Below are 57,634 nucleotides of genomic sequence, written 5' to 3' on the forward strand. Positions count from 1 at the left end.
TGCAGAGCACCGCGCTGGGCTACTTCGCCTATGCACCGGGCGACCATGCCAGCGCGCTGGGCGCGCAGTCCTGGGCCAGCGGCGCCAACAGCACCGCGCTCGGCTACTACAGCACCGCGTTTGCGGCCGACAGCGTGGCGCTGGGCGCCAACGCGGTGGCGCGCCGGGCCAACACGGTCTCGGTCGGCGATGCCGGCAGCGAGCGGCAGGTCGTCAACGTCGCCGCGGGCACGCAGTCCACCGATGCGGTCAACCTCGCGCAGCTGGATGCGGTGCGCGCCACCGCCGAAAGCACCTCCAAGTTCTTCGCCCACAGCGGCGGCGGCACGGTCGGTGCCTATGCCGACGGCGCCGGCGCGGTGGCCGCCGGCGATGCGGCCAATGCTTACGGCAGCGGCGCGGCGGCGTTCGGCAGCGGCGCGGCGGCGATGGGCGATGACGCGGTGGCGCTGGGCAACGGCAGCACGGCCGGCGGCACCGGCGGCACCGCCATCGGCGGCCGCGGCCAGGCCTACGACCAGTACAACCAGCCGATCGTCGATGCCGACGGCAAGCCGGTGCTGGTCGGTGCCAATGCCGGCGAGAACGCCACCGCGCTCGGCGCGGGCGCGCAGGCGACGGGCAGCGTCGCCACCGCCACCGGCTACGGTGCGCAGGCCACCGGCGACCACAGCACCGCCGGCGGCTACAAGGCGCGTGCGACCGGCAACTACAGCCTGGCGCAGGGCGACAACGCCTGGGCCAGCGGCGAGGACGCCAGTGCGGTCGGCGCCTACGCCTGGGCGACGGCCGATGGCGCGTCGGCGTTCGGCACCTCGGCCTGGGCCACCGGCACCAATGCCTCGGCGTTCGGTACCGGGGCGTGGGCCAGCGGCAGCGGCGCCACCTCGATCGGCTTCAACAGCTGGGCGCCGGGGCTGAGCGCCACCGCGGTCGGTCGCGGCGCGTTCGGCTACGGCAACTACAGCGTGGCGCTGGGCTTCCAGGCGCTGGGCAACCAAGTCAACACCATCGCCATCGGCACCAACACCGTGGCCGACGCGGAAAGCGCGATCAGCATCGGTGCCGGCAGCGAGGCCACCGCCGCCAATGCGGTGGCGCTGGGTGCCGGGGCGGTCGCCGACCGTGCCTACAGCGTGTCAGTGGGCAGCGCCGGGCAGGAGCGGCAGATCACCAACGTCGCTGCCGGCACCGAGGCCACCGATGCGGTCAACGTCGCGCAGCTGGATGCGGTGAAGCAGGCCGCGGCAGCGACCAGCAAGTACTTCCAGGCCAGTGGCAGCGCCGACAGCGATGCCGGCGCCCTGGTCGACGGCGACAATGCGCTAGCGGCCGGCGAGGCCGCCAACGCCACCGCCGACGGCGCCACTGCGCTCGGCGGCGGCGCCAATGCCGTGGCCGCCGGGGCGACCGCGATCGGCTTCAATGCCGTCTCCAGCGGTGTCGATGCGGTTGCGCTGGGCAACAGCAGCCAGGCGTCGGGCGAGAACAGCATCGCCATCGGCAGCAACGCCCAGGCCAGCGAGATCGGCGCCACCGCCAGCGGCGCCGGCGCGCAGGCCAGCGGCACCTATGCCACCGCCACCGGCAACGAAGCGGTGGCCTCGGACAACCAGGCCACGGCCACCGGCTTCCGCAGCGCTGCCTCGGGCATCGGCGCCACCGCGCTGGGCGGCTACAGCGAGGCCACGGGCTATCTGTCCTCGGCGCTGGGCTATGGTGCGCTCGCTTCGGGCAGCTACGGCACCGCGGTCGGCGTGTCCTCCACCGCGTCCGGCAGCAGCAGCGTGGCGGTGGGCGAGTACAGCGTGGCTTCCGGCGAGGAGAGCGTGGCGGTCGGCGGTACTTCGTTCTTCGGCCTGATCCCGGCCGAGGCCTCGGGCGCCAACAGCGCGGCGTTCGGTGCCGGTGCCGGTGCCACCGCCGACTTCAGCAGCGCGCTCGGCAGCCTCAGCTACGCCAGCGCCGACAGCGCCAGTGCGTTCGGCTACGGCGCCTACGCGTCCGGCGTCAACAGCGTGGCCCTGGGCGCGAACTCCGAAGCGGCGCGCGACAACACCGTCTCGGTGGGCAGCGCCGGCAAGGAGCGGCAGATCACCAGCGTCGCCGCCGGAACCGAAGCCACCGACGCAGTCAATGTCGCGCAACTGAACGAGGTGAAGCAGTCCGCCGACGCCACCGGCAAGCAGTTCAAGGCCAACGGCGGCAGCGACCCGGCCGACGATGTCGGCAGCTACGTGGAGGGCAATTACGCCACCGCCGCCGGCGAAGCCAGCAACGCCTACGGCACCGGTGCCTCGGCCTTCGGCAGCGGCGCGCTCGCGGGTGCCCGCTACGCCACCGCGTCCGGCTACAACGCCACCGCCACCGGCGAATCCAGCACCGCGATCGGCGGCTCGCTGTACTACACCGACGCGTCCGGCAACGTGCTGCTCGACGGCACCACCACCGCCAGCGCCGCCGGCGCCACCGCGCTGGGCGCGGGTGCGCAGGCCAGCGGCACGTTCAGCAGCGCCAGTGGCGCCGGTGCCGTCGCCAGCGGCCTGCAGGCCACGGCCGACGGCTACAAGGCCAACGCCGGTAGCGACTACAGCACCGCGGTCGGCGCCTTCAGCGCCGCCAGCGGCACTCGCACCAGCGCGTTCGGTTACGGCGCGGCGGCGGCGGGCAACTACGCCTCGGCGCTGGGCTGGGGCAGCACCGCCTCCGGCGCCTATGCCGCGGCGCTGGGCTACAGCGCCCGCGCCACCGGCGAGGATGCGACCGCGCTCGGCGCCTCGGCCTGGGCCACCGCGGCGCAGACCACCTCGGTCGGCCAGTTCGCCTGGGCTACAGCGCAAGGCGGCACCGCGATCGGCCAGAACGCCTTCGCCTACGGTGGCACCAATGCCACGGCGCTGGGCATCAACGCCTCGGCCAGCGGCGCCGGCAGCGTCGCTCTGGGTTCGGGCGCGCGCACCAGCGAAGCCAACGTGGTGTCGGTGGGTGGGGGCAACGGCGTCACCGCGCCGGCCACGCGCCGCATCACCAACGTCGGCGCGGCGGTCAACGCCACTGATGCGGTGAACAAGGCGCAGCTGGACGCGGTGGCTACCGCGGCCGGCGACACCAGCGCGCGCTTCCAGAGTTCCGGCACCGCGGTGGCCAGCGCCAGCGGCGTGGACAGCACCGCGGCCGGTGCCGGCGCCACCGCCAGCGGCCTGCGCAGTTCCGCGCTGGGCGTGGGCAGCGTCGCGGCCGGCGCCGGTGCCACCGCCAACGGTGCCGGCAGCTCGGCGACCGGTGCGCGCAGCACCGCGATCGGCCTGCAGACCAATGCGATCGGCGAGAACGGCGTGGCGATGGGCTACAACAGCTTCGTCCGCAACAGCGGTAGCAACGGCGTCGCGCTCGGCGCCAATGCCGGCGTCTCGGCGGACAACGCGGTGGCGCTCGGTGCCGGTTCGCGGGTGTACGAGGCCGACACCGTGTCGCTGGGCAGCGGCAACGGCCGTGGCGGCCCGGCGACCCGACGCATCGTCAACCTGACCGCCGGCAGCGTCGCCGCCGGCAGCACCGACGCGATCAACGGCGGCCAGCTGTACCAGTCGCTGAGCAACATGGCCACGTTCCTGGGCGGCGGCGCCGGACTCGGCGCGCAGGGCCTGTTCGTGGCGCCGACCTACGTGATCCAGGGCGCCAGCTACAACAACGTCGGCGCGGCACTGGCGGCGCTGGACGGCAAGGTCAGCGAACTGGATGCGCGCACCGGCGGCAGCGGCACTGCGGCACGCAGCGCGCGCATGGTCGGCACCAGTGCGGTGGCCGCGCAGGCCACCGAAGCGGCGCCTGCGGCGTCGGCCGCGACCGCTGCAACTACGGCGGCGGCGACGCCGGTGTCCGGCAGCATCGGCACCGCGCAGGTCGGCGAAAGCACGGCGGTCGCCTCCAGCGCCACGGCGGTGGGGACCGCCGCGCGCGCCAACGACGTCACCGGCACCGCCATCGGTGGCAGCGCCTACGCGCATGGCCCCAACGACACCGCGATCGGCAGCAACGCCAAGGTCAATGCCGACGGCAGCACCGCGGTGGGCGCCAACAGCCACATCGCGGCGGTGGCGACCAACGCGGTGGCGATGGGCGAGGGCGCCAGCGTCAGCGCGGCCTCGGGTACCGCCCTCGGCCAGGGCGCCAGCGCCACCGCGCAGGGGGCGGTCGCCCTGGGGCAGGGGTCGGTGGCCGATCGTGCGCAGACGGTCTCGATCGGCAGCGCCGGCAACGAGCGCCAGCTCGCCAACGTCGCCGCAGGCACCCAGGCCACCGATGCGGTCAACAAGAGCCAGCTCGACAACGGCGTGGCTACGGCCAAGTCGTACACCGATGCGCGCTTCGGCACCATGGCCGACAGCTTCGAGGTACTGCGCGGCGACGTCGATGCGCGGTTGCGCGACCAGGACCGCCGCATCGACCGCCAGGGCGCGATGAGCGCGGCCATGCTCAACATGGCCACCAGCGCCGCCGGCATCCGCACCCAGAACCGGGTCGGTGCCGGCATCGGCTTCCAGAACGGCGAGTCGGCGCTGTCGGTGGGCTACCAGCGCGCATTCAGCGACCGCGCCACGGTGACCATCGGCGGTGCCTTCAGCAGCGACGACAGCTCCATCGGCATCGGTGCCGGTTTCGGCTGGTGATCCATCGCGGACGGCGGCGCGTGCCGCCGTCCGCCACGCAATGGCCTGAGGGGGCAGACCACAGGACCTTGGCTGGGCCGGCCAACGGATTCGGAAAAAGGGAGTTTTACGGCCGCAACTGTCGCCTGATCCACGAAACTTTGAAGAGGACGTCAACGTGATCGACAAGCAAAACCTTCGTATCAATGCCATCGCCGCCGCCATGCTGGCGATGTCGCTGGGAGCCTCGAGCGCGATCGCGGCCAGCGCCTCGGCGCCGCTGCCGGTCAAGGAACCGGGCAGGTCCGCGCCGGCCGATGCGGTGACCTCCAACCGCATCCTGGTGCGCTACAACGCCGGCACCGCCGCGGCCAGCGACCGCAGCGCCAAGCTGTCGACGGTGCAGTCGGCGGTGGGCCGTGCCAGCCTCGGCGGCAGCAACGGCATTTCGCGCGCGGCCGCGGCCAGCGTGCGCGCCGAGTATGTGCGGACCCTGGGCATCGGCGCGGACCTGATCCGCCTGACCGGCAAGCTGAGCAAGGCCGACCTGGACAAGGTGGTGGCGGAGATCGCCGCCGACCCGACGGTGAAGTACGCGCAGGTCGACGCCAAGCTGCGGCCGGTCGACGTGCTGCGGGCCAAGACGCAGGTGCAGCCGCAGTTGGTGCCCAACGATCCGCTGTACGCGCAGTATCAGTGGCACTACAGCAACGCCACCGGCGGCATCAACCTGCCGGCCGCGTGGGACGTGTCCAAGGGCGACGGTGTCGTCGTCGCGGTGCTCGATACCGGCATCCTGCCGAATCACCCGGACGTGGCGGTGAACCTGCTGCAGGGCTACGACTTCATCTCCGACAAGGAGGTCTCGCGGCGTCCGACCGACGCCCGCGTGCCGGGCGCGCTGGACTACGGCGACTGGGTGGAGAACGACAACGAGTGCTACGCCGGCTCGGTGGCCGAGGACAGCTCCTGGCACGGCAGCCATGTCGCCGGTACCGTCGCCGAAGCGACCAACAACGGCATCGGCATGGCCGGCGTGGCGCCCAACGCCACCGTGCTGCCGGTGCGCGTGCTCGGCAAGTGCGGCGGCTACACCTCCGACATCGCCGACGCCATCGTCTGGGCCTCGGGCGGCACCGTGTCCGGCGTGCCAGCCAACCAGAACCCGGCCGAGATCATCAACATGAGCCTGGGCGGCGGCGGCGCCTGCGACAGCGCCACCCAGGACGCGATCAACGGTGCGGTGTCGCGCGGCACCACGGTGGTGGTGGCCGCCGGCAACAACACCGCCAATGCCGCCAACTTCAGTCCGGCCAGCTGCGACAACGTGATCGCGGTCGGCGCCACCCGCATCACCGGCGGCATCACCTACTACTCCAACTTCGGCGCCAAGGTGGACCTGTCCGGTCCGGGCGGCGGCGGCAGCGTCGACGGCAACCCGGGCGGCTACATCTGGCAGAACGGCTACAGCGGCGCGACCACGCCGACCTCCGGTAGCTACACCTACATGGGCCTGGGCGGCACCTCGATGGCCTCGCCGCACGTGGCCGCGGTGGCCGCGCTGGTGCAGAGCGCGCTGATCGCCGCGGGCAAGGCGCCGCTGACCCCGGCGGCGCTGGAGACGCTGCTCAAGCAGACCGCGCGTCCGTTCCCGGTGTCGATCCCGTCCAGCACCCCGATCGGCACCGGCATCGTCGACGCCAAGGCCGCCCTGGCCAAGGCGCTGGAAGAGCCGTGCGATCCGGCCACCGAGCAGTGCGCGCCGCCGGCGACCGCGCTGACCAACAAGGTGGCGGTGGCGGGCCTGGCCGGTGCCGCGGGCAATGAGGCGCTGTACAGCTTCGAGGCCAAGGCCGGTGCGGTGCTGAGCTTCCTCACCTACGGCGGCAGCGGCAATGTGTCGCTGTATGTGAGCTTCGGCAAGGAGCCGGGCACCGGCAACGCCGACGCCAAGTCGACCCGTCCGGGCAACAACGAGACGGTGCGCTTCACCGCGCCGCAGGCGGGCACCTACTACATCAAGCTGGTCGGCGAGAGTACCTACAACGGCGTCAGCCTGGTCGCGCGCCAGTAAGCGTACGCGGCGCAGGGAAGCGCCATGCGGTTCCAGGAAACCCGGCTCCGGCCGGGTTTCCTGCATCTGCGGGCAGCGCCGTGTCGGCCCACTCCGCGACCGCGGCAGCGCGCAACGCAACTGCCCAGCGTGTCCTGCCAGGATGTCAGGCCGATGACCGTGGCGGGCCTGTCGGTGCCGGTCCGTTGGCCGCCCGGTAGACAGCGGCGGGGGAGTGCGCCGGATTCGGCGTCGGGTCATGCCGAACTGCTAAAGTCGCACGGTCATCTGGGAGGGATCGCGTGAATGCGCTCGTGAAGGACACTGCCGTCGCCGTGGAGACGCCCGAAACCCGCATCATCGCGGCGTTGCTGGCCAAGGGCCGGCTCAAGGACGGCGACCTGGCGCGCGCGCGGCAATTGCAGCGCGAGTCCGGCGGCAGCCTGCTGGCGCTGCTGGCGCGCCTGGGCCTGGTCTCCGAGCGCGACCATGCCGAGCTCAGCGCCGAAGTCCTGGGCCTGCCCCTGCTCGACGCCAAGCAGCTGCCGGCCACCGCGCCGGAGAGCCTGCCCGAGGCGCAGCCGCTGTCGCTGCGCTTCCTCAAGCAGTTCCATGTGTGTCCGCTCGGCGAGCGCGACGGCGTGCTGGAACTGTGGACGGCCGATCCGCACGACGCCTATGCCGCCGACGCGGTGCGCCTGGCCACCGGCCTGCAGGTGCTGCCGCGGGTCGGCCTGCGCTCGGAGATCGACGACCTGATCGAGCGCTGGTTCGGCCAGGGTCGCAGCGCGATGGGCGCGATCGTGGAAACCGCCGACGGCGACAGCGTCGCCGCCGACGACATCGAGCACCTGCGCGACCTGGCGTCCGAGGCGCCGGTGATCCGCCTGGTCAACCTGGTGATCCAGCGCGCGGTGGAACTGCGCGCCTCGGACATCCACATCGAACCGTTCGAGAGCCGGCTGAAGGTGCGCTACCGCGTCGACGGCGTGCTGATCGACGGCGAGAGCCCGCCGGCCAACCTGACCGCGGCGGTGATCAGCCGCATCAAGATCATGGCCAAGCTCAACATCGCCGAGCGCCGCCTGCCGCAGGACGGCCGCATCATGCTGCGGGTGCAGGGCAAGGAACTGGACCTGCGCGTGAGCACCGTGCCCACCGCGCATGGCGAGAGCGTGGTGATGCGCCTGCTCGACCGCGAGACCGTGGTGTTCGACTTCCACCGGCTCGGCTTCACCGACGCGTTCCTGCCGCAGTTCCGCAAGGTGCTGGAGCAGCCGCACGGCATCCTGCTGGTCACCGGCCCCACCGGCTCGGGCAAGACCACCACGCTGTACACCGCGCTGAGCCAGCTCAACACCGCCGACGTCAAGATCATTACCGTCGAGGATCCGGTCGAGTACCAGATCGAGGGCATCAACCAGATCCAGGCCAAGCCGCAGATCGGTCTGGACTTCTCGCATGCGCTGCGCAGCATCGTGCGCCAGGATCCGGACATCATCATGATCGGCGAAATGCGCGACCTGGAGACGGCGCGCATCGCCATCCAGTCCGCGCTGACCGGCCACCTGGTGCTGTCGACCCTGCACACCAACAACGCCGCCGGCGGCATCACCCGCCTGCTCGACATGGGTGTGGAGGACTACCTGCTGACCTCCACCATCAACGGCATCCTCGCCCAGCGCCTGGTGCGGCGGCTGGAGCCGACCCATGCCGAGCGCTATGCGGCCTCGCCGGAGGAGATCGAGAAGTTCGAACTGCGCCGGCTGCAGCCGGAAGGCGAGATCTTCCTGTACCGCCCGCGGCCCTCGGCGATCGCGCCGACCGGCTATGTCGGCCGCACCACCATCATGGAATTCCTGGTGATGAACGACGTGCTGCGGCGCGCGGTGATGCGCCACGCCGGCATGGGCGAGATCGAGCAACTGGCGCGCGAGGCCGGCATGCGCACCATGTACGAGGACGGCCTGGCCAAGGCACTCAGCGGCCAGACCACGATCGAGGAAGTGCTGCGCGTGACGGAGGAAACCTGATGCGCGCGGCGTGCGCTCCGGCGATGACGACGTGTCGCTGCGCCATGCGCCGGCGGTCCGCGCTCGGGAACGCATGGACCGCGCACGACGCGCGTTCCCATTCCCGATTCCCCATTCTCCAGTCCCAGCTTCAGTCCTGATGCCCCTCTATCGCTACAAGGCCCTGGACTCGCACGGCGAGGTCCTGGAAGGGCAGATGGAAGCCGCCAGCGAGGCGGAGGTGGCGCTGCGCCTGCAGGAGCAGGGGCATATGCCGATGCAGGCCCGGCTCGCCGCCGAAGGCGGCGGCACCTCGCTGCGCGGGTTGTTCCGGCCCAAGCCGTTCGACGGCGCGGCGCTGGTGCAGTTCACCCAGCAGCTGGCGACGCTGCTCGGCGCCGGCCAGCCGCTGGATCGCGCGCTGTCGATCCTGCTCGAACTGCCCGAGGACGAGCGTTCCAAGCGCACCGTCGGCGACATCCGCGACGCGGTACGCGGCGGCGCGCCGCTGTCCACCGCGCTGGAGCGCCAGCACGGGCTGTTCTCGCGCCTGTACATCAACATGGTGCGCGCCGGCGAGGCCGGCGGCAGCCTGCACGACACCCTGCAGCGCCTGGCCGAGTACCTGGAGCGCAGCCGCGAACTGCGCGGACGGGTGATCAACGCGCTGATCTATCCGGCGATCCTGGTCAGCGTGGTCGGCTGCGCGCTGCTGTTCCTGCTCGGCTACGTGGTGCCGCAGTTCGCACAGATGTACGAGAGCCTGGACGTGGCCCTGCCGTGGTTCACCCAGGCGGTGCTGAGCGTGGGCCTGTTCGTGCGCGACTGGTGGATCGTGCTGCTGGTGGTGCCCGGGGTAACCGTGCTGGCGGTGGATCGCAAGCGCCGCGACCCCGCGTTCCGTGCCAGCTTCGACGCCTGGCTGCTGCGCCAGCGCTTCGTCGGCGTGCTGATTTCGCGGCTGGAGACCGCGCGCCTGACCCGTACCCTCGGCACCCTGCTGCGCAACGGCGTGCCGCTGCTGGCGGCGCTGGGCATCTCCCGCAACGTGCTGTCGAACCTGGCGCTGACCGCCGACGTCGGCGCCGCCGCCGACGACGTCAAGAACGGCCATGGGCTGTCGGCGTCGCTGTCCAAGGGCAAGCGCTTCCCGCGCCTGGCGCTGCAGATGATCCAGGTCGGCGAGGAATCGGGCGCGCTCGACATCATGCTGCTGAAGACCGCCGACACCTTCGAGCAGGAGACCGCGCAGGCCATCGACCGCCTGCTGGCGGCGATGGTGCCGGCGATCACCCTGGTCCTGGCCTCGGTGGTCGGCCTGGTGATCATCTCCGTCCTCGTCCCCCTCTACGACCTCACCAATGCGATTGGGTGAGGCCATGCGCTTGCGAACCGCAGGTTCGCGCATGGCCGAACGCCCGGCCATGGATGGCCGGGCCGGTCTCTCCGGAGCCGGTAATGCGACGCCATGGACGGCAGCGGCCTTGCCTGCTGCGTCCGCGCGGCGCGCCATGGCGCATGTGGCGCCGAACGCCCGGCCAGGGATGGTCGGGCCGGTGGTTCCGGCGCTCGTAGTGCTGCGCCACGGATGGCAGCGCGTGCGTCTGGCGCAGCGGATCAATGAATCGAAGGAGGCCATGCGCTTGCGAACCGCAGGTTCGCGCATGGCCGAACGCCCGGCCATGGATGGCCGGGCCGGTCTCTCCGGAGCCGGCAATGCGACGCCATGGACGGCAGCGGCCTTGCCTGCTGCGTCCGCGCGGGGCGCCATGGCGCATGTGGCGCCGAACGCCCGGCCCCGTCCGGGCCTCGGGCGACTGCCGCGGAATGTGACGCCGCGCGGTCCCGGTCGGGAACCTTCCGCCGCCGCCCCTGTCCCATTGCCAGCGGCGCCGCGCGCGCCGGCCGCGGCCGTGCGTGCGAGCGGCGCGGATCCTCCACCGCCCGGCGTGACGGCGTGCGTGACGCGCCGCTGTACCGCCGGCCGCCGCCGGCTGCCATCGTCACTGTGTTCGGCTACATAGGTCTTCCACCGCAAGGATCCGATGCAATGCGCACTCTTCGCCGCTCCCTGACCCGTTCCCCGTCCGCCGCACGCCAGGCGGGCATGAGCCTGCTGGAAATCATCATCGTCATCGTGCTGATCGGCGCGGTGCTGACCCTGGTCGGCAGCCGCGTGCTCGGCGGCGCCGACCGCGGCAAGGCCAACCTGGCCAAGTCGCAGATCCAGACCCTGGCCGGCAAGGTCGACAACTACCAGCTCGACACCGGCAAGCTGCCGTCCAAGCTCGACGACCTGGTCACCGCGCCGGGCGGCGTCAGCGGCTGGCTCGGTCCGTACGCCAAGCCGGCCGAACTGAACGACCCCTGGGGCCACCCGATCGAATACAAGGTGCCCGGCGAAGGCCGGCCGTTCGACCTGATCAGCCTGGGCAAGGACGGCCAGCCCGGCGGCAGCAGTTACGACGCCGACATCAAGTACGAGTGATCCGACGCCGTGATCCGGGCCCCTGCCGGCGCGCTGCGCTTCGGCGTGCCGGCGTGCGCGCCGGCTGCGCGTGCGCGCATGCGCGGCGTGTCGCTGCTGGAGATGCTGCTGGTGGTGGGCCTGATCGCGATCGCCGCGCTGCTGGCGGCCTCGGTGCTGACCGGCGGCATCGACGGCATGCGCCTGCGCTCGGCGGCCAAGGAGATCGCCTCGCAACTGCGCTACACCCGCGCCCAGGCGATCGCCAGCGGCCAGCCGCAGCGCTTCCTGATCGATCCGCAGGCGCATCGCTGGCAGGCGCCCAACGGCCGCCACGGCGAGATCCCGCCGTCGCTGACGATCCGCTTCACTGGTGCGCGTCAGGCGCAGCGCCGCGACGGCGAGGGCGCGATCCAGTTCTTCGAGGACGGCGCCTCCACCGGCGGGCGCATCGACCTGCAGGCGCGCCAGGCGCGCTGGCGCGTCGACGTGACCTGGCTGACCGGCGAAGTCACGGTCGGGCGCGCACCGGACCAGGCGGGCCCATGAACCGCCAGCGCGGCTACACCCTGATCGAGGTGATCGTGGCGTTCGCGCTGCTGGCGCTGGCGCTGACCCTGCTGCTGGGCTCGCTGTCCGGCGCCGCACGCCAGGTGCAGCGTGCCGACCAGTTGAGCCGCGCCACCCTGTACGCGCAGTCGCTGCTGGCGGCGCAGGGCGTGGAGCAGCCGCTGCAGCCGGGACGCAGCCAGGGCACGCTGGATCAGGGTCGCTACCGCTGGACCCTGGACGTGGCGCCCTACGCCGACCCGCGGCGGCCGCCCGATGCCGCGGTGACGCCGGGCGCGCCGACCTTGCTGCAATTGACCCTGCAGGTGCGCTGGGGCGATGCGCCGGCGCAGGCGCTGCAGTGGAAGACCCTGCGCCTGGTCGCCCCGCAAGGCAACGGGGTGCCGCAATGATCACGCGCGCGCCGCCGCGCGCCACCGCGCGCGGCTTCACCCTGATCGAAGTGCTGCTGGCTACGGTGCTGCTGGTCGGTGGCCTGACCCTGGCCTTCGCCACGCTGCGCTCGGCGATGGCGATCAGCGGCCGCGGCGAGGCGATCGCCGGACGCAGTGAACGCATGCGCGCGGTCGAAGGCTTCCTGCGCCGGCGCCTGAGCGGCGCGCAGTCGCTGCCGCTGGATATCGACACGCACACGCTGCAGCCGGTGCGTTTCGTCGGCGAACCGCAGCGCATGCAGTTCGTGGCCGATCTGCCCGAGTACCTCGGCCGCGGCGGCCCCTACCTGCACGACCTGCGGGTCAGCGGCGAGGGCGACCATCGGCAACTGGCGATCGCGCTGGTGCAGGTGCAGGCCGGCAAGCAACTGCCTGAGACCCCGCCACGCCCGCCCGAGCCGCTGGCGCGCGACCTGCGCGAGGTGCGCTTCCGCTACCGCGGCCTGGACCCGGAGCGCGGCACCATCGGCCCCTGGCAGGAGCGCTGGGAGCGCACCGACACGCTGCCGCTGCTGGTCTCGATCGAGTTGCGCAGCGGCGACGGCACGGCGTGGCCGCCGCTGGTGGTGGCGCTGCGCCAGGCCGGTGGCGCGGAGATGCGGCAATGAGCGCGACGCATCGCCACCGCGGCGCCGCGCTGGTGCTGGTGCTGTGGCTGATCGCGCTGCTGACCGCGCTGATCGGCGCGTTCGCGCTGACCGCGCGCACCGAGAACCTGCAGGGCAAGGTGCTCGGCGACGGCGCCGAGGCGCAGGAGCGCGCCCGCGCCGGCCTGGAATACGCGCTGACCCGGCTCGCCGGCACCCCTACGCAGCCGGGCTGGCGTGCCGACGGCCGGCGCTACCGCTGGCAGTACGAGGGCGCCACCGTCGACCTGCGGGTCACCGACGAGAGCGGCAAGGTCGATCTGAACATGGCCGATGCGCAACTGCTGGCGGCGCTGGTGCGCGCGGTCGGCGAGGATCCGCAGCGCGCCGAGCGCATCGCCGCGGCGATCGTGGACTGGCGCGATCCCGACAACCTGACCCAGCCCAACGGCGCCGAGGATCCGGACTATGCCGCCGCCGGTTTGCCCTACGGCGCCAAGGATGCGCCGTTCGAAAGCCTGGCCGAGCTGCAGCTGGTGCTGGGCATGGACCCGGAGCTGTACGCCAAGCTGCTGCCCAACCTGACCCTGTACGGTGGGGTGTCGCGGCCGACGCCGGACTTCGCGCCGGGGCCGGTGCTGACCGCGCTCGGCCTGGACGCGCAGCAGGTGCTGGCGCAGCGCGAACGCACCGACCAGACCCAGCTCGGCATGGTCGGCATGGGCGGTGGCGGCACCTACAGCATCGAAAGCCGGGCGCGGCTGGGCAATGGCCGCGAGGGCGTGTTGCGCGCGGTGGTGCGCCCAGGCTCGTCGGCGCTGCCGGGCTCCGCCTACACTGTGTTGCGTTGGGAAGAAGGAACGACGGTGCGATGACGGCGTGGCGCGACACGATGGACAAACTTGGCGTACGCATCGCCCCCGGTGCGGGCGGGCTGCTGGCCTGGTGGCAGCGCTCGCTGATGGCGTGGCTGCCGCCGCGCTGGCAACTGCAGCTGGGCTGGTCGCAGGCGCGGCTGCTGCTGTGGCGCGAGGGCGAGCAACTGATGCTGGCGCGGCAGGTCGAGTCCGAACTGGGCGCGCCGCTGGCGCTGCCGTGGCCGCTGCTGCCCGACGAACTGGAGGCGCTGCTGGGGCCGCGCCTGGCGGCGCTGCCGCGGGTGTGGCTGTTGCCGGCCGAGGCGGCGTTGCAACGCCATCTGCGCCTGCCGGCGGCGGCCGCCGAGCACCTGCGCGAGGTGGTGAAGTTCGAGATCGACCGGCAGACCCCGTTCCAGGCCGACCAGGTGATCTACGACGTGCGCGCCGACGGTCGCCGCGACGACGCCCAGCTCGACGCCGAACTGGTGGTGGCCCCGCGCCGCGTGCTGGACGACCTGCAGGCCAGCGCCGGCGCGCTGCGCCCGACCCTGGCCGGCATCGACGTCGCCGGCAGCGATGGCGCGCCGCTGGGAGTGAATCTGCTGCCGCAGGAACAGCGCCACCGCCGCGCCGACCCGATGCGGCGCTGGAACGCGATCCTTGCCGCCACCGCGCTGCTGGCGCTGTGCGCGGCCGGCTGGCAACTGTTGGACAACCGCCGCGATGCGCTGGAGCACCTGCGCACCCAGGTGGACAGCGGTGCGCAGCGCGCGCGCGCAGTCGCCGCGCAGCGCCAGCAGCTGGTCGATCTGGTCGAAGGCGCCGCGTTCTTCGACCAGTTGCGTGCCGAGCGCCCGGCCTCGGTGGAGGTCTGGAACGAATTGAGCAAGCGCCTGCCGGAGGGCACCTATCTGGAGAAGTTCTCGATCGAGGGCAACCAGTTGCAGTTGATCGGCCTCAGCAGCGAAGCCTCGTCGCTGGTCGGGCGGCTGGAAGGTTCGCCGCTGTGGCGCACGCCCTCGCTGACCGGCGTGTTGCAGGCCGACCCGGGCAGCCACCGCGACCGCTTCACCCTCACCGCCGAGCTGGCCGGGACCAAGCGCAAGGAGGCCGCCGATGCCGGTGCAGGTCGATAAGCGCGACCGCTGGCTGGCGCTGGGCCTGCTGCTGGCGGCGCTGGCGCTGGGCTACCTGGTGCTGGTGCATCCGTGGTGGACCGTGCCGATGCGCGAGGTCGATGCGCAGATCCAGGAACTGCAGCAGCGCGAACTGCGCGTGCGCATGCAGTTGCAGCAGGCGCCGCAGGTGGCGCAACGGCTGCAGCAGGCGCAGCGCGAACTGACCACGCGCCCGGGCTTCCTGCGCGAGACGTCGGCCGAACTGGCCTCGGCCGGCCTGGTGCAGCGCCTGGAAAGCGCGGTGGCCACGGCCAGTCCCGGCAACCGCAGTTGCGCGATCAGCAACCGCTCGCCGCTGGCCGCCGACAACCGCAGCGATCGCTTCACCCGCGTTGCGGTGCAGGTGCGTCTGCGCTGCGGCACGCCGGAGCTGGCGGCGGTACTGCATGCGCTGGAAAGCGGCACGCCGGCGCTGTTCATCGACAACCTCAACGTGATGGCGCAGCGCTACCAGCTCTCGCCGGGCGAGAGCGGCAACGGCCTGGACGTGGCCTTCGAACTGGCCGGCTACCTGCGCCCGAACGCGATGCCGGCGCCGCCAGCGGCGTCCGCCACACCGGACCCGTCGGCAGCAGCGGCCCCCGCCGCGGCCACGCCGGTGATGAACGCCGGCGGTTCCGCCGGCGCTGGTCCGACCGAGCCGGCCGCCGTGCCGTCGCCGCCGCCGGCCACCCCCAGCGCGACCAACCCTCCGGGTGCGCCCGGCGCCGCGAATGCCGCGCCGGCGGACCTGCCGCAACAGGTGGAGGGCCGCCATGCGAATTGAAGCGATGGGCCTGCGTACCGTGTGGCTGGGCACGCTGGCGCTGTGGGGGCTGCTGATCTGGGCGTTGGGCCTGGGCGGGCTCGGCGAACGCGTGGCGCCGCTACCCGACGATCCGTCGATGCTGCAGCGGCTGCCGGGCTTGCCCGCGGCCACCACACAGCGCCTGGGCGATTTCTCGCAGTACGGCGAGATCGCCGCGCGCCCGGTGTTCGCCGAGGATCGCCGTCCGCATCCGTTCTTCCTCAGCGCCGACAACGGCCAGGCCGCCGCGCCCAACGTGCGCCTGACCGGCGTGCTGCTCACCGACCGCTTCAAGATGGCGACGCTGACCACCGAGCAGGGCGAATCGCTGCGCCTGAAGGAAGGCGGCGACGCCGTGCAGGGCTGGCGGCTGCTGTCGCTGGCGCCGCGCCAGGCCACGGTCAGCGGCAGCGGCGGCACCCAGACCCTGGAATTGAAGGTGTTCGACGGCAAGGGCGGGCAGCCGCCGACCGTGCTCGGCCAGGCCGGGCGTGCCGCGCAGGGGCAGATGCCGCCGCCGGCGTCCGCGCCCAATGGCCAGTCCAACGCCAACGCGCCGCGCCCGCCGAACCAGTCCACCCCCAACCCGGTGCCGAACCAGGCACCGACCCCGAGCGCCCCTCAGCCGTCGTCGCCGGCTCCGTCGTCGGAGCAGTTGCAGGCCATCCGCGAGCGGATCGAAGCGCGCCGCCGGCAATTGCAGCAACAGCGCCAGAACAACCCCTCAGGTCAGAACCCTTGAAGAGTGATCGCATGACGCCGCGTCTGTTTTCCCTGTTCCTCGCCATCGGCCTGGTGGCCGGCTGCGCCACCACGCCCTCGCCGGACATCCGTCGCGGCGCCGCGATCAACCCCCAGGTCGGCGCGGCCGGCAGCACCCAGAGCGACGGCCAGGGCGGCCCGGCCGATCCCAACGCCTTGCCCGAGCGCGCCACCCCGGTGATCCGCCGCGGCAGCGGCACCATGATCAATTCCGCGGCCGCCGCGGCGCCGGCGCCGTCGCTGGGCAACGCCAGCAGCGGCAGCGCCACCTTCAACTTCGAGGGCGAATCGCTGCAGGCGGTGGTCAAGGCCATCCTCGGCGACATGCTCGGGCAGAACTACGTGATCGCGCCGGGCGTGCAGGGCACGGTGACCCTGGCCACGCCCAAGCCGGTGTCGCCGGCGCAGGCGCTGAACCTGCTGGAGATGGTGCTGGGCTGGAACAACGCACGCATGGTCTACAGCGGCGGCCGCTACAACATCGTCCCCGCCGACCAGGCCCTGGCCGGCACGGTGGCGCCGAGCACCGCCTCGCCGGCCAACGCGCGCGGCTTCGAGGTGCGCGTGGTGCCGCTGAAGTACATCTCCGCCAGCGAGATGAAGAAGGTCCTGGAGCCGTACGCGCGGCCGAACGCCATCGTCGGCATCGACGGCTCGCGCAACGTCATCACCCTGGGCGGCACCCGCGCCGAGCTGGAGAACTACCTGCGCACCGTGCAGATCTTCGACGTCGACTGGCTGTCGGGCATGTCGGTGGGCGTATTCCCGATCCAGTCGGGCAAGGCCGAGCAGGTCGCGGCCGATCTGGAGAAGGTGTTCGGCGAGAACAGCAAGACCCCCAGCGCCGGCATGTTCCGCTTCATGCCGCTGGAGAACGCCAACGCGGTGCTGGTGATCACCCCGCAGGCGCGCTACCTGGACCAGATCCAGGAGTGGCTGGACCGCATCGACAGCGCCGGCGGCGGCGCGCGGCTGTTCTCCTACGAACTCAAGTACATCAAGGCCAAGGATCTGGCCGACCGCCTGGCCGAAGTGTTCGGCGCCGGCGGCGGCAACCGCGGCGACTCCAACGCCTCACTGATGCCGGGCTCACAGATGAGCCAGTTGAACGGCGGCGGCCTGGGCGGCTTCAACGGCAGCGACAGCAGCAGCCTGGGCGGCGGCAGCTTGGGCGGGAGCCTGGGCAGCAGCAGCGACAGCCTGGGCAGCAGCAGTTCCTCCGGCAGCAGCGGTGGCGGCCTGGGCAATGGCAGCCTGCAGTTGTCGCCGCGCACGTCCGGCAACGGCAGCGTGACCCTGGAAGTGCAGGGCGACAAGGTCGGCGTGTCGGCGGTGGAGGAAACCAACACCCTGCTGGTGCGCTCGACCCCGCAGGCCTGGCGCTCGATCCGCGACGTGGTCGAGAAGCTCGACGTGATGCCGATGCAGGTTCATATCGAGGCGCAGGTGGCGGAGGTCAATCTGACGGGCAAACTGCAATACGGCGTCAACTGGTACTTCGAGCAGGCGGTGAACGCGGCGTCCGACGCGACCAATATCGGGATCGGCGGCGGCGCCAATCTGCCCAGCGCGGCGGGTCGCAAGATCTGGGGCGATATCGCCGGCAAGATCACCGGCAGCAGTGGCCTGGGTTGGACCTTCCTTGGCAAGAATGCCGCGGCGGTGATCACAGCGCTGGATCAGGTGACCGACGTCAAGCTGCTGCAGACGCCATCGGTGTTCGTGCGCAACAACGCCGAGGCCACGCTCAATGTGGGCACGCGCATCCCGATCAATTCGGTCAGCGTCGACACCGGCCTGGGCACCGGCACCACCTATTCATCGGTGAACTACCTCGATACCGGCGTGATCCTGAAGGTGCGTCCGCGCGTGACCAAGGACGGCATGGTGTTCCTGGATATCGTGCAGGAAGTCAGCTCGCCCGGCGCGGCGCCGACCAATTGCGGCACCAGCGCCGGCACCAGCGTCGCCTGCAACGTGCCGATCAACACCCGTCGGGTCAAGACCGAGGCGGCCGTGCAGAGCGGCGACACCATCATGCTGGCCGGCCTGATCAGCGACAGCACCACCGACGGCAGCAACGGTGTTCCCTACCTGAGCAAGCTGCCGGTGGTCGGCGCGCTGTTCGGGCAGAAGACCCAGGACAAGACTCGACAGGAAGTGATCGTGCTGATCACACCGTCGATCGTGCGGAATCCGCAGGAAGCGCGCAATCTCACCGACGAGTACGGGCAGAAGTTCAAGGCCATGGAGCCGCTGCCGGCACGCGGCAAGAAGTAAGCGGGTGAGCCTGCCCATCGTGCTGCTGGCGGTCGGCGTCGACGACGTCGCGCTGGACGCCTGTCTGGGTGCGTTGGAGGCGAACACGTCGGCTGGCACCCGCGTGTGGCTGGCCGACGATGCGCAGGCCGGCCCGCGCGGCATCCGGGTGATCGAGGCCTGGCTGGCGCGCACGCGCCTGCAGGCCGACTACACGCGGCGGCCGCGCATGCTCGGCGAGGTCGCGCATGTGGACGAGATGCTGCGTGCCTGCGGCGACGCCGACGTGGCGGTGCTGGCGGCCGACGCGCAGCCTGGGCCGGGCTGGCTGCTGCAGTTGAGCGCCTGCCTGGCGCGCGACGCGGCCATCGCCAGCGCCACGCCGTGGAGCAATGCCGGCGAAGCCTGCGCGTGGCCGCGGCTGGGCGAGATCAATCCGCCGCCCGAGGATCCCGAGCGCCTGGCACGGGCCTGCGCGGCCCTGCCGCCGCTGCATCCGGAACTGCCGTCGGCGGTGTGCCATGCGGTGGTGCTGCGTGGCGTGGCCCGGCAGCGTGCCGGCGGCCTGGACGCCAGCAGCTATGGCTCCTGGTATGCGGCGCTGACCGACCTGTCGCTGCGCATGGCCGGACTCGGCTGGCGCAACGTGCTGTGCGAGACCGCGCATGTCGCTTGCAGCGGCGAAGGCCGCGCCGCCGACGGCGACATGGATGCGCTGGCCACGCGCTGGCCGGCCTGGCACGCGCGCCTGGCCGGCTTCCTGATGCACGATCCGCTGCGCGCCTGCCGCGAAGAGCTGCAGCGCCTGTACGACACGCTGCCGCCGCCGGATCCGCAACGGGCGTTGTTCGATGCCTAGCCTGTCGCCGCCCGACCTGCGGCTTGCCCATCGCTGGACGCAAACCGGCCGCATCTCGCTGTGGCGCTATCTCGAGAACGAGCGCAATTATCCCGGCTGGCATCTCAACGCAGATCCAGTTGGATGCCAGTCGCTGTTGGCGTTGCTGGACGCCTTGGCTGCCGACGGCGCCGGTTCCCGCACGCTTCTCATTACTGCACCGAGCACGACCGAACTTGGCGTGCCGAACAACCGGCGCGGGCTCGCCGCTTGGGTGGCGCCGGAGAAGCTGCGCTTCACGCTGTCCACGACCGACGATCGCTGGTCTTTTCCCGTAGACGCAGCGCCGGCTGCACTTGAGGTCGGCTCGGCGTGGCTTGCGGCGTTGCGGGAAGGCATCGCGGGCATTGCGAACAGGCAGGGGGACTACGCCATCGGCAAGGGCAGCCATCGTCTATGGTTCTGGTGGTGAGGCGGAAATTGCCGACGCGCGCCTGTTATAGGGTTGTTGGAGCGTTGCTCCCTGACCCCTCGGCTGGCGCGGCAGTCGGTCACGACTGATATTGCAATCAGACGCCAGCGGCGTCGCTGTTGGTTCCTGGGTGGGAGCGGGTGTGGTCCGCTGCGTCTCCGCCTCGTGTCGCGATAGCGAACAAGCCGGACTCATTCCCCCGGCGCGTAGACATCCACCGACACTTCCAGCACATCGTGGCGCCAGGACTCGATGTCGAATTCCACGGCACGTCCGTCGGGATCGTAGCTGACGCGTTGCAGACGGAAGCACGGCGTGCCGGCGGTGGATTGCAGCAGCACCGCCTGCTCGGCATCGAGCGTGGCCGGATACATGGACAGCCGGCTGCGCGCCTGCCGCAAGTCCAGGCGCTGGGTCAGCACGGCGCTCAGCGAGCCGGCCAGGTCGTGGTCGAGCAGGCGCGGCGCCCACGCGGCGAGGATCGCATTGGTCTCCAGCAGCACGGCGCGCCGTCCGATCCAGCGGCGGCGTCGCAGCACGAACACCTCGGCATCGGGATCGTCCAGGTGGAGGTGCCGGGCGAGCGCCGGGCCGGCCGGCTGGCGCTGCGCGGCGAGCAGTTCGGTGCGCGGGACGCCGCCCTGCGCGGCCACGTACTGCATGAAGCCGGCGATGCTGTTGGGGTCGTGGCGTACCCGCGGCGCGCTGACGAACCAGCCGCGGCGATTCTCGCGGTAGATGTACCCGTCCGATTCCAGTTGCTGCAGCGCCTCGCGCAAGGTGATGCGGGTGCAGCCGAACAGCGCGGCCAGTTCGCGCTCCACCGGCAGGCGCTGGTCCGCCCGCCATTCGCCGGCGGCGATGCGCGCCAGCAGCGCATCGGCGATGCGTTGGGCGAAGCCGGCGGTGGTGGCGAAGTGCATGCGAAATCCAGAGCGTGGAGAAGCGTTGCTGACAAGACTACGCTGCCGGCAGGGCCGCGGACGATGCGGGCGACTGATGTTCGCGTGATGCTCGTGCGGCTGCGGCGCGCCATTCGCATCGAGTTGACGACGGCACGCGCTGTGCCGCCAGGCAGCAAAGAGCGCGTGGCGTGTCAGGTGACGGCTTGCGCGCGGCGCAGATCGGCCTGCCACAGGCGCAGTCCGTACACCGCCAACCCCACGAAACCTGCGTACAGCGCGGCGGTGGGGTACAGCCCCTTGTACACGAACACGCCGACGTAGACGCAGTCCAGCACGATCCACAGGCCCCAGTTGGCGATGCGCTTGCGCGCGGCCCACACGCTGGCGACCACGCTGAAGGCCGACAACGCCGCGTCCAGCCACGGCAGCGCCGCATCGGTGTGACGGTGCATCCACCAGCCCAACAGCGCCGCGCCGACGGCGCCGGCCAGCAGCGAACGCAGGCCTTCGCCCCATGGCAGCGGCCCGACCTGGACCTTGCCGTCGTCGCCCAGCCCGTTGCTCCAGCGCCACCAGCCGTAACCCTGCAGCACCACGTACAGGCCCTGCAGCAGCATGTCCGAATACAGCTTCCACTGATAGAACAGCCACGCGTACAACAGCACCGCCACCACGTTGACCGGCCAGCACCAACGCACCCGCCGCGCGGTCAGCCACACACCCAGGACGTTGATCAGTACGGCGAGCAATTCGAGCGGGGACATGGTGGGGAGGCCGGGAGTGGGGATTGGGGATTAGAGATTGGGGATTGTTCGCGAGCGCAGTGCATTGCGCGCGTGCTGTAGGAGCGGCTTCAGCCGCGACCCGTCAGCAATAGCGCGTCGCGGCTGAAGCCGCTCGCACAGGGGCTGGCGGCAAGCCGGCCGAGTGCACTGTGGGAGGGACTTCAGTCCCGACGCATTGCGCCATCGGAAAGCACTTCACTTCGCGCGTCTCGACTGCATGACAGTGGATTGCCACCTTGGTCATCGGCGCGGCTGGTGTTCGAGAGAAGTCATGGTGGATCCGGAGAACAGGGCCAGGCGTTTGCGAACGAAGAAGACAGTGTTTGCTGAAGGAGCAGCGTTTGTCTCACTGTAGCGATCAGCCGCAACCCGTCAGCCGCGGCGCGTCGCGGCTAAAGCCGCTCCCACAAGGTGAAGCTCCATGTCTCGCTTCCGGCTTTCACGAATCCCCAATCCCGATTCCCCATTCCCAGCTCCTCAAAAATCGAACTGCACCGCCAGCCGCGCCGTCCGCGGCGCGCCGAGGAACAGATAGTCGTCGCCTTCGTAGGCACCGACGTCGCGCCAGTAGCGCTTGTCGGTGAGGTTGTCCACGCTCAGTCGCAGCGTGGTCGGCACCGCGCCCAGCCGGGTGGCGTAGCGGGCGCCGAGGGTGTAGACGCTGTAGCCGCCGACGGCGACCTGGCCGCTGCGGTCGGCGTACTTGGCGCCGCTGTACTGCGCGCCGCCCAGCAGCGCCAGGCCGCTGACGCCGGGCACGTCCCAGGTGGCCTGGGCGCTGGCGCGCAGCCGCGGCACGTTCAGTGCCTGGTGGCCTTCGTCGCCCGGCGTGCCGGTGTCCTCGGCGCGCGCGCGGATGCCGGCGACGCTGGCCTGCAGGTGCAGGCCGGCGCCCAGCGTGCCGGCGGCGGACAGTTCGATGCCGCGGTTGTGCAGGCGGCCCTGCTGCACGAACAGGAAACTGCCGTCGGCCTGCGGTTGCGCGTACTGGTTGGCCTGGCGCATGTCGAACAGCGCCGCGCCCAAAGTCACGCCATCGCGCTCGAACTTCATGCCGGCCTCGCGCTGGTAGGCGCTGGTGGGGGCGAGGATGCTGTCGGCGTTGCTGGCGAACCACGGCGCGGTGCCGCCCGGGGCCAGGCCCTTGGCGAAACTGGCGTACAGCGACAGCGACGGCTGCAGCTTGAACAGCAGCGCCGCCTGCGGCAGCAGCACCGAGCGGCGCGTGCGTCGGGTCAGGCTGCCGTCGCGGTCCCAGGCGCGTTCGTCGTAGCGCACCTGGCGTGCGCCCAGCAGCAACTGCCAGGCATCGCCGATGCCGATGCGGTCGCTGGCCAGCAGCGCGGTCTGCGCGCTGTCCAGGCGCCGACGCTTGGGGCCGAGCACGGCGTCGGCAGGCGACAGCAGCGGCGGATCGGCGTCGATGTTGCCGCTGCCGATCATCTCGTTGATCGAGCCGTGGCGGTCGATGGTGCGATGCAGGTAGTCGACGCCGACCTGGAACTGGTGCTGCAGCACGCCGGTGCTGGCGCTGCCGCTGGCGATCGCCTGCAGTTCGTCGTTGCGGCGGCTGTCGGCAGGGCTGCGGTAGTCGTAGATGTCGTAGTCGCCTTCGCGGCTGAAATGGTTGGGCACCGCGTCGCCGGCGCAACTGGCCGCGCCGTAGCAGCCCCAGGCGAAGCTGGAGTAGTCGTCGATCAGCGCGCGGCTGTGCGATGCGGCCACATGTACAGCCCAGGCGTCGCTGAAGCGGTATTCGTAGCGCGCCTGCGCATTCAGCGCCTCGATGCCGACCGGCCTGGACCACGGCTGGTAGGCGAGCAGGCGATGCACGGACACTCCGCTCGGCACCTGCGTGCCGCCGAGCAACTGGTAACCCGGCACCGAGCGCTGCTGGCGGTCCTGGTATTCCACGTCCAGTTGCAGGGTCGATTGCGGATCGATGTTCCAGTCCGCCGCCAGCGACAGGAAGTTGCGGTGGCCGTCGGCGTGATCGACATAGCTGCGCAGGGTCTCGTGCGCGGCGTTGACGCGCAGGCCGAACTGACGCTCGCTGCCGAACCAGTCGCCCAGGTCCACCGCCGCACCGCGGCTGCCGTCGTCGTCGCCGCTCAGCACCAGGCTGCGCACGTGCTGCGGGCGCTTGGTCTGATAGTCGATCACGCCGGCCGGCGTGGTGATGCCGGACAGCACCCCGGACAGGCCCTTGAGCACCTGCACCTGCTCCTTGTTCTCCAGCGCCACGTTCTGTTCGCCGGCGATGGTCAGGCCGTTGATGCGGTAGCTGTTGGCCGCATCCAGCGAATAGCCGCGCACCAGGAAGTTCTCGTAGTAGCCGATCGGCGCGTAGCTGTCGCCGACCGCGGCGTCGGCGCGCAGCACCTCGCTGAGCACGCGCACCTGGCGGTCGGACAGCTGCGTGCGGTCGATGGTGTCGATCGCCATGGGCGTGTCCAGCAGCGGCGCGTCGCCGTAGCCGCTCAGGCTGCTGCGGTCGTGCGGCTGGCGACCCTGCACGTTGACCGCGTCCAGTTCGACCGGGGTCTGCGCGCTGGCGGGCGCCGGCGCAGCGTCGGCGGCCAGGGCCGGCAGCGGCAGGGCGATGACCAGGGCCAGCGCGAGGGCGTGCGGAGCGGGGAAGCGGCGGGTGGGAAGCATGCGGAACGACCTCGGAGAAACGAAACGAAGGAGAGAAGCGGCAGCGCCACGCGGTGCGCGCACGGCGGGCGTGACGGGGGACGTGTCGGTGTGGATGCGACGGTTCATGGCGCGGCCGCCGCGCGCCGCTGCAGGTGCCGCAGCAGGCGCCGGCCCTCGCCCTGGCCAAACCAGGCGGCGTGGCCGAGCAGATAGCGGCGGTAGGCGATCTCCGCGTGCACGTCCGAGCCGGTGATGCCGGCGAAGTACTCGATCTCGCTGAGCGCGAAATCGGCATGCACCAGCGGCAGCAGCGCGGCCAGCAGGCGCAGGTGCGCCGCGTCCAGCGGCAGCAATGTGGCGTAGCCGTGCAGCAGCGCATCGAGCTGGTCGAGATCGGCGACGGCGGTGCCGCCGTCGTCCAGTTGCAGCCACGGGATCAGGTTGCGCTCGATCGCGGTGGCCAGGTCGAACAGGGCGAAGCTGCGGTCGGCCAGGCCGAAATCGAACACCGCGCTGACCGTGCTGGCGGTGCCGTGTCCGCGCCACAGCAGGTTGGAGGCGTGCCAGTCGCCATGCGTCCACAGTGCCGGCGGCGGTGTCTGCAGCAGCGGCCAGGCCTGCGCGTGCCAGGGCAGCAACTGCACGCGCAGGTCGTCCTGCCAGTCGCGTTGCTGCAGCCATGCGGCCAGCGCCGGACGCCGTGCCAGATCGTGTTCCAGCGCCTGCAACGGCTGCGGCTGGCCGAACAGGCGCAGGTTGGCGACCAGTACGGTGGTGCTGCGCGGCGGCGCGGCGTAGCCGGCGGCGGCGCGGTGCAGCGCGGCCAGCGCGCGGCCGGCGGCAGCGGCCTGCGCGGTGTCGGCGAAGGGCGTCCACGACATCGCCTCGCGGTAGCGGTCCTCGCCCTCGCCGGCGCGCATCACCTCGTAGGTCCAGTGGCCACGCCGCACCGCGCTGGCGCCATCGCGGTTGCGCAGCACCTCCGGCACCGGCACGTCCTGCGCGCGCAGCTGCGCGATGAAGGCATGCTCCTCGCCCAGCGCGTGCAGGTCGCGCACGCGACGGTGGTGGCGCTTGACGAACAGCGTGCCGACGCCGGTCTCGACCTCCGCCGCCGCCGAAAACGGGCGCGGGCTGTGCCAACGCAAGGCGTGCAGGCGGCCGGGCAGGGCGTACTGCTGCAGCAGGGCTTCCACCTCGCCGTCGGACAGCGGCGGCCAGTCGGCGGCCACGGTCTGCGTGCCCATGCCGTGCATCTGGTGGCGGGCGCTCATGCGCGTGCCTCGCGGTGCCGGCACGACCCGGCGCGCCGTGCCAGCGGCCGCAGCCTGGGCATGCCATGCGCCACAGCGCGGCCCTTGCGGGTGGTTGGTCTAGACCAGAAGCGAGGAGGCCTGGGACAGGGCCCGGTCGCGCGATCGGGAGCGGAGAAGCGGGCGCCGCCGGCATCTCGGCATGGGCGCGGGCTCAGGCGGCGCGCGCGGTCTGCGGGGTGGGGCGGCAGCCTGGGACAGGAAACAACGCTGACCGGCATCTGCACTGGGCGAAGGAGAGGACACGGATCGCTCCGTCTCCCATGCGCGCGGGGCCGCAAGCGGCCGCGCAGCGCACGGGGCGCAGAGTATGCGCGGCAATCGCCGCCGCCGCCATGCCCGCGGTGCGCGTGGCGGGCGGCACATGCGGGATAATTGGCGGATGAGCGAACAGCAGATAGCCGTGGTGGTGGTGACCTATGAGAGCGGCAGCACCATCGATGCCTGTCTGCAGCGGTTGCGCGCGGCGGCCGAGGTGGCGCAGATCCGGGTGGTCGACAACGCCTCGCGCGACGACACCCTCGCCGTGGTGCAGCGGCACGCGCTGGACGATGCGCGGGTGCGCTTCATCGCCAATCCCGACAACCCCGGCTTCGCCACCGCCTGCAACCAGGGCGCCGCGGCCAGCGACGCGCCGTGGCTGGCCTTCGTCAATCCCGACCTGATGGTCGAGCCCGACACCCTGGCGCAGTTGCGCGCGCAGGCCGCCGCGCTCGGCGAGGCGCTGCTGGGCGTGGAGCAGGTCGACGAGCACGGCCGCGCCGACGCCGCTGTACGCCGCCGCGATCCGGACTTCGCGGCGATGTTGCGGCATCCCCTGGCCGGCTCGCGGCTGGCGCTGGCGGCCGATCCGGCGCAGCCGCTGCAGCCGGTGCCGGCGCTGTCCGGCGCGCTGATGCTGTTGCCGCGTGCGCTGTTCACCCGCATCGGTGGCTGGGACGCCGGCTATCGGCTGCATGCCGAGGATCTGGACCTGTGCCGCCGGGTGCGCCAGGCCGGTGCCACGGTGGCGGTGCTGAACCGCCTGCGCGTGCTGCACGTGCGCGGCGTGTCCAGCCGCAAACGCCCGTGGTTCGTCGAGTGGCACAAGCACCGCGGGCTGTGGCGCTACTTCCGCAAGTTCGAGGCGCCGACCCGGGCCTGGCCGGTGCGGGTGGCGGTGTGGGCGGTGATCTGGCTGCATGCCTGGGTCACCTTCGCCCGGCTGTGCTGGCGCCGCCCAGGCTGAACGAAATCGGCCGCGTTGCGCGCGCGTGCGGCATGGCAACATAAATTCGCTATATTGGGAAGTACGTCACTTAACAAATGACGTGTTCCGCCGATCTCTCCTGGACCGCGCCTGCTTTCCGGTTCGGGGGAACCCCACCAGGAACTCAACCATGCATGATTTCGACGGCGTGCGTCCGCGCACCCACGCGCGCGCCTGCGCGTCCGCTGTGCCCATGCCCGCTGCCCACCGCGCCACGCCCGCGCGCCGCGCGCGGCTGGCGCTGGCGCTGCTCGCCCTGGCGGCCGGCCCCTGCTGGGCCAGCGCCTGGGTCGACGAGGCCGGCCACGGGCTGGTGATCCTCAAGGCCAGCCATACCGATGGCGGCGCGGTGTTCAACAGCCACGGCCAGTCGGGCAACTTCCCCGATGCCGGGCGCAGCCGCCAGGACCAGCTCAATCTCTACGGCGAATACGGGCTGAGCGCGGACCTGACCCTGGTCGGCAACTTCTATTTCAGCAAGGTCGGCTACCGCAACGACAGCGGCTACGGCGACCGCCACAGCAGCGGCTGGTCGGACCAGGAAATCGGCCTGCGCTACCGGCTCGACCCGGACGGCCGCGACGGCCCCTGGCAGGGCGCGCTGCAGGTGCTGGCGCTGGTGCCCGCGTATGCGCGCCAGCGCGATGGCGCGCGGCCGGCACTGGGCCAGGGCGACTACGGCGCCGAGCTGCGCTACAGCGTCGGCCGCGGCTATCGCCTGGGCGAACACGACGGCTATGTCGACCTGGGCACGGCGGTGCGGCTGCGCGGCGGCGACGCCTCCGACGAGGCACGCCTGGACGTGTCCAGCGGCGTGGCGCTGGCGCCGCGCTGGATGCTGATCGGCGAGTTCAACGTGATCCAGAGCCTGGGCAACGGCAAGGGGCCGAACCGGATCTACGCGCCCGGCGACAACACGCCGATCCGCGGCAACAACTTCGATTTCAGCAAGCTGCAGGCCTCGGTGCTGTACACGCTGCCCGGCGGCACGCAGCTGCAGCTCGGCTACCAGCAGCCGGTGGCCGGGCGCAACACCGGCGGCGCGGGCGGTCCGTTCGTGGCCGCCTGGTGGCGGTTCTAGCCGTGACCGGCGAACACGAGAGCGTCGCCGCCGAGGCGAGCGTGCCCGGCCGGCTCGGACGGCTGCCCACCGAGGGCGGCCTGCAGGCGCCGATCGGCGAGGCGCTGGTCGCCGCGGGCGTCATCGACCCGCCGCAGCTGCAGAACGCGCTGTCGCTGCAGGCGCGCTGGCGCTCGCGGCTGGGCGACGTGGTGCTGGCCCAGCGCGGGGTCGCGCCGCTGCGCTTCTACACGGTGCTGGCGCAGCACTTCGGGCTGCACTTCGCCAACCTGCTCAAGCAGCCGATCGACCCGGCGCTGTTCCAGCCGGAGCGGCTGGCCGACTACGCGCAGCGCCTGGTGCTGCCGTGGCGCGAGGAGGACGGCCACCTGGTGCTGGCGGTGGCCGATCCCGGCCCGGAGATCTTCGCCTGGGCGCGCGCCACCTACGGCGAGCAGGTGCGCTTCGTCGGCACCTCCAAGTTCGACATCGTCTGGAGCCTGCAGCAGCACGCCGACGCGCAGCTCACCCACGATGCGTTGAACCTGCTGGCCGAACATGCGCCCGAGCATTCGGCGCGGCAGGTGATCACCCGCGCGCAGTCGGTGTTCCTGGTGGCGCTCACGGTGGTGCTGGCCGCGGCCCTGGCGCTGTGGCCGCTGGTCACCCTGATCGCGCTCAACACGCTGATCGCGGTGGCGTTCCTGGCCACCTTCGGGCTGAAGCTGGTGCTGGCCTGGCGCGGTGCGCGGCGCCGCATCGACATCAAGGTCAGCGACGAGGAAGTGGCCGCGCTCGGCGACGAGGACCTGCCGGTCTACACGGTGCTGGTGCCGATGTACAAGGAACCGGACGTGCTGCCGATCCTGGCCAACGCGCTGCGCCGGCTCGACTACCCGACCTCCAAGCTGGACGTGAAGCTGGTGCTGGAGGCCGACGACACCGAGACCATCGAGGCGGCCAAGGCGCTGGGCCTGGAGGCGTTCTTCGAGATCATCCGGGTGCCGCCGTCGCAGCCCAAGACCAAGCCCAAGGCCTGCAACTACGCGCTGCGTTTCGCCCGCGGGCAGATGCTCACCATCTACGACGCCGAGGACAAGCCGGAGCCGGACCAGCTCAAGCGCGTAGTCGCCGCGTTCCGCAAGTCGCCGGCCGACGTGGCCTGCATCCAGGCGCGGCTGAACTACTACAACGCCGACGAGAACTGGCTCACGCGCATGTTCACGCTGGAATACACGTTGTGGTTCGACTTCTACCTGCCGGCGCTGGAGACCCTGCGCATCCCGATTCCGCTCGGCGGCACCTCCAATCACTTCCGCCTGGACATCCTGCGCAAGGTCCACGCCTGGGACCCGTACAACGTCACCGAGGACGCCGACCTGGGCGTGCGCCTGACCCAGCAGGGCTACCGGGTCAGCGTGGTCAACTCGACCACGTTCGAGGAAGCCAACGTCAGCATCCCCAACTGGATCCGGCAGCGCTCGCGCTGGCTCAAGGGCTACATGCAGACCTGGCTGGTGCACATGCGCGACCCGGTGCAGCTGTACCGCTCCACCGGCGTGCGCGGGTTCTGGGGCTTCCAGCTGTTCGTCGGCGGCACCTTCTTCACCGCGCTGGCCGCGCCGTTGATGTGGTTGAGCTACGGGCTGTGGCTGGCGGTGGGCTCGAAGTTCTTCGATCCGTTCTTCCCGCCGGCGCTGCTGTACCTGAGCCTGCTCAACCTGCTGCTCGGTAATGGCTTCCTGATCTATATGACCCTGGTGGCGGCGTTCAAGCGCGACTACTTCCGCCTGGCGCCCTACGCGCTGACCGTGCCGCTGTATTGGCTGCTGCAGTCCATCGCCGCCTATAAGGGCCTGTGGCAGCTCATCCGCAACCCGTTCTACTGGGAAAAGACCACCCATGGCATCAGCAAGCACATGGCCGAAGAGCGCCGCGCCGCGCTCGACGACTGACGCGCCGCCGCGCGCGCGCGGCACCGCGGTGTTCGTGTTCACCGCGGCGCTGCTGGCGCTGCTGTGCCACCGACTGCTCGCGCACGGCTACATGAGCGACGACGCGATGGCGCAGTACGCCAAGCTGCTGCTGTTGCGCGACGCGGCCGGCTTCCGCATCGAGTACCTGGGCTTCCTGTACGCGCAGGCCTCGCTGTACCTGGGCGTGCTGCTCGGCGGCCTGCCGGGCCTGTCCACGCCGCTGCTGCCGTACCTGGTCGACGTGCTGGCCGGGGCGACGCTGGTGACCCTGCTGTGGCGCGACATCGCCGCCGGCCTGGGCCGCGGCTGGGCCTGGGCGCTCAGTGCCGGTGTGGTGATCCAGCCGTTCTTCCTGTGGCCGACCCTGTCCGGCAACAACCAGGGCCTGGGCCTGCTGGTGTTCTACGTGGCCGCGCGCGCGCTGCGCCATTTCCGCGACGATCCGGAAGCCTTCGCCTACCTGCGCCTGGCCGCGAGCCTGTGCCTGCTGTTCTTCGTCGACGAGCGTGCCTGCTTCCTGGCGCTGGCGCTGGCGCCGTGGTTGTTCCTGATCGCGCCGCCGCGGCTGATGCGGCAGGCGCCGCTGGCGTTCTACCTGGTGTGCTACCTGCCGTTCCTGTTCGCGGTGGGGGCATGGATGTACCTCAACTACATGTTCTTCGGCGACCCGCTGCTGTTCGTGCGCGACGCCACGTCCGCCTTCCGCGGCATCTCGGCGCAGGCGGCGCTGCAGCCGTGGCTGCAGCAGGCCGCGGCGCAGCCGTGGTGGCCGCCGCTGTGGTTGCTGCTGGCCGGGGTGGTCAGCGCGCCGCTGTTGCTGTTGCTGCGTCACACCCGCGACAGCGACACCTGGCGCAGCGTGCTGGCCGCCGCCGCCACCGTGATCGGCGCCGGCACGCTCGCCACCTGGGCGCGTTTCACGGCGCAGCCGCTGGACTTCCTCGCCCTGCTGCTGGTGCCGGCGGCACTGGTGCTGGGCGACCTGCGCCGCAACCTGCGCTGGCTGGGCCTGGCGCTGCTGCTGGCCGGCGCGGTGTCCAGCGGCTGGGTGATCGCCCGCACCGCCACCTCCACCACCCGCGACTGGATCGCCGCGCTGCAGGCGCCCACGACGCCGCGCCATGCCGACGCTGCGCACCTGGGCGCGTGGCTAGCCGAGGCGCGGCTGCCGACCCTGCTCGACGACCGCGCCAGCTATCCGGTGATCGTCGCGCGCGGCGACGCCAAACAACTGATCCTGCCGTTCGACCCGCGCTTCAAGCAGGCGCTGGTCGATCCGCGGCAGATGCCGGCGCAAGTGGTGGTCAGCGACCCGGCCAGCCAGACCGGCGCCCTGGACAGCCTCAACCGACGCTTCCCGCAGCTGTGGCAGCAGGGCTTGCCGGGCTACAGTCTGGTCTACCACCAGGGCATCTACCGGGTATGGCGCCGATCGCCGTGAGACTGCTGACCGCACTGCTGCTGGCGCTGAGCGCCGGCGGCTGCAGTGCGGCGCCGCCGCCTTGGATGGGCGCCAACGTCAAGGTGTCGCCGCAGGCGCCGTGGGGTAGCGCCGCCGCGCAGCAGTCGCTGCGGCAACTGGCCGAGGCCGGCGCTTCGCGTGCGCTGTTGGTCGCCTTCGTCTGGCAGGCGTCGCCGCAGTCTTCGACCCCGGTGCTGGGCAGCGACAGCAGCCCGGCGCTGGTCCGCGCCGGCTTGCGGCAGATGCGCGCCGCAGGCCTGCAGCCGGTGCTGAAGGTGCATCTGTGGATTCCCGGACACTGGGCCGGCGAGGCCACGCCGGCCGATCGCGATGCCTGGTTCGCGGCCTATCGGCGCGCGCTGCTGCAACTGGCCCAGGTCGCCGCCGACGAGCGCGCCAGCGCGCTGATCGTCGGCACCGAACTGCGCCAGCTGCAGGATGCGCCGCAGTGGCCGGCGCTGCTGGCGGCGGTGCGCCAGGTCTACCGCGGCCCGATCGGCTACGTCGCCGACGGCCTGGAGCAGGCCGAGCGCTTCGGCTACTGGGACCGTTTCGATTTCGTCGGCACCAGCCTGTATCCGGCGCTGGCCGCCGCGCCGGAGCAACGGCGCGCGCAGATGCGCGCGGCGGCCGCACGGGTACAGGCGCTGGGCGAGCGCAGCGGCCGCCCGGTGTGGGTGACCGAGCTGGGCCTGCGCTCGGCGCACGGCAGCCTGGCGGCGCCGTGGGAAAGCCCGGAGCAACGCACGGCCGAGGTCGACACCGCGTTGCAGGCGCAGGTGCTGCGCGAGTGGCGCGACGTACTCGACGCGCAGCCGCGCATCGCCGGCATCGCGCTGTGGTGCTGGTACACCGATCCGGACGCCGGCGGCGCGCGCGACAGCGATTTCACCGTGCAGCACAAGCCGGCGCAGGCGGTGCTGAAGCGGTGAGTTGCGCGCGTGTATCGCGACGCCTGCGATTGGCCACCACGGGGCCGCAACGCACTGAGCGCATAATCGGCGGATGATCATCGACTCGCTGCTGGACACCGACCTCTACAAGTTCACCATGATGCAGGCGGTGCTGCATCAGCATCCCGGCGCGCAGGTGGAATACCGCTTCAAGTGCCGCACCCCGGGCATCGACCTGGCGCAGTACCTGCCGCAGATCTCCGAAGAGATCGACGCGCTGTGTGCGCTGCGCTTCCGCGAGGACGAGCTGGACTACCTGCGTGCGATGCGCTTCATCAAGCCGGACTTCGTCGATTTCCTGGCGCTGTTCCACCTGGACCGCAAGTACCTGCAACTGCAGGCCTCGGCCAGCGTGCCCGGCGAGATCGAGCTGCATATCCGTGGACCATGGCTGCACACCATCCTGTTCGAGGTGCCGCTGCTGGCGATCGTCAACGAGGTGTGGTTCCGCAACGCCGGCGGCGCCGACCATGCCGAAGGCCTGCGCCGCCTGCAGGCCAAGATCGCGCTGCTGCGCGACACCCCGGGCTACGACAACTGCGCCATCGCCGACTACGGCACCCGCCGCCGCTATTCGCGCGCCTGGCACGGCGAACTGCTGCCGGTGCTGCAGCAGACCCTCGGCAAGCAGTTCGTCGGCACCAGCAACGTGTACTTCGCCCGCCGTTACGGGCTGACCCCGCTGGGCACGATGGCGCACGAATACCTGCAGGCGTTCCAGGCGCTGGGGCCGCGGCTGCGCGATTCGCAGGCGGCGGCGCTGGAATCGTGGGCGCGCGAGTACCGCGGCGATCTCGGCATCGCGCTGTCGGACGTGGTCGGCCTGGATGCGTTCCTGCGCGATTTCGACCTGTACTTCTGCAAGCTGTTCGACGGCATGCGCCACGATTCCGGCGATCCGTTCGAATGGGGCGAGCGGGTGCTGGCGCATCTGCAGCGGCATCGGGTGGATCCGCGCAGCAAGATCCTGGTGTTCAGCGATGGCCTGGACATCGACAAGGTGATGCGGCTGTACGCGCATTTCCGCGACCGCTGCATGCTGGCGTTCGGCGTCGGCACGCACCTGACCAACGATCTGGGCCTGGTGCCGCTGCAGATCGTGATCAAGATGGTCCGCTGCAACGGTCAGCCGGTGGCCAAGCTCAGCGACTCGCCCGGCAAGACCCTGTGCGACGATCCGGCCTATCTGGCCTACCTGCGGCAGGTGTTCCAGGTGCCGGCCGAGGAACGGCACTGAGCCTGGGCGGCCCTGCCGGTGCCGACCCAGCGCCGGTCCCGGAGCGGGCGGGCAGGGGTCGCAGTTCGGCGCATCAGGGCTTTGCGGTGAAGAAAGAGTGAGATACACTGCGTCACAAAGTGAGAACTGTGTCGCATTAGTGACGGCCGGCAACGGTCGGCCCGGGGCGCCACACCCGCTACGCCGTTGTCGTTCCGTCCCTGCCCAGAGACTTCCTCGATGAGCGCTCACGCGTTGCAGACCCATTACCGCACCCATGCCTGTTCGCGGCAGTGGCGCGGCTTTCTGCGCGCGCTCGCCGAGGAGTTCGCCGCGGAGCTGGGCGCCGAGGACCTGGCCCTGCTGATGGCGCGCATCGGCCGCCGCTTCGCCGCCGAACACCCGGTCGGCGCCTGCACCACCCTGCAGGAGCTGGAGGACGCGGTGAACCGCGTTTGGGACCAGCTTGAGTGGGGCTATGCGCGCTTCGAGGAGCACGCCGACCGCGTCGAGCTGCTGCACGCCGGCTCGCCGCTGCACATCGGCCTGGCCGGGCAGGCCGGCGGTGCCGACGGCTTCCTGGAAGGGGTGTATCAGGCATGGTTCATGCAGGTGGGGATGTCGGCCGGCCTGGGCGTGCGTGCGTTGTCGTCCGGACACGAAGACCTGCGCCGCTTCGTGCTGGCCAGGGCCGGCTGAGCGCGGCTGTAGCGACCGACTATTTTCAGATCGTCATGAGGGGCGTCATGTCCAAGAAGTCCAAGCAAACGGGTGCCGAAACCGGCGACGACGTCTCCAGCCTGTTCGCCAAGCTCGGCAGCAGTGGCGCGACCGCCTACCAGGATTTTTCCGCCGACCGGCTCAGCGCCGCGGAGCCGGCCGCCGCCGCGCCGCCGCCGGCGGCGCCCGCACCGGCGCCGGTGCTGTCGGTGGTACGCGCCGCGGTCGAGCCCAGGCCGGCTGCACCATTGCCGGTGGCGCCCGCCGCACCGGCGGCGCCTGTGTCGGCCGCCGTCATCGGCACCGCGACCGGCACGCCGTTGCAGCAGCTGTTCCAGCGCCTGCTCGAGGTCGGCCGCGAGGCCGCGGTGCCGGCGCCGGGCGGTCCGCTCAAGCGCTTCTTGAATCGTTGATGCCATGCGGCGCCTGCGGGCGCCGCACCTGTTTGCCGTCGCCGCGCGGTGGGGAAGACCGCGCGCCGACCTCCTCCCCTTGTTAGGAATCGCCGATGAGCGCTGCCTCCGCGTCGCGTGCCGCGCGCCCGCTGCATGTCCTGGCCAACTGGTCGCTGTGGCTGCTGGGTGCCGTGTTGCTGGTTTTCGTCGTCGCCATCCCGATGGATGTGCCGCAGCAACTGCTGTTCTCGCTGGTGGTGTTCGCCGCGGCCATGCTGCTGCGGCGCAGCGGCAGCCGCCTGGCGATCCTGGTGATGATGGCGCTGTCGCTGGCGGTGTCCTCGCGCTACATCTGGTGGCGCCTGACCCAGACCGTGGGCATGAGCAGCCCGGTCGACCTCAGCCTGGGCCTGGGCCTGCTGCTGGCCGAACTGTACGCGTTCGTGATCCTGGCGCTGGGCTATTTCCAGGTGCTGTGGCCGCTGAACCGGCGGCCGCTGCCGCTGCCGGCCGACCAGCGCGAATGGCCCAGCGTCGACCTGTTCATTCCCACCTACAACGAACCGCTGTCGGTGGTGCGCTCGACCATCCTCGCCGCCAGCGTGATGGACTGGCCGGCCGACAAGCTCAACATCTACCTGCTCGACGACGGCCGTCGCGAGGAGTTCCGCGCGTTCTGCGCGCAGGTCGGCATCCACTACGTCACCCGCACCAACAACCTCCACGCCAAGGCCGGCAACATCAACGCGGCATTGAAGAAGTCCAGCGGCGAGTACGTGGCGATCTTCGACTGCGACCACATCCCCACGCGCTCGTTCCTGCAGGTGGCGATGGGCTGGTTCCTGCGCGACGCCAAGCTGGCGGTGGTGCAGATGCCGCACTACTTCTTCTCCGCCGATCCGTTCGAACGCAATCTCGGCAACCACGGCAAGGTGCCCAACGAGGGCGAGCTGTTCTACGGCCTGCTGCAGGACGGCAACGACCAGTGGGACGCCACCTTCTTCTGCGGCTCGTGCACGGTGATCAAGCGCAAGCCGCTGGAGGAAGTGGGCGGGGTGGCGGTGGAGACCGTCACCGAGGACGCGCACACCGCGCTCAAGCTGCACCGCCGCGGCTACCGCAGCGCCTACATCGCGGTGCCGCAGGCCGCCGGCCTGGCCACCGAGAGCCTGTCCGGCCACGTCGCCCAGCGCATCCGCTGGGCGCGCGGCATGGCGCAGATCGCGCGGCTGGACAACCCGCTGCTGGGCAAGGGCCTGCGCCTGTCGCAGCGCCTGTGTTACGCCAACGCGATGCTGCACTTCTTCTACGGGCTGCCGCGCATCGTCTACCTCACCGCGCCGCTGGCGTTCCTGTTCTTCGGCGCGCACGTGATCCATGCCTCGGCGCTGATGATCCTGGCCTATGCGCTGCCGCACATCCTGCAGGCCAACCTGACCAACCTGCGCACCCAGGGCAAGTTCCGCCACCTGCTGTGGAACGAGGTCTACGAGACCACCCTGGCCTGGTACATCCTGCGCCCGACGCTGGTGGCGCTGCTCAATCCCAAGCTCGGCAAGTTCAACGTCACCCCCAAGGGTGGCCTGGTGCCGCGCAGCTACTTCGACGGGCAGATCGCCAAGCCCTACCTGTTCCTGCTGGTGCTGAACCTGGCCGGCCTGGCTGCGGGCGTGATGCGCCTGCTCAGCGTGCAGCCCGGCGGCGAGGCGCAGACGATCTGGTTCAACCTGGCCTGGACCGCGTACAACGTGCTGTTGCTCGGCGCCACCATCGCCACCGCCAGCGAGATGCGCCAGGTGCGCCGCTCGCACCGCGTGCCGCTGGATATCCCGGCCACCCTGCACCTGGCCGATGGCCGCGAACTGGCCTGCCGCACGGTCAACTTCTCCACCGGCGGCATGGCGCTGCGTCTGCTCGCGCCGGTGCCGGTGGAGCCGGACCTGCCGGTGGAGATCGCGCTGCCGCAGCGCGGCAGCTCCAAGCGTCTGCCGGCGATGGTGCGCCACGACCGCGACGGCGAAATCAGCATCCAGTTCCGGCCGATGTCGATCGAGCAGGAGCGCTGGCTGGTGGCCTGCACCTTCGCCCGTGCCGACATCTGGGTGTCGCAGTGGGGCCGTCACGACCGCGACCGCTTCTGGGTGTCGCTGGGCCGCGTGTTCGCGGCCAGCATGCGCGGCTTCAGGCGCCTCGGCCAGCACGTCGCCAGCAGCGCGCGCAGCGGCTGGCGCGGCCGCACCGCCGGCGAGGAGGCTGCACCGTGATCCGCCGTCCCGCTGTGCTGCGTTCCTTCCTTTCTTTCCCTTCTTTCCGGTCGCCGTCGATGCGTCTACCCGCCCTGGCTGCATGCTGTCTCACGGTCCTGTCCGGCCTCGCCCCGGCCCAGGAGCCGACCCTTCCCGCCACCGCGCAGGCGCCGGCCGCCGCCGCGACCGCCACGCCGCTGCCGTCTCCGGCCGAACGCGAGCGCTCGGCCACGCTCAAGCAACTGGGTGTGGACTACGAGATGACCCTGCGCGGCATCCAGGGCAGCGCCGGTATCGCCTTCAGCACCCGCACCGACGAAGTGGTGCAGGCGGCGAACCTGCATCTGGTCTACAGCTACTCGCCGGCGCTGCTGCCGGACCTGTCGCACCTGAAGGTCAGCGTCAACGGCGTCACCGTGGCGACCCTGCCGGTCAGCCGCGAGAACGCCGGCAAGCTGCAGCAGAGCGACGTGCCGATCGATCCGCGCCTGATCAGCGACTACAACCGGCTCAACCTGCAACTGATCGGCCACTACACCCGCGATTGCGAGGATCCGGACCACACCAGTCTGTGGGCCAACATCGATCCGTCCACGCGGCTGTCGCTGACCGCCACCCCGCTGGTGCTGCGCAACGACCTGGCGCTGCTGCCGGTGCCGTTCTACGACAAGCGCGATACGCGCCGCCTGGAACTGCCGTTCGTGTTCCCGCAGCGCCCGGACCTGGCCACGCTGCGCAGCGCCGGCATCGTCGCCTCCTGGTTCGGCGCGCAGGCCGGCTACCGCGGCGCGTCGTTCGGCGTGGCCATCGGCGACGTGCCGGCCACCGGCAACGCGGTGCTGTTCGCCACCGCCGCGACGCTGCCGGCGGAACTGGCCGTGACCCAGGCCGGCCTGACCGAGATCGCCGGCCCGACCCTGGCGATGATCACCAATCCGCGTGATGCCACCGGCAAGCTGCTGCTGGTGCTGGGCCGCAACGACAACGACCTGCAGCAGGCCGCCACCGCGCTGAGCCTGGGCACGCCGTTCAACGGCCCGGTGGCGCGCATCGGCGAACTCAAGCCGGCGCAGCCGCGCAAGCCCTACGACGCGCCCAACTGGATCTCCGGCGACAAGCCGGTGCGCTTCGGCGATCTGGTCGCGCAGACCTCGCAGTTGAACGTCAGCGGCTACCACCCCGACCTGATCCGGGTCGGCCTGCAGCTGCCGCCGGATCTGTTCGTGTGGCAGCGCGACGGCATCCCGGTCAACCTGCGTTATCGCTACACGGTGCCGGAGACGCAGAACAAGTCGGCGCTCAACGTCAGCATCAACGATGCCTTCGTCACCACGCTGCCGCTCAACGGCCATGCCTATGCCGAGTCGCTGCCGCTGCGCTGGTGGCACGAACTCTCGCCCAAGGGGGCGATGCCGGTGGAGCAGAAACTGCTGCTGCCGACCGGGCCGTTCTCGGCCAACAGCCAGCTGCGTTTCCACTTCTTTTTCGACCGCCCGCAGGCGGAGGCGTGCAAGAACACCTTCCCCGACGTGTCCGGCGCGATCGACGCCGATTCCAGCGTGGACCTGCGCTCGTTCCATCACTACATGGCGATGCCGAACCTGGCCGCGTTCGGCAATGCCGGCTTCCCGTTCACCCGCCTGGCCGACCTGTCCGAGTCCACCGTGGTGGTGCCGGACGAGATCGGCGACCAGGACATGGCCAACCTGCTGACCCTGCTCGGCCGGCTCGGCGCGTCCACCGGCTACCCGGCGCTGCGGGTGACACTGATCCATGCCGCCGAGGTCGACAAGCACGCCGACAGCGACCTGCTGGTGTTCGGCAGCCTGCGCTCGCAACCGCTGTTCCAGCGCTGGAGCGCGGCGCTGCCGATCGGCGACGGCGCCAGCGGGCGGCGCTTTGCGATGAGCGACTGGGTGCTGGACAAGCTGCCCCGCTTCCTGTCGTTCGATGCGCGCCGCACCGACCTGCCGACCACCGCCGAGGTGGCGGTGAAGCCGGCACCCGGCGACGTGGTGCTGATGGGCTTCCAGTCGCCGCTGAAGGCCGGGCGCAGCGTGGTCGCGCTGCTGGCCGAGGACCCGGCCAGCGTCGAGGACTTCTTCGACGCCTGGCTGGAGCCGGCCACGCTGAAGGACTTCCAGGGCAGCGTGGTGCTGCTGCAGAAGGGCAAGGTGCGCAGCCTGGCCGGCAACCAGACCTACTATGTCGGTCACCTGCCGCTGCCGACCTGGGCGCGCTGGTACTTCTCGCAGCATCCGCTGCTGCTCGGCCTGGCGGTGGTGCTGCTGAGCGTGTTGCTGGCGCTGGCCGCGCGCGTGGTGCTGCGCCGACATTCGGCGGCGCGGCTGCAGGCAGGGCAGTGAACGGACACACCGGCCAACGCCGACGCCTGCTCGGCGGCCTGCTCGCCGCCGGTGCGGCGACGCTGCTGCCGCCGGCGCGCGCCGCGCTGGCGGTGGCGCCGGCCTGCGCGCCGTGGCGCGAGTGGACCGCGTTCGTCGGCAAGCACCTCGATGCCAGCGGGCGGGTGATCGATTTCCAGCACGCCGACCAGCGCAGCACCTCCGAAGGCCAGTCCTACGCGCTGTTCTTCGCGCTGGTGGCCAACGACCAGGTGCTGTTCGAGCGCGTGCTCGGCTGGACCCGGCACAACCTGTGCGGCGGCCGCCCGCAGCAGGTGCTGCCGGCCTGGCTGTGGGGCCGCGCCAGCGACGGCAGCTGGCGCGTGCTCGATGGCAACAGCGCCAGCGACGCCGACCTGTGGATCGCCTACGTGCTGCTCGAGGCCGGGCGCCTGTGGCAACGGCCCGGCTACACCCAGGCCGGTCTGCAGATGCTGGCGCTGGTGCGACGCACCGAACTGGCCGAGCTGCCCGGGTTCGGCAGCATGCTGCTGCCGGCGGCCAAGGGGTTCGTCAGGCCGCAACGCTGGACGCTCAACCCCAGTTACCTGCCGCTGCAGTTGCTGCGGCGCTTCGCCGCGGTCGATCCGAAGGGGCCGTGGGCCGGCCTGGCCACGCGCAGCGCACGGATGCTGCGCGACAGCGCGCCGGTCGGCTTCGCGCCGGACTGGACCGCCTGGGACGGCCGCGCGTTCGGCGTCGACCCCGACAAGGGCGCGATCGGCAGCTACGACGCCATCCGCGTGTACCTGTGGGCCGGCATGCTCGATGCCGCCGATCCGCTGCGCAAGGCGCTGCTCGACGACCTGTCCGGCCCGCTGCAGCAACTGCGCGCGCAGGGCCGTCTCGACGAGAAGATCGACAGCCGCCAGGGCGTCGGCAGCGGCCAGGCGCCGCCCGGCTTCGCCGCGGCCCTGCTGCCGTACCTGAGCGCGCTGCGCGAACCGGCGCTGCTCCAGGCGCAGGCGCAACGCATTCCCGCGCCCGGCGACGCCGCCGCGGCACGGCTTCCCTACTACGACCGGGTGCTGATCCTGTTCGGACGCGCCTGGCTCGACAACCGCTACCGCTTTTCCGCAGACGGCGCGCTGCAGCCCGCCTGGAGAACCCAATGCTCCGCATGAACCTCAAACCCCTGTACATGGCCGGCATGATCGACCTGTGCCTGCTCGCCGGCAGCGCGCACGCGCAGAACGCCGACGCCACCCAGCAACTGGTCAGTCAGGGCAACTACTGGCACGACCAGGGCCGCGACGATCTCGCCGCCGATGCCTGGCGCAAGCTGCTGCGGGTCGACCCGAACCAGCCCGACGCCCTGCTCGGCCTGGCCCAGATCGATCTGGCGCAGGGCCGCCAGACCGACGCGCGCAAGCGCCTGGCGCAACTGCAGAAGGCGCATCCGCAGGCGCCGCAGACCCAGCGCCTGGCCATGTCGATCGGCGGCACCGGCGATAACATCGACCTGCGCAACGCACGCCGCGCCGCCGCCGCCGGCCGCTACGTGGACGCGGTGCGCGCCTATCAGGCGCTGTTCGACGGCAAGGGCCCGCCGGACTCGCTGGCGCTGGAGTACTACCAGGCGCTGGCCGGCACCCCGCAGGGCTGGGACGGCGCACGCGACGGCCTGCGCCGCCTGGCTGCCGCGCAGCCGGACAACACCGCCGCGGCGCTGGCGCTGGCGCAGGTGCAGACCTACCGGGAACCGTCGCGGCGCGAGGGCATCGCCCAGCTCGCCGCGCTGAGCAAGCGCGCCGATGTCGCCGGTCCCGCGCGTGCCGGCTGGCGCCAGGCGCTGCTGTGGCTCAATGCCGGCCCCGCCGATGCGCCGCTGTACCAGGCGTTCCTGGCCGCCAATCCGAACGATGCCGAGATCGCCAAGAAGGCCGCGCAACTGCAGGAGCGCCGCGCGCAAGGCGGCGATCCGGCCGGCGAACAGTTGGGCGAAGGCTTCAAGGCGCTCAACGCCGGCAACCTGGCGCTGGCCGAACAGCGCTTCGCGCAGGTGCTGCGCGCGCGTCCGCGCGATGCCGAGGCGCTGGGTGGCCTGGGCTCGGTGCGGCTGCGCCAGCAGCGCTTCGGCGAAGCGCAGGAACTGCTGCGCCCGGCCGCGGCCGCCAACGGCAAGTGGCGCAGCGCGCTGGACAGCGCGCGCTACTGGCTGCAGCTGCAGCAGGCGCAGGCCGCGCGCACCCGCGGCGACACCGACGCCGCGCTGCGCCTGGTCCAGCAGGCGGTCAAGCTCAAGCCCGAGGAGGCCGCCGGCTACGCGTTGCTGGGCGACCTGCAGTCGGCCAGCGATGCCGCCGCCGCCGAAAAGAGCTACCGCGAGGCGCTGCGCCTGCATGCCGACGATGCCGGCGCGCTGCAGGGCCTGATCGCCCTGTACAGCCGCCAGGGCCGCGCCAACGAGGCCAATGCGCTGTTCGCCAGGCTCAGCCCGGCGCAGCGCCAGCAGGCCGGCGGCGAGTCCGCGCTGAAAGCCAACCTGCAGCGCGCCCGCGCGCAGCAGGCGCTGGAGGCCGGCGACACCGTCACCGCGCAGAGCGAGCTGGAAAAGGCGATGGTCGACAACCCGGGCGATCCGTGGGTGCGGCTGGACCTGGCGCGCCTGTACCAGCAGGCCGGGCGTCCGGACCAGGCGCGCAGCGTCATGGACGGCCTGCTCGCAGTGCACGGCGACATGCCCGAGGCGCTGTACGCCAATGCGCTGCTGGCGCAGGAACGCGGCGACTGGGCCAGCGCCTACGCCAGCCTGGAACGCATTCCGGCCAATGCCCGCACCGCCGAGATGAGCGCGCTGCGCAACACCGCCTGGGTCGAACAGCAGGCGGCCACGGCGCGCCTGCTGCAGCAGCAGGGCCGCGGTGGCGAAGCGCAGTTGCTGCTGGGCCGCACCGAGGCCGCGCTGGGCGACGCGCTGGAACAGCCGGCGCTGCTGGCGGCGATGGCCGGCGCCTATGCCGACATCGGCAGCAACCAGCGCGCGCTGACCCTGGCGCAGCGCCTGGTCGCGCAGAACCCCTCCACCGAGGCGCGCCTGCAATACGCCGGCGTGCTGCTGCGCGCGCACCAGGACGCGGAACTGGCGGCGACCCTGCGCCAGCTGCGCGACAGCGACATGAGCGCCGAGCAGCAGCGCCGCTACCAGGCGCTGCGCAGCGGCTACGTGCTGCGCCAGGTCGATGCCCTGCGCGAACTCGGCAACCTCGAAGCCGCCTACGACGCGCTGGCGCCGCTGCTGGCGCAGCAGAATCAGGATCCGCAGGCGGTGGCCGCGCTGGCGCGGCTGTACGCCGCCGCCGGCGACCAGCGCCAGGCGCTGGTGCTGTACCAGCAGCAACTGCAGCAGTCGCCCAACGACCTGGACACGCTGATCGCCGCGGCCAACACCGCCGCCGCGCTGCGCGACCTGCACAGCGCCGAGGACTACCTGCAGCGCGCGCTGGCGCAGGCGCCGGATTCGCCGCAGGTGCTTGGCGCCGCCGGCCGCGTGTACCGCAGCGCCGGCAAGAACCGCAAGGCCGAGAGCTACTTCCGCGCCGCACTGGCGGCGCAGGCGCGCGAGGCGGGCCAGTACGACAACGGCCTGCCGGCCGCCAACGGCCCGGCGTCCTACGCCGCTGCCGGGCGCCCGCTCAATCCGTTCGCCGGCATGAACGGACGCATGCCGCGCAGCGCCGCGGTGGTGTCCGACCGCCTCGGCGGCGGCGTGCCGGCCCCGGCCTACGCAGCGTCCGCGCTGCCGGCGTCCGCGCCGGCCGTGGCCGCCGGCGACGACCTGCCGCCGCCGGCCAGCGCCAGCGCCGTCGGCGTGGCCCTGGCCGCGTTGCCGGTGCCCGGGCAGCGCAGCACCGCCCGCAGCGTGCCGCGCGACCTGCCCGACGACGGGCTGCTGGCCGCGGCGCCGCGTGCGTCCCTGCGCCAGCCGGCCGCGCCGGCCAGCGCCGGCGGCGGTTCAACCGTGCTCGACGAACTGCGCGAGGTGCAGGCCGAGAACAGCGACAGCCTCGCTACCGGCGCCAGCTACCGCGCCCGCGACGGCGAGGCCGGCCTCGGCCGGCTGCGCGATCTGGAAGTGCCGCTGCACGGCGAGTTCGCGGTGGGCGAGGGCAAGCTGCAGGTCGACGTCACCCCGACCCTGCTCGACGCCGGCACGCTCGGCACCGGCTACGCCACCGCCAGCCGTTTCGGCGCCGGCCCGGCCGCGGCGATGGGCGATGCCCTGGCCGCCGACCGCACGCCGATCGACAGCCTGGTCGGCAGCGACCTGTACCAACTGCTGCTCACCGAAGGCAACAGCAATGCCACCCGCAACGCGCTGCGCACCTACGCGGTCAACACCGGGCTGTACAACAAGCTGTTCAACGACACCGACCCGGCGCTGACCAACGCACAGCGCCAGGCGGCAGCGCTGCAGGCGCTGTACGCCGAGCCGCTGTCGGCGTTCCTGCTCGGCAACACCGCCGCCGACACCGCGATCGGCACGCTGGCCAGCGCCATCCTCGGCGACGCCTCGCGCAGCGCCGACCTCAGCGCCGCCGACATCGCCCGCTTCCGCAACCTCGCCGCCAACCCCACCGCCGCGGCGCTGACCCCGGCCGGCTTCAGCCAGGCGCTGTACACCATGGCCGCCAACGGCAACGGGGCGCGGCGCATGGACCAGGACGCGCGCGGCGTCGGCATGGCGGTGACCTACAAGAACGGCGGCTTCAGCGCCGACCTGGGCAGCACCCCGGTCGGCTTCCCCGAGCGCCGCATCGTCGGTGGCGTCGGTTACCGCGGCCAGGCCGGCGACAACCTCACCTATTCCGGCCAGGTGTTCCGCCGCGCCGTCAGCGACAGCCTGCTGTCCTTCGGCGGCGTCGACGACGGCCGCGCCGGACTGGGCTGGGGCGGCGTGACCAGCAACGGCCTGCGCCTGTCGGCCACCCTCGACAACGGCCTGCTCGGCGGCTACGCCAGCGTCAGTGCCGACCGCCTGGTCGGCCGCAATGTCGCCAGCAACGACCACCGCCAGGTCGACCTGGGCGTGTACGTGCACGCGCTGGACACCGAGAACCAGTCGCTGACCGCCGGCCTCAACCTGACCGCGATGCAGTACGACAAGAACCTGGGCGGCTACACCTACGGCCAGGGCGGCTATTTCAGCCCGCAGGACTACGTGGACCTGGGCTTCCCGGTGCACTGGAGCGGCCGCACCGCCGGGCGCACGGTCAACTGGAGCGTGGACGCCAGCGTCGGCGTGCAGCATTTCCGCAGCGACGACAGCCCGTACTTCCCGACCAGCGCGCAGATGCAGCAGGCCGCCTACGACGCCGCCTCGCTGGCCGCACTGCTGGGCCTGACCGACCGCTACGTCGCGCCGGTCTATGCCGGGCAGAGCAAGACCGGCATGTCCTACAACATCGCCGGCGCGGCCGAATGGCAGATCGCCCCGCAGCTGTTCCTGGGCGGCCGCCTGCTGTTCAACAACGCCCGCGACTACACCCAGTTCAGCACCAACCTCTACGTGCGCTTCGTGCTCGACCGGCTCGGCGCCGGCCTCGGCCGCCGCCCGCAGGTGCTGGCCTCGCCGTACGTGCCGGAGTAGGGCGCGCGCCGCGCGGAGACCGGCGCAGGCGTCAACTGTCGTACAGCCGCGACAAGCGGCACCGAAACCCGACTGACACCCTCCGTCGTCGGGACTGACGTCGCTCCCACAAGGATGCCCCGCGCATCCCTGTGGGAGCGACGTCAGGCGGGCGTCACATGTGCACATCCATCTCGGCGGATGGCCCACGGCGCTGCGGAACCACGCGTGACGGAACGCGCGCTACGCTGGCCGGGTGCACGGTGGGAGGGACTTCAGTCCCGACGCATTGCGCCATCGGGAGGCGCGCCACGTCGCGCGTCGCGGCTGCAGGACAGTTCACGCCTGCAGAATTCGCCAAGCGCTTTGCCGCAACACGGGGATTGCACCGCGGCGTGTCGCAGTCGGGGCAGGGGAGGCCGCAGCCCGCGCTGCACGCGTCGCCGCCACGGCGGATAATCGCGGCCATTCCCCGCTGCCAGGAGTCCGCACATGATCCGCGACATCATCCGCATGGGCGACCCGCGTCTGTTGCGCCAGGCGCCGCCGGTCACCGATTTCGACAGCGCGCAACTGCATGCGCTGGTGGCCGACATGTTCGAGACCATGGACGCCGCGCGCGGCGTCGGCCTGGCCGCGCCGCAGATCGCGGTGGATCTGCAACTGATGGTGTTCGGCTTCGAGTGCAGCGCGCGCTATCCGGATGCGCCGCCAGTGCCGCGCACCGCCCTGGCCAACGTGGAGATCGAGCCGCTGTCCGACGACCTGGAGGACGGCTGGGAAGGCTGCCTGTCCATTCCCGGACTGCGCGCGGTGATTCCGCGCTACCGGCACATCCGCTACCGCGGCGTGCTGCCGGACGGCACCCCGCTGCAGCGCGAGGCCGAGGGCTTCCACGCCCGCGTGGTGCAGCACGAGCACGACCACCTGATCGGCCGCCTGTATCCCTCGCGCATCCGCGACTTCGACAGGTTCGGTTTCGAGGACGTGCTGTCCTACGACTTGTAGGGCCGGGATCCCCCGCGTTGGCGATGCGTGCCCAGCGGTCACTTCCGCATGCGTGCAGTGCCACGCGCTTGTGGGAGCGCTCCAGTCGCGACGGTTTTACCGGTAAGGCCCATCGCGACACAGGGACGTGCAACGAACTCGGCGGGTGCACTGTGGGAGGGACTTCAGTCCCGACGCATTGCGCCATCGGAAAGCGCACCGCTTCGCGTGTCGTCGCTGTATGACAGTCGACTCCCGCAGACTCCCGGAGCCAGAGAGCGGCCCCACCCGACAGTCAGCCAAAAACGCGCACGGTCCGCGCGAAGCGGGCCGTGGCGGGTGCTGCCAGAAACGCGCTGCGGCTTACTTCAGCGCCTTGAAACGCAGGCGCTTGGGGCCGGCGTCGTCGCCGAGGCGGCGCTTCTTGTCTTCCTCGTACTCGCGGTAGTTGCCCTGGAAGAATTCCACGTGCGAGTCGCCCTCGAAGGCGAGGATGTGGGTGGCGATGCGGTCCAGGAACCAGCGATCGTGCGAGATCACGAAGGTGTTGCCCGGGAACTCCAGCAGCGCGTCTTCCAGCGCGCGCAGGGTTTCGATGTCCAGGTCGTTGGACGGTTCGTCGAGCAGCAGCACGTTGCCGCCCTGCAGCAGGGTCTTGGCCATGTGCAGGCGGCCGCGCTCGCCGCCGGACAGCGAACCGACCATCTTCTGCTGGTCCTGGCCCTTGAAGTTGAAGCGGCCGATGTAGGCGCGCGACTGGATCTCCACGCCGTTGATGTTGAGGATGTCCAGACCGCCGGAAATCTCCTGGAACACGTTGTGGTTGCCTTCCAGCTTGTCGCGGCTCTGGTCCACGTACGACAGCTGCACGGTCGGCCCGACCACGATCTCGCCCGAATCCGGCTTCTCCTGCCCGGTGATCATCTTGAACAGGGTCGACTTGCCGGCACCGTTGGGGCCGATGATGCCGACGATGGCGCCCGGCGGGATGATCATCGACAGGTTGTCGATCAGCAGGCGGTCGCCGAACTTCTTGGAGACGTTCTTGAACTCCATCACCGAGTTGCCCAGGCGCTCGCCCGGCGGGATGAAGATTTCGTTGGTCTCGTTGCGCTTCTGGTAATCGACCGACTGCAGTTCGTCCAGGCGCGCCAGACGTGCCTTGCCCTTGGAGCGGCCGCCCTTGGCGTTCTGCCGGGCCCACTCCAGTTCCTTCTGGATCGCCTTCTGCCGCGCCTTTTCCTGGTTCTCTTCCTGCTTCAGGCGCTCGTCCTTCTGCATCAGCCATTCGGTGTAGTTGCCCTTCCACGGAATGCCGCGGCCGCGGTCCAGTTCCAGGATCCACTCGGCGGCGTTGTCGAGGAAGTAGCGATCGTGGGTGACCGCGACCACGGTGCCGGTATAGCGCGCCAGGAACTGTTCCAGCCACTCCACCGACTCGGCGTCGAGGTGGTTGGTCGGTTCGTCGAGCAGCAGCATGTCCGGCTTCTGCAGCAGCAGCCGGCACAGCGCCACGCGGCGCTTCTCGCCGCCGGACAGGTTGGCGATCTTGGCGTCCCACGGCGGCAGCCGCAGCGCGTCGGCGGCCACGTCGAGCTGGTTCTCCAGGGTGTGCGCGTCGCCGGCGGCCAGGATCGCCTCCAGGCGCTCCTGTTCCTTGGCCAGCGCGTCGAAATCGGCGCCTTCCTCGGCATAGGCGGCGTACACCGCTTCCAGCGCGGCCTGCGCCTGCAGCACTTCGCCCACGCCTTCCTCGACCGACTCGCGCACGGTCTTGTTCGGGTCCAGCTCCGGCTCCTGCGCCAGGTAGCCGACCTTGGTGCCGGGCTGCGGACGCGCCTCGCCTTCGAAATCGGTGTCCACGCCGGCCATGATCTTCAGCACGGTGGACTTGCCGGCGCCGTTGAGGCCGAGCAGGCCGATCTTGGCGCCGGGGAAGAACGACAGCGAGATGTCCTTGATGATCTGGCGCTTGGGCGGCACGGTCTTGCTGACCCGGTTCATGGTGTAGATGTATTGCGACATGGCGGCTCCAAAGGCGCAGGGCGCCCGCCGGCCGGCGGCCGGAGGGCGTCGAAAGGGATGGCGGATTATAGCCGGACGGCCGCCGGCATTCGTTGCCGCACGGTGGCGGCGGCAGACGCGCGGGCGGTGCCGCGCGGGCTACTCGGCGATCGGCGGCAGCGCTGCGCTCGGTGCCGTCGCCGTTTCCCCCGCGCGGCGCTGCCGGCGCAGATAGAACAGTGCGCAGATCACCAGCACCAGCATCGCCAGCCACTCGCTGTGCAGCGCCGCCTGCATCGCGGCCAGGCTGCCGCCACCGCGGGCGTGGGCGTAGATCGCGCCGAGTGCTGCCGGGCCCAGGCCCATCGCCGCCTGCAGGATGGTGGAGAGCATGGCGCTGCCCGCGCCTGCATGGTCGGTGGGCACCTGCGACAGGCCGATGCGGTAGAAGCTGGCCACGATCCAGGCCTGGCCGGCACCGATCAGTGCGGTCGCCGGGGCCAGGTTGCCCGCGCCCGGATGCGGCCACACGGCGTGCAGCGTCCAGCCCAGCGCCAGCAGGCCCAGCATCTGCACCAGGCAGCCCAGCAGCAGCGTCGGCAGCGGGCCGCAGCGCGCCGCCACGCGGGCGCTGACCAGCGCGGAGGCGAAGTAGGCCGCGCCCAGCACGATGAACGCATTGCCGGACTGCAGCGGCGAGAGGCCGGCGCCGGTCTGCAGGGTCAGCGCCAGCACGAACATGAAACCGCTCCAGCAGGTGAAGAACACCCCGCCCACCAGCAGCGCGAAGCGCACGCTGGGCAGCCGCAGCAAGGCCGGCGGCAGTAGCGGCGTGCGTCCGCGGCGTTCCTGCCACAGTTCGACCCGGGTTAGCGCCGCCAGCAGCGGCAGGCAGGCCGCCAGCACCGCCAGGCACGCCGGCGGCCAGTGCAGGGCAGGGCCCAGCGCCAATGGCAGCAGCAGGCAGGCCAGGAACAGCCCCAGCAGCCCGGCGCCGGCCAGGTCGGGCGGCATCCGCCGTGCCGCGCGGGTCTCCGGCACGGCGCGCAGGCAGGCCAGCGCCAGCAAGCAGAACGGCAGGTTGATCAGAAACACGCTGCGCCAGCCGGATCCGGCGATGTCCGCGCTGACCAGCGAGCCGCCCAGCACCTGGCCGATGACGAAGGCGATGCCGCCCAGCGAGCCGTACAGCGCCAATGCCCGGGCGTGCGCCTTGCCGTGCAGGCTGACGTGGATGGTGGCCAGAATCTGCGGTACCGCCAGCGCCGCCCCCAGTCCCTGCAGGATGCGGCCGGCCAGCAGGGCCGGGACCGAACCGGCCACCCCGCACAGCAACGAGGCCAGGCCGAACAGCAGCACGCCGGCACCGAACACGCGGCGCCGGCCGAGGTTGTCGCCGAGCCGGCCGCCCGCCGCCAGGCCCACCGCGAAGGCGACGCCGTAGACGGCCACGATCAGCTCCAGCTGGGTCGCCGACGCGTGCAGCGTGTGGGCGATCGAGCCAAGCGCGACATTGAGGATGGAGAAATCGATCAGCGGCAGCATCTGCCCGATCAGCAGGATGCCGAGGCCGCGGTGGCTCAGGTTGGGGGTGGTGGCGGGCATGGCGGAGGCGGGGGAGGGCGTGGTCATGGCGCGCAGTATGGTGAGTCGATAAACTGGTACAAGGACTCATTTATCCTGGTACTGGCGCTGCCTCCCTGATCTCGGACGGTCGCGTCGGGCGCCGTCTCCTGCGGCGTGACAGACACGCCGGCGCCGCCTGTCGACGTGGCGTCGTCGGGCACCGGCGGACAGCAAAAGTGGAGAAGACGATGCAACTGGACCTCGCGCATTCCACCTCCAGGCCGGAGCGGGCGGTCGCGCCTGCTGCGTCGGGCCCGGCCCTGGCCAGCGAGCGTGCCCGCGCGCTGGGCGCCTTCCTGCGCGCCCGCCGCGAGAGCCTGGACCCGGCGCGGCTGGCGCTGCCGCGCGGCGGCAGGCGGCGCACCCCCGGCCTGCGCCGCGAGGAGGTGGCCTTGCTCGCCGATGTCGGCGTGACCTGGTACACGTGGCTGGAACAGGGGCGCCCGGTCCGCGCCTCGGCGCGCGTGCTGACCGCCATCGCCCATGCCCTGCAGTGTTCGGAGGTCGAAACCGCGCACGTGCTGGCGCTGGCCGGCGTGGGCGGCACGACCGCCCTGGCGCCGCCGCCGTGCCAACGCCTCACCGGCACCGGGCGCATGCTGCTGGACCAGCTCGGCCCGTGGCCGGCAATGCTGCAGACCCCGCGCTTCGACATCCTCGGCGCCAACCCGGCCTTCGAGCGCCTGATGGGCGTGACCCTGGCCGACCTGGCGGACGCCGATCGCAACTGCGTCTATCAGGCCTTCACCAATCCGCGCTGGCGCGACGCATTGCTCGATCGCCAGGACGTGCTGCAGCACATGGTGGCGTTGCTGCGCGCGGCGATGGCCGAACACCTGGGCGAGCCGGAATGGGAGGCGCTGCTGGCGCGCTACCGCGCGGCCTCTCCCGAGTTCGATGCGCTGTGGCGGCAGCGGCGCGAGGTGCGCGGCGTGGAGAACCAGCTCAAGCGCTTCCGCCATCCGCAGGAAGGCGAGTTGCGCCTGCAGCAGGTCAACTGGTGGTCGGCGCCGCGCAACGGCAACCGTCTGGTGGTCTATTTGCCAGCCGATGACACGGCGCAGGCGGCGCTGTTGCGCCTGCACGCGCAGGCCGGAAATGCCGCTGGATGAACGCTTTCCTAGCCCGATCCGTGAAGCTGAATACGTAACCGATTCCAGCAGGAGACGGTTCAGACGAAAACGGCCTAAATGCAACCGCCACACCACGTGACGGAGTTGCCATGAACATGAAACGCATTGCCACAATCGCCCTCTCGTCCGCGCTGGCGCTGGGTTTCATGGCGCCACCCGCGTTCGCCTGGGGTCCGGGCGGCCCGGGTCCCGGTCCGGGCTGGGGCCCTCCGGGTCCTCCGGGGCCGCCGCCCCCGCCGCCGGGACCGGGTCCGCGCGACCATGGCTGGTACGACCGCGGCTACCGCGATGCCGATCGCGAGCGCTACTGGCGCGACCGTGAGCGCGACCGCCGCGACGCCCGTCGCGCCTACGACCGCGGCTACCGCGATGGCTATCGCAACGGCCCGGACGTCGTCTATTACCGCCCGGGTCCGCCGCGCTGGGCGCGCGGCCAGCGCTACTACGGCCCGAACTACGTGGTCTACGACTACGACCGTTATCAGGTCCGGCGCCCACCGTACGGCTACCGCTGGGTGCGCGACGACACCGGCAACCTGCTGCTGGTCGCCATCGCCACCGGCATCATCGCCGACCTGGTGCTCAGCGGCCGCTGAGCCCTGCTGCGGCATCGCCAGACGGCCTCCTTCGGGAGGCCGTCTGCGTTTTGGTTCGCCCTCGGCCGCGCGCGGGGCTTAAACTAGTCGTCTGCCTTCTGTCCATGCCCCCCGGAGACCCGATGTTCCCGCGCGACGCCCGCATCGAAACCTACGACCCCGACCTGGCCCGCGCCATCGCCGCCGAAGCCGGCCGCCAGGAAGACCACGTCGAGCTGATCGCCAGCGAGAACTACTGCAGCCCGCTGGTCATGGAAGCGCAGGGCAGCCAGCTGACCAACAAGTACGCCGAAGGCTACCCGGGCAAGCGCTACTACGGCGGTTGCGAATTCGTCGACGTCGCCGAGCAGCTGGCCATCGACCGGGTCAAGCAATTGTTCGGCGCCGACTACGCCAACGTACAGCCGCACAGCGGCTCGCAGGCCAATCAGGCGGTGTACTTCGCGCTGCTGCAGCCGGGCGACACCATCCTCGGCATGTCGCTGGCGCACGGTGGCCACCTGACCCACGGCGCCAAGGTCAACGCCTCCGGCAAGCTGTTCAACGCCGTGCAGTACGGCGTCAACGACCAGGGCCTGATCGACTACGACGAAGTCGAGCGCCTGGCCGTGGAGCACAAGCCGAAGATGGTGGTGGCGGGCTTCTCCGCCTACTCGCAGGTGATCGACTGGGCGCGCTTCCGCGCCATCGCCGACAAGGTCGGTGCTTACTTCTTCGTGGACATGGCACACGTGGCCGGCCTGGTCGCCGCCGGTGTCTATCCGACCCCGCTGCCGCACGCGCACGTGGTCACTTCCACCACCCACAAGACCCTGCGCGGCCCGCGTGGCGGCATCATCGTCGCCAGTGCCGCCGGCGCCGGCGACAAGCTCGAAGACCTGTCCAAGAAGCTGCAGTCGATCGTCTTCCCCGGCATCCAGGGCGGCCCGCTGATGCACGTGATCGCGGCCAAGGCGGTGGCGTTCAAGGAAGCGCTGGAGCCGGAATTCACCCGCTACCAGCAGCAGGTGGTGAAGAACGCCCAGGCCATGGCCAAGACCCTGATCGCGCGCGGCTACAAGATCGTCTCCGGCGGCACCGAGAACCACCTGATGCTGGTGGACATGATCGGCCGCGACGTCTCCGGCAAGGACGCGGAAGCGGCGCTGGGCAAGGCCCACATCACCGTCAACAAGAACTCGGTGCCCAACGACCCGCGCTCGCCGTTCGTGACCTCGGGCCTGCGCCTGGGCACCCCGGCGATCACCACCCGCGGCTACCAGGAACAGGATTGCGTCGATCTGGCCAACTGGATCGCCGACGTGCTCGACGCCCCGGCCGACGATACCGTGCTGGCGCGCGTGCGCGACGCAGTGACCGCGCAGTGCCGCAAGTATCCGGTGTATGGCTGAAAAACGGGAATGGAGAATGGAGAATCGGGAATGGTTGAAAGTGCTAGCTGGCGCCTTTGGCGTTCCCATTCCCCATTCCCGTTTCCCCACTCCCGGCACCTATATGGCTGAGGCGGGAATGGAGAATGGAGAATCGGGAATGGTCAGAAGCGCTACGCTTGCGCGGTTGACGTTCCCATTCCCCATTCCCGTTTCCTCATTCCCGGCGCCCTGAATGCACTGCCCCTTCTGCCAGCACACCGATACCCGGGTGATCGATTCGCGCGTGTCCGAGGACGGCGCGACGATCCGCCGGCGTCGCGAGTGCGAGGCCTGCGGCGAGCGCTTCAGCACGCTGGAGACGATCGAACTCAAGCTGCCGACGGTGATCAAGAGCGACGGCGGCCGCGAGGCGTTCGATGCGCGCAAGCTGCGCACCAGCTTCGATCGCGCGCTGCAGAAGCGGCCGGTGGCCGAGGAGCAGATCGAGGCGGCGGTGCGTGCGGTGGTGCACCAGTTGCGCATGTCCGGCGAGCGCGAACTGCCCTCGATCCGGGTCGGCGAGTACGTGATGGCCGAGCTGCGCAAGCTCGACCACGTCGGCTACGTGCGCTTCGCCTCGGTGTACCGCAGCTTCCAGGACGTGGCCGATTTCCGCGAGGAGATCGAGAAGCTCGAGCGCGAGTTGCCGGTGGGCAGCGAGCAGCTGCCGCTGCTGGACCTGGTGCGCGCGGCCAAGCCGGGCGACAAGACCGGCAAGCGCTGAGCGCATGCGCATCGTCTGTCTGGCCGAGGCCGCGCAGCACATTCCCGCGCTGGCGCAGGAGCATCTGCAGGCGTTCGGCCCGCTGCTGCCGGAGTGGAACGTGGTCGAGGCCGAGGCCGACCTGCGCAGCCACCGCGACGAACGCCGCATCCCCACCAGCTGGATCGCCCTGGACGGCGAGGACTGGCTGGGCTCGGTCAGCCTGCTGCAGAACGACGACGCGCGCATCCGCCAGTTTTCGCCGTGGCTGGCGACGCTGTACGTGCGGCCGCAGGCGCGCGGTGCCGGCGTCGGCGCCGCTTTGGTCGCGCACTGCGTGCAGGCTGCCGCGCGCTTCGGCGTGCAGTGGCTGTACCTGTACTGCGAACCGGTGCTGGTGCCGTTCTACGAGCACCTGGGCTGGCAGCGCCATGCCGACCTGCCGCTGGGGTTGCTGCAGATCGTGGTGATGCGCCGCGACGTCAGCGCTGCTACCGCATCCGCATGAGCGCCGACGCCGTCCCCGGCTTCTCCGCCGACGACCATCGCTGGATGGCGCAGGCCCTGCGCCTGGCCGAGCGCGGCGCCTACACCACACGACCCAACCCGATGGTCGGCTGCGTGATCGTGCGCGACGGTGTCGTGGTGGGTGAGGGATTCCACCAGCGCGCCGGCGGGCCGCACGCGGAGGTGTTCGCGCTGCGCGCCGCCGGCGAACGCGCCCGTGGCGCCACCGCCTACGTGACCCTGGAGCCGTGCGCGCACTACGGCCGCACCCCGCCGTGCGCGCTGGCGCTGATCGAGGCCGGGGTGGCGCGGGTGGTGGCGGCGATGGCCGACCCGTTCCCGCAGGTCAACGGCGGCGGCTTCGCACTGCTGCGAGAGGCTGGCATCGCGGTGCAGGCGGGCCTGATGGACACGCAGGCGCGCGCGCTCAATCGCGGTTTCCTGTCGCGGGTGGAGTGCGGCCGGCCTTGGTTGCGGATCAAGCTCGGTGCCAGCCTGGACGGACGCACCGCGCTGGCCAGCGGCGAATCGAAATGGATCACCGGCGCGGCGGCGCGCCAGGACGTGCAGCACTGGCGCGCCCGCGCCGGCGCCATCCTCACCGGCGCCGGCACCGTGCTGGCCGACGACCCGGCACTGACCGTGCGCCTGGAGGCGGCGACCGAAGTGGAGCCGCCGCTGCGCGTGGTGCTGGACGCGCGACTGCGCAGCCTGGCGCAGGCCAAGGTCCGCGACGGCAGCGCGCCGACCCTGTACCTGCATGCGCCGGACTGCGTGCCGCCGGCGCTGGATCATGCCGCGTTCGCCGCGGTGCCGCTGCACGACGGCCGCTGCGACCTGCACGCGGCGCTGCGCCTGCTCGGCGAGCGCGGCATCAACGAGGTCCAGGTCGAGGCCGGGGCGACGCTGAGCGGTGCACTGCTGCGCGCCGGCCTGGTCGACGAGGTGCTGGTGTACATGGCGCCGCTCCTATTGGGCGATACCGCGCGTTCGCTACTGGCCGGGCTCGGCATCGAGACCATGGCGCAGCGCGTACCGCTGCAATTGCAGGACGTGCGCCAGCTCGGCGACGACCTGCGCCTGCTGCTGCGGCCGGCGATCGCCGCCAGCGCGGGGGCGGCCTCGCCCTGAGCGATCGCCGGTGATGCGCGTCGCCGCGCGCAAGGTTGCCGTGCGCACCGCGACGCTTTGTCCCACCGGTGGCGCGCTGTACCGGGCGGCCGCTGCGGCCGCGCCTGCTAGAATGCCCGAGCCGGTTCGCCGGCGACCACAAACGTCTTCAGGGCGGGGTGCGATTCCCCACCGGCGGTAGGTGCGTTCGCGCACGAGCCCGCGAGCGCTTCCCGGCGCAGGCGCGACGCGCCGAATCGGGAAGGTCAGCAGATCCGGTGCGATGCCGGAGCCGACGGTATAGTCCGGATGAAAGAAGACGGCCTTCGCGCAGCCTTGCGGCTGTGCGCGTGCCTGTTTGCCTTGTGGCGTTTTTCGCTCACCCCATTGCGAGAAACGTAGCTATGTTCACCGGAATCATCGAAGGCGTTGGCCATCTCGCCGCACGCCAGCCGCAGGGCGGCGATCTCCGCTTCACCTTCGCCACCGGCAGCCTGCCGTTCGCCGACGTGCGCCTGGGCGAGAGCATCGCGGTCAATGGCGTGTGCCTGACCGTGATCGCCTTCGACGCGGCGGCGTTCCAGGCCGACGCCTCCACCGAGACCCTGGCGCTGACCACGCTCGGCCGCCTGGCCGAGGGCGCGACACTGAACCTGGAGCGGGCGATGCGCCCCAGCGACCGCCTCGGCGGGCACCTGGTCAGCGGCCATGTCGACGGCCTCGGCGAGGTGCTGTCGATTCACGACGATGCGCGCGCGCAGCGCTGGCGTTTCGCCGCGCCGGCGCCGCTGCTGCGCTACATCGCCAAGAAGGGCTCGATCTGCGTGGACGGGGTCAGCCTCACCGTCAATGAAGTCGACGTCGAAGGCTTCGAGGTCGCGCTGATTCCGCACACCGTGGCGCACACCGCGTTCGCGCAGACCGCCGTCGGCGCGGCGGTGAACCTGGAGATCGACCTGGTCGCGCGCTACGTCGAACGCCTGTTGCAGGGCCGCCAGGACTGATCCTGGCCGCGTCCGGCCTTCTGCCTCTCCGCCACGCTGCGCCGATGCCTGCGGCGCGCGCGGCACCTTCCGTCTTTCCGCGAGTCCCCGCATGTCGCCTTCCGTTACCCCGAGCCTGAATTTCGCCTCCGTCCCCGAGCTGCTGGAAGAACTCCGCGCCGGCCGCATGGTGGTCATCGTCGACGACGAGGACCGCGAGAACGAGGGCGACCTGATCATGGCCGCCGAGCTGGTCAAGCCATCGGACATCAATTTCATGGTCACCCACGCGCGCGGCCTGGTGTGCCTGTCGCTGACCCGCGAGCGCTGCGCGCAGCTCGGCCTGGCGCCGATGGTCCAGCGCAACACCGCGCAGTTCCATACCAACTTCACCGTCAGCATCGAGGCGGCCGAGGGCGTCACCACCGGCATCTCCGCCTACGACCGCGCCCACACCGTGCGCACCGCGGTCAAGCCGGACGCCAAGCCGCACGACCTCAGTCAGCCCGGCCACATCTTCCCGCTGATCGCCCAGCCGGGCGGGGTGCTGACCCGAGCCGGCCACACCGAGGCCGCCAGCGACCTGCCGATGCTGGCGGGGCTGGAGCCGGCCGGCGTGCTGGTGGAAGTGCTCAATCCCGACGGCAGCATGGCGCGGCGTCCGCAGCTGGAAGCGTTCGCCCGCACCCACGGGCTGAAGATGGGCTCGATCGCCGACCTGATCGCCTACCGCCTGGCCACCGAGCACACCGTCGAACGCATCGACGAGCGCCCGATCGAGACCGAGTTCGGCGGCTTCACCCTGGTCACCTACCGCGACCGCATCGCCCACGACCTGCACTTCGCGCTGGTCCGCGGCACCCCGGACGCCGACACCCCGACCCTGGTGCGGGTGCAGGTGGAGAACCCGCTGGCCGACCTGCTGCACTGGCGCCGCGACGACTTCGGCGTGGCCGCCAGCGACGCCCTGCGCGCGATCGCCGCCGCCGAGCGCGGGGTGATGGTGGTGCTGTCGGCGCCGCGCGACAGCGAGGCGCTGCTGGCGCGGCTGCGCGCACAGCCGGAGGCGGCGCACGGCAAGGACGTGGGCCAGTGGCGGCGCAACGGCGCCGGCAGCCAGATCCTCGCCGACCTGGGCCTGGGCAAGCTGCGCGTGCTCGGCACGCCGCGCCGGCAGATCGGCCTGGCCGGGTTCGGGCTGGAGGTGGTGGAGCATGTGGAGCCGGGAATCGGGACCCGGGACCCGGGACCCGGAAAAGCCTGATCCCGGCGCGCGACCTCGTTTGCTTCTGCCGGACCCCGGGTCCCGGGTCCCGGCTGTTAAACTCTCCCACCCCCTCAAGCTGCCACCGCCATGTCCCACTACGAAGGCGACCTCCGCACTCCCGAGTCGGCGCGTTTCGCGATCATCGCCAGCCGCTGGAACGCCCGTATCACCGACGTGCTGGTCGCCGGTGCGCGGCAGAGCCTGGCCGGCAACGGCATCGCCGATGACGCGGTGGACGTGATCCGGGTGCCGGGCGCGTGGGAGTTGCCGCTGGTCGCCGCCCGCCTGGCCGCGGCCGGCAAGCATGCCGCGATCATCGCGCTGGGTTGCGTGATCCGCGGCGACACCCGCCACTACGAACATGTCGCCGACGGCTGCGCCGAGGGCCTGCTGCGGGTGTCGCTGGACTTCCGCATCCCGGTGCTCAACGGCGTGCTCGCCGTGGAGCAGGTCGAGGACGCCGAGGCGCGCGCCGGCGGCAGCC

The 57,634-nt window shown here is 71.2% G+C and carries 42 protein-coding genes, 1 pseudogene and 1 riboswitch; of the genes and pseudogenes, 37 read left to right on the forward strand and 6 right to left on the reverse strand.

The window, feature by feature from the left end:
* From CEK66_RS12140 to CEK66_RS12210, 15 genes and pseudogenes are all read left to right on the forward strand, one after another.
* On the forward strand, positions 1-4,670 hold a 4,670-nt coding region (locus CEK66_RS12140), incomplete at its 5' end, for a hypothetical protein (protein WP_152237090.1).
* A 157-nt stretch (positions 4,671-4,827) separates the two neighbouring features.
* Positions 4,828-6,723, forward strand: coding sequence for a S8 family peptidase (locus CEK66_RS12145; RefSeq protein ID WP_152237091.1), 1,896 nt, complete (start codon positions 4,828-4,830; stop codon positions 6,721-6,723).
* 281 nt (positions 6,724-7,004) lie between these two features.
* Positions 7,005-8,735 carry a type II secretion system ATPase GspE gene (gene gspE / locus CEK66_RS12150; protein ID WP_152237092.1) on the forward strand — a complete coding sequence of 577 codons (1,731 nt, stop codon included), beginning with the start codon at positions 7,005-7,007 and terminating at the stop codon, positions 8,733-8,735.
* Positions 8,736-8,874: 139 nt separating this feature from the next.
* The gene (locus CEK66_RS12155; RefSeq protein WP_152237093.1) at positions 8,875-10,089 is read left to right on the forward strand and encodes a type II secretion system F family protein; all 1,215 of its coding nucleotides are present in this window, start codon (positions 8,875-8,877) and stop codon (positions 10,087-10,089) included.
* Between the two features lie 675 nt (positions 10,090-10,764).
* The gene (gene gspG, locus CEK66_RS12160; protein WP_026143220.1) at positions 10,765-11,202 is read left to right on the forward strand and encodes a type II secretion system major pseudopilin GspG; all 438 of its coding nucleotides are present in this window, start codon (positions 10,765-10,767) and stop codon (positions 11,200-11,202) included.
* A 78-nt stretch (positions 11,203-11,280) separates the two neighbouring features.
* Entirely contained in the window at positions 11,281-11,730 is a 450-nt protein-coding gene (locus CEK66_RS12165) for a GspH/FimT family pseudopilin (RefSeq protein ID WP_043082891.1), read from the forward strand.
* Positions 11,727-12,143, forward strand: coding sequence for a prepilin-type N-terminal cleavage/methylation domain-containing protein (locus CEK66_RS12170; RefSeq protein ID WP_017908496.1), 417 nt, complete (start codon positions 11,727-11,729; stop codon positions 12,141-12,143). The genes CEK66_RS12165 and CEK66_RS12170 overlap by 4 nt, the downstream gene beginning before the upstream one ends.
* Positions 12,140-12,793 (forward strand): type II secretion system protein J, encoded by a 654-nt coding sequence (locus CEK66_RS12175; protein ID WP_152181977.1) that lies wholly within the window; start codon positions 12,140-12,142, stop codon positions 12,791-12,793. The genes CEK66_RS12170 and CEK66_RS12175 overlap by 4 nt, the downstream gene beginning before the upstream one ends.
* Entirely contained in the window at positions 12,790-13,647 is an 858-nt protein-coding gene (locus CEK66_RS12180) for a type II secretion system protein GspK (protein ID WP_017908494.1), read from the forward strand. The genes CEK66_RS12175 and CEK66_RS12180 overlap by 4 nt, the downstream gene beginning before the upstream one ends.
* Positions 13,644-14,768, forward strand: coding sequence for a PilN domain-containing protein (locus CEK66_RS12185; protein ID WP_152237094.1), 1,125 nt, complete (start codon positions 13,644-13,646; stop codon positions 14,766-14,768). Before CEK66_RS12180 ends, CEK66_RS12185 begins: the two co-directional genes overlap by 4 nt.
* Positions 14,749-15,393 (forward strand): annotated as a pseudogene (gene gspM / locus CEK66_RS12190) (type II secretion system protein GspM); the annotation flags it as partial. The gene CEK66_RS12185 and the pseudogene gspM, both read left to right, overlap by 20 nt.
* Positions 15,394-15,565: 172 nt before the next feature.
* Positions 15,566-16,339 carry a type II secretion system protein XpsN gene (gene xpsN, locus CEK66_RS12195; RefSeq protein ID WP_026143492.1) on the forward strand — a complete coding sequence of 258 codons (774 nt, stop codon included), beginning with the start codon at positions 15,566-15,568 and terminating at the stop codon, positions 16,337-16,339.
* A gap of 11 nt (positions 16,340-16,350) precedes the next feature.
* On the forward strand, positions 16,351-18,639 hold the full coding sequence (gene gspD, locus CEK66_RS12200; RefSeq protein ID WP_152237096.1) for a type II secretion system secretin GspD: 2,289 nt from the start codon (positions 16,351-16,353) through the stop codon (positions 18,637-18,639).
* Between the two features lie 4 nt (positions 18,640-18,643).
* Positions 18,644-19,477 (forward strand): glycosyltransferase, encoded by an 834-nt coding sequence (locus CEK66_RS12205; RefSeq protein WP_152237097.1) that lies wholly within the window; start codon positions 18,644-18,646, stop codon positions 19,475-19,477.
* Positions 19,470-19,928 (forward strand): hypothetical protein, encoded by a 459-nt coding sequence (locus CEK66_RS12210; RefSeq protein ID WP_152237098.1) that lies wholly within the window; start codon positions 19,470-19,472, stop codon positions 19,926-19,928. The genes CEK66_RS12205 and CEK66_RS12210 overlap by 8 nt, the downstream gene beginning before the upstream one ends.
* A 191-nt stretch (positions 19,929-20,119) precedes the next feature.
* Here the strand turns inward: CEK66_RS12210 and CEK66_RS12215 are convergent, their stop codons facing one another.
* The 4 genes from CEK66_RS12215 to CEK66_RS12230 all read right to left on the reverse strand — a co-directional run bounded on the left by CEK66_RS12215 (position 20,120) and on the right by CEK66_RS12230 (position 25,532).
* Entirely contained in the window at positions 20,120-20,851 is a 732-nt protein-coding gene (locus tag CEK66_RS12215) for a UTRA domain-containing protein (protein WP_152237099.1), read from the reverse strand.
* Positions 20,852-21,024: 173 nt separating this feature from the next.
* The gene (gene pnuC, locus CEK66_RS12220) at positions 21,025-21,597 is read right to left on the reverse strand and encodes a nicotinamide riboside transporter PnuC (protein WP_152237100.1); all 573 of its coding nucleotides are present in this window, start codon (positions 21,595-21,597) and stop codon (positions 21,025-21,027) included.
* Positions 21,598-22,095: 498 nt separating this feature from the next.
* Complete coding sequence (locus tag CEK66_RS12225) at positions 22,096-24,276, reverse strand: TonB-dependent siderophore receptor (protein WP_152237101.1); 2,181 nt, start codon at positions 24,274-24,276, stop codon at positions 22,096-22,098.
* A 104-nt stretch (positions 24,277-24,380) separates the two neighbouring features.
* Complete coding sequence (locus tag CEK66_RS12230; protein ID WP_152237102.1) at positions 24,381-25,532, reverse strand: aminoglycoside phosphotransferase family protein; 1,152 nt, start codon at positions 25,530-25,532, stop codon at positions 24,381-24,383.
* Between the two features lie 421 nt (positions 25,533-25,953).
* On the opposite strand from CEK66_RS12230, the gene CEK66_RS12235 reads away from it, so the two are divergent.
* The 13 genes from CEK66_RS12235 to CEK66_RS12295 all read left to right on the forward strand — a co-directional run bounded on the left by CEK66_RS12235 (position 25,954) and on the right by CEK66_RS12295 (position 45,830).
* Positions 25,954-26,799: a glycosyltransferase family 2 protein gene (locus CEK66_RS12235; RefSeq protein ID WP_152237103.1), complete on the forward strand. Its 846-nt coding sequence runs from the start codon at positions 25,954-25,956 to the stop codon at positions 26,797-26,799.
* Between the two features lie 151 nt (positions 26,800-26,950).
* On the forward strand, positions 26,951-27,901 hold the full coding sequence (locus CEK66_RS12240) for a hypothetical protein (RefSeq protein WP_152237104.1): 951 nt from the start codon (positions 26,951-26,953) through the stop codon (positions 27,899-27,901).
* A gap of 41 nt (positions 27,902-27,942) precedes the next feature.
* Positions 27,943-29,835, forward strand: a complete 1,893-nt coding sequence (locus CEK66_RS12245) for a glycosyltransferase family 2 protein (RefSeq protein WP_226978589.1) — start codon at positions 27,943-27,945, stop codon at positions 29,833-29,835.
* Positions 29,783-31,297: a hypothetical protein gene (locus CEK66_RS12250; protein ID WP_152237106.1), complete on the forward strand. Its 1,515-nt coding sequence runs from the start codon at positions 29,783-29,785 to the stop codon at positions 31,295-31,297. The genes CEK66_RS12245 and CEK66_RS12250 overlap by 53 nt, the downstream gene beginning before the upstream one ends.
* A complete protein-coding gene (locus CEK66_RS12255; RefSeq protein WP_167336275.1) occupies positions 31,288-32,250 on the forward strand; it encodes a glycosidase-like protein in 963 nt (320 codons plus the stop codon). The genes CEK66_RS12250 and CEK66_RS12255 overlap by 10 nt, the downstream gene beginning before the upstream one ends.
* A 73-nt stretch (positions 32,251-32,323) precedes the next feature.
* Positions 32,324-33,508: a nicotinate phosphoribosyltransferase gene (gene pncB / locus CEK66_RS12260; protein ID WP_017916257.1), complete on the forward strand. Its 1,185-nt coding sequence runs from the start codon at positions 32,324-32,326 to the stop codon at positions 33,506-33,508.
* Positions 33,509-33,727: 219 nt separating this feature from the next.
* Positions 33,728-34,186, forward strand: coding sequence for a cellulose biosynthesis protein BcsD (locus CEK66_RS12265; protein ID WP_193312645.1), 459 nt, complete (start codon positions 33,728-33,730; stop codon positions 34,184-34,186).
* Between the two features lie 47 nt (positions 34,187-34,233).
* A complete protein-coding gene (locus CEK66_RS12270) occupies positions 34,234-34,620 on the forward strand; it encodes a hypothetical protein (protein ID WP_152181962.1) in 387 nt (128 codons plus the stop codon).
* Positions 34,621-34,715: 95 nt separating this feature from the next.
* On the forward strand, positions 34,716-36,866 hold the full coding sequence (gene bcsA, locus CEK66_RS12275; protein ID WP_152237107.1) for a UDP-forming cellulose synthase catalytic subunit: 2,151 nt from the start codon (positions 34,716-34,718) through the stop codon (positions 36,864-36,866).
* A 59-nt stretch (positions 36,867-36,925) separates the two neighbouring features.
* Positions 36,926-39,214: a cellulose biosynthesis cyclic di-GMP-binding regulatory protein BcsB gene (bcsB, locus tag CEK66_RS12280; RefSeq protein ID WP_152237108.1), complete on the forward strand. Its 2,289-nt coding sequence runs from the start codon at positions 36,926-36,928 to the stop codon at positions 39,212-39,214.
* Complete coding sequence (gene bcsZ, locus CEK66_RS12285) at positions 39,211-40,377, forward strand: cellulose synthase complex periplasmic endoglucanase BcsZ (RefSeq protein WP_152237109.1); 1,167 nt, start codon at positions 39,211-39,213, stop codon at positions 40,375-40,377. Before bcsB ends, bcsZ begins: the two co-directional genes overlap by 4 nt.
* Positions 40,365-44,843: a cellulose synthase subunit BcsC-related outer membrane protein gene (locus CEK66_RS12290; protein ID WP_152237110.1), complete on the forward strand. Its 4,479-nt coding sequence runs from the start codon at positions 40,365-40,367 to the stop codon at positions 44,841-44,843. Before bcsZ ends, CEK66_RS12290 begins: the two co-directional genes overlap by 13 nt.
* Positions 44,844-45,314: 471 nt before the next feature.
* Positions 45,315-45,830, forward strand: a complete 516-nt coding sequence (locus tag CEK66_RS12295) for a peptide deformylase (protein WP_152237111.1) — start codon at positions 45,315-45,317, stop codon at positions 45,828-45,830.
* Positions 45,831-46,172: 342 nt separating this feature from the next.
* On the opposite strand, the gene ettA is transcribed toward CEK66_RS12295, so the two are convergent.
* Positions 46,173-47,834, reverse strand: a complete 1,662-nt coding sequence (gene ettA / locus CEK66_RS12300) for an energy-dependent translational throttle protein EttA (RefSeq protein WP_017908418.1) — start codon at positions 47,832-47,834, stop codon at positions 46,173-46,175.
* Positions 47,835-47,972: 138 nt separating this feature from the next.
* Positions 47,973-49,445, reverse strand: a complete 1,473-nt coding sequence (locus CEK66_RS12305) for an MFS transporter (protein WP_226978588.1) — start codon at positions 49,443-49,445, stop codon at positions 47,973-47,975.
* 182 nt (positions 49,446-49,627) lie between these two features.
* On the opposite strand from CEK66_RS12305, the gene CEK66_RS12310 reads away from it, so the two are divergent.
* From CEK66_RS12310 to ribH, 9 genes are all read left to right on the forward strand, one after another.
* Positions 49,628-50,551 carry a helix-turn-helix transcriptional regulator gene (locus tag CEK66_RS12310; protein ID WP_152237112.1) on the forward strand — a complete coding sequence of 308 codons (924 nt, stop codon included), beginning with the start codon at positions 49,628-49,630 and terminating at the stop codon, positions 50,549-50,551.
* A gap of 110 nt (positions 50,552-50,661) precedes the next feature.
* A complete protein-coding gene (locus tag CEK66_RS12315; protein ID WP_152237113.1) occupies positions 50,662-51,168 on the forward strand; it encodes an RcnB family protein in 507 nt (168 codons plus the stop codon).
* 122 nt (positions 51,169-51,290) lie between these two features.
* Positions 51,291-52,559, forward strand: coding sequence for a serine hydroxymethyltransferase (glyA, locus tag CEK66_RS12320; RefSeq protein ID WP_150409969.1), 1,269 nt, complete (start codon positions 51,291-51,293; stop codon positions 52,557-52,559).
* 214 nt (positions 52,560-52,773) lie between these two features.
* Positions 52,774-53,304, forward strand: coding sequence for a transcriptional regulator NrdR (nrdR, locus tag CEK66_RS12325; RefSeq protein WP_010340907.1), 531 nt, complete (start codon positions 52,774-52,776; stop codon positions 53,302-53,304).
* Positions 53,305-53,308: 4 nt separating this feature from the next.
* The gene (locus tag CEK66_RS12330) at positions 53,309-53,791 is read left to right on the forward strand and encodes a GNAT family N-acetyltransferase (RefSeq protein WP_152237114.1); all 483 of its coding nucleotides are present in this window, start codon (positions 53,309-53,311) and stop codon (positions 53,789-53,791) included.
* A complete protein-coding gene (ribD, locus tag CEK66_RS12335) occupies positions 53,788-54,921 on the forward strand; it encodes a bifunctional diaminohydroxyphosphoribosylaminopyrimidine deaminase/5-amino-6-(5-phosphoribosylamino)uracil reductase RibD (RefSeq protein WP_152237115.1) in 1,134 nt (377 codons plus the stop codon). Before CEK66_RS12330 ends, ribD begins: the two co-directional genes overlap by 4 nt.
* Positions 54,922-55,061: 140 nt before the next feature.
* A riboswitch (FMN riboswitch) is annotated at positions 55,062-55,225 on the forward strand.
* 79 nt (positions 55,226-55,304) lie between these two features.
* Entirely contained in the window at positions 55,305-55,904 is a 600-nt protein-coding gene (locus CEK66_RS12340) for a riboflavin synthase (protein ID WP_152237116.1), read from the forward strand.
* 115 nt (positions 55,905-56,019) lie between these two features.
* Positions 56,020-57,147 (forward strand): 3,4-dihydroxy-2-butanone-4-phosphate synthase, encoded by a 1,128-nt coding sequence (gene ribB / locus CEK66_RS12345; RefSeq protein WP_152237119.1) that lies wholly within the window; start codon positions 56,020-56,022, stop codon positions 57,145-57,147.
* A gap of 90 nt (positions 57,148-57,237) precedes the next feature.
* Positions 57,238-57,634, forward strand: a 397-nt coding sequence (ribH, locus tag CEK66_RS12350; RefSeq protein ID WP_152237117.1) for a 6,7-dimethyl-8-ribityllumazine synthase, incomplete at its 3' end; no start/stop codon positions are given.

The organism is Xanthomonas sp. LMG 12460 (assembly GCF_009192895.1).
GTDB lineage: Bacteria > Pseudomonadota > Gammaproteobacteria > Xanthomonadales > Xanthomonadaceae > Xanthomonas_A > Xanthomonas_A sontii.

What these genes read in the sequence shown, in the direction of transcription:
- bcsA (WP_152237107.1), top strand. Translation starts at nt 34,716, where the DNA reads ATGAGCGCTGCCTCCGCGTCGCGTGCCGCGCGCCCGCTGCATGTCCTG.
- CEK66_RS12270 (WP_152181962.1), top strand. Translation starts at nt 34,234, where the DNA reads ATGTCCAAGAAGTCCAAGCAAACGGGTGCCGAAACCGGCGACGACGTC.
- pncB (WP_017916257.1), top strand. Translation starts at nt 32,324, where the DNA reads ATGATCATCGACTCGCTGCTGGACACCGACCTCTACAAGTTCACCATG.
- gspG (WP_026143220.1), top strand. Translation starts at nt 10,765, where the DNA reads ATGCGCACTCTTCGCCGCTCCCTGACCCGTTCCCCGTCCGCCGCACGC.
- CEK66_RS12165 (WP_043082891.1), top strand. Translation starts at nt 11,281, where the DNA reads ATGCGCGGCGTGTCGCTGCTGGAGATGCTGCTGGTGGTGGGCCTGATC.
- glyA (WP_150409969.1), top strand. Translation starts at nt 51,291, where the DNA reads ATGTTCCCGCGCGACGCCCGCATCGAAACCTACGACCCCGACCTGGCC.
- gspD (WP_152237096.1), top strand. Translation starts at nt 16,351, where the DNA reads ATGACGCCGCGTCTGTTTTCCCTGTTCCTCGCCATCGGCCTGGTGGCC.
- CEK66_RS12225 (WP_152237101.1), bottom strand. Translation starts at nt 24,276, where the DNA reads ATGCTTCCCACCCGCCGCTTCCCCGCTCCGCACGCCCTCGCGCTGGCC.
- CEK66_RS12305 (WP_226978588.1), bottom strand. Translation starts at nt 49,445, where the DNA reads ATGACCACGCCCTCCCCCGCCTCCGCCATGCCCGCCACCACCCCCAAC.
- ettA (WP_017908418.1), bottom strand. Translation starts at nt 47,834, where the DNA reads ATGTCGCAATACATCTACACCATGAACCGGGTCAGCAAGACCGTGCCG.
- CEK66_RS12295 (WP_152237111.1), top strand. Translation starts at nt 45,315, where the DNA reads ATGATCCGCGACATCATCCGCATGGGCGACCCGCGTCTGTTGCGCCAG.
- CEK66_RS12155 (WP_152237093.1), top strand. Translation starts at nt 8,875, where the DNA reads ATGCCCCTCTATCGCTACAAGGCCCTGGACTCGCACGGCGAGGTCCTG.
- bcsB (WP_152237108.1), top strand. Translation starts at nt 36,926, where the DNA reads ATGCGTCTACCCGCCCTGGCTGCATGCTGTCTCACGGTCCTGTCCGGC.
- CEK66_RS12315 (WP_152237113.1), top strand. Translation starts at nt 50,662, where the DNA reads ATGAACATGAAACGCATTGCCACAATCGCCCTCTCGTCCGCGCTGGCG.
- CEK66_RS12240 (WP_152237104.1), top strand. Translation starts at nt 26,951, where the DNA reads ATGCATGATTTCGACGGCGTGCGTCCGCGCACCCACGCGCGCGCCTGC.
- CEK66_RS12210 (WP_152237098.1), top strand. Translation starts at nt 19,470, where the DNA reads ATGCCTAGCCTGTCGCCGCCCGACCTGCGGCTTGCCCATCGCTGGACG.
- CEK66_RS12235 (WP_152237103.1), top strand. Translation starts at nt 25,954, where the DNA reads ATGAGCGAACAGCAGATAGCCGTGGTGGTGGTGACCTATGAGAGCGGC.
- CEK66_RS12290 (WP_152237110.1), top strand. Translation starts at nt 40,365, where the DNA reads ATGCTCCGCATGAACCTCAAACCCCTGTACATGGCCGGCATGATCGAC.
- ribD (WP_152237115.1), top strand. Translation starts at nt 53,788, where the DNA reads ATGAGCGCCGACGCCGTCCCCGGCTTCTCCGCCGACGACCATCGCTGG.
- CEK66_RS12265 (WP_193312645.1), top strand. Translation starts at nt 33,728, where the DNA reads ATGAGCGCTCACGCGTTGCAGACCCATTACCGCACCCATGCCTGTTCG.
- CEK66_RS12175 (WP_152181977.1), top strand. Translation starts at nt 12,140, where the DNA reads ATGATCACGCGCGCGCCGCCGCGCGCCACCGCGCGCGGCTTCACCCTG.
- CEK66_RS12310 (WP_152237112.1), top strand. Translation starts at nt 49,628, where the DNA reads ATGCAACTGGACCTCGCGCATTCCACCTCCAGGCCGGAGCGGGCGGTC.
- CEK66_RS12215 (WP_152237099.1), bottom strand. Translation starts at nt 20,851, where the DNA reads ATGCACTTCGCCACCACCGCCGGCTTCGCCCAACGCATCGCCGATGCG.
- CEK66_RS12330 (WP_152237114.1), top strand. Translation starts at nt 53,309, where the DNA reads ATGCGCATCGTCTGTCTGGCCGAGGCCGCGCAGCACATTCCCGCGCTG.
- pnuC (WP_152237100.1), bottom strand. Translation starts at nt 21,597, where the DNA reads ATGTCCCCGCTCGAATTGCTCGCCGTACTGATCAACGTCCTGGGTGTG.
- CEK66_RS12170 (WP_017908496.1), top strand. Translation starts at nt 11,727, where the DNA reads ATGAACCGCCAGCGCGGCTACACCCTGATCGAGGTGATCGTGGCGTTC.
- xpsN (WP_026143492.1), top strand. Translation starts at nt 15,566, where the DNA reads ATGCGAATTGAAGCGATGGGCCTGCGTACCGTGTGGCTGGGCACGCTG.
- CEK66_RS12180 (WP_017908494.1), top strand. Translation starts at nt 12,790, where the DNA reads ATGAGCGCGACGCATCGCCACCGCGGCGCCGCGCTGGTGCTGGTGCTG.
- nrdR (WP_010340907.1), top strand. Translation starts at nt 52,774, where the DNA reads ATGCACTGCCCCTTCTGCCAGCACACCGATACCCGGGTGATCGATTCG.
- CEK66_RS12185 (WP_152237094.1), top strand. Translation starts at nt 13,644, where the DNA reads ATGACGGCGTGGCGCGACACGATGGACAAACTTGGCGTACGCATCGCC.
- CEK66_RS12340 (WP_152237116.1), top strand. Translation starts at nt 55,305, where the DNA reads ATGTTCACCGGAATCATCGAAGGCGTTGGCCATCTCGCCGCACGCCAG.
- CEK66_RS12250 (WP_152237106.1), top strand. Translation starts at nt 29,783, where the DNA reads ATGGCATCAGCAAGCACATGGCCGAAGAGCGCCGCGCCGCGCTCGACG.
- CEK66_RS12230 (WP_152237102.1), bottom strand. Translation starts at nt 25,532, where the DNA reads ATGAGCGCCCGCCACCAGATGCACGGCATGGGCACGCAGACCGTGGCC.